Annotated in this window: 42 protein-coding genes, 2 pseudogenes and 1 riboswitch (1 of these 45 cut by a window edge); of the genes and pseudogenes, 34 read left to right on the top strand and 10 right to left on the bottom strand. The window is 29.9% G+C overall.

Annotation, left to right across the window (positions count from 1 at the left end; genetic code table 11):
• The 19 genes and pseudogenes from KGF36_RS15610 to KGF36_RS15525 form a co-directional block, all read left to right on the top strand.
• A partial coding sequence (locus KGF36_RS15610) for a Cys-Gln thioester bond-forming surface protein (RefSeq protein ID WP_227854841.1) occupies positions 1 to 1884 on the top strand: 1884 nt, incomplete at its 5' end.
• 359 nt (positions 1885 to 2243) lie between these two features.
• Positions 2244 to 4004, top strand: coding sequence for a sigma-54 dependent transcriptional regulator PrdR (gene prdR, locus KGF36_RS15605; RefSeq protein WP_227828321.1), 1761 nt, complete (start codon positions 2244 to 2246; stop codon positions 4002 to 4004).
• A 441-nt stretch (positions 4005 to 4445) separates the two neighbouring features.
• Positions 4446 to 4707, top strand: a pseudogene (locus KGF36_RS20525) (D-proline reductase (dithiol) proprotein PrdA); the annotation flags it as partial.
• A gap of 310 nt (positions 4708 to 5017) precedes the next feature.
• Positions 5018 to 6895 (top strand): D-proline reductase (dithiol) proprotein PrdA, encoded by a 1878-nt coding sequence (prdA, locus tag KGF36_RS15595; RefSeq protein WP_227828323.1) that lies wholly within the window; start codon positions 5018 to 5020, stop codon positions 6893 to 6895.
• 81 nt (positions 6896 to 6976) lie between these two features.
• Positions 6977 to 7270, top strand: a complete 294-nt coding sequence (locus KGF36_RS15590; RefSeq protein WP_227433709.1) for a CBO2463/CBO2479 domain-containing protein — start codon at positions 6977 to 6979, stop codon at positions 7268 to 7270.
• Positions 7271 to 7307: 37 nt separating this feature from the next.
• Entirely contained in the window at positions 7308 to 8033 is a 726-nt protein-coding gene (gene prdB / locus KGF36_RS15585) for a D-proline reductase (dithiol) protein PrdB (protein WP_079739805.1), read from the top strand.
• A gap of 79 nt (positions 8034 to 8112) precedes the next feature.
• Positions 8113 to 8871, top strand: a complete 759-nt coding sequence (prdD, locus tag KGF36_RS20265) for a proline reductase cluster protein PrdD (RefSeq protein ID WP_255287823.1) — start codon at positions 8113 to 8115, stop codon at positions 8869 to 8871.
• A 14-nt stretch (positions 8872 to 8885) separates the two neighbouring features.
• Complete coding sequence (locus tag KGF36_RS20260; RefSeq protein ID WP_054271688.1) at positions 8886 to 9353, top strand: glycine/sarcosine/betaine reductase component B subunit; 468 nt, start codon at positions 8886 to 8888, stop codon at positions 9351 to 9353.
• Positions 9354 to 9379: 26 nt separating this feature from the next.
• Complete coding sequence (locus KGF36_RS15575) at positions 9380 to 9853, top strand: glycine/sarcosine/betaine reductase component B subunit (RefSeq protein WP_413840878.1); 474 nt, start codon at positions 9380 to 9382, stop codon at positions 9851 to 9853.
• Between the two features lie 19 nt (positions 9854 to 9872).
• Positions 9873 to 10880 carry a proline racemase gene (locus KGF36_RS15570; RefSeq protein ID WP_227828325.1) on the top strand — a complete coding sequence of 336 codons (1008 nt, stop codon included), beginning with the start codon at positions 9873 to 9875 and terminating at the stop codon, positions 10878 to 10880.
• Positions 10881 to 10998: 118 nt separating this feature from the next.
• Positions 10999 to 11880 (top strand): TSUP family transporter, encoded by an 882-nt coding sequence (locus KGF36_RS15565; protein WP_227828326.1) that lies wholly within the window; start codon positions 10999 to 11001, stop codon positions 11878 to 11880.
• Positions 11881 to 12515: 635 nt separating this feature from the next.
• Positions 12516 to 13151, top strand: a complete 636-nt coding sequence (locus KGF36_RS15560) for a single-stranded DNA-binding protein (RefSeq protein ID WP_227433712.1) — start codon at positions 12516 to 12518, stop codon at positions 13149 to 13151.
• Positions 13152 to 13334: 183 nt separating this feature from the next.
• Positions 13335 to 13904, top strand: coding sequence for a class I SAM-dependent methyltransferase (locus tag KGF36_RS15555; RefSeq protein ID WP_227828327.1), 570 nt, complete (start codon positions 13335 to 13337; stop codon positions 13902 to 13904).
• Between the two features lie 211 nt (positions 13905 to 14115).
• Entirely contained in the window at positions 14116 to 15891 is a 1776-nt protein-coding gene (locus tag KGF36_RS15550; RefSeq protein WP_227828328.1) for a sigma 54-interacting transcriptional regulator, read from the top strand.
• Positions 15892 to 16305: 414 nt separating this feature from the next.
• Positions 16306 to 17613 carry a serine dehydratase subunit alpha family protein gene (locus KGF36_RS15545; protein WP_227828329.1) on the top strand — a complete coding sequence of 436 codons (1308 nt, stop codon included), beginning with the start codon at positions 16306 to 16308 and terminating at the stop codon, positions 17611 to 17613.
• A gap of 315 nt (positions 17614 to 17928) precedes the next feature.
• Positions 17929 to 18468 carry a hypoxanthine phosphoribosyltransferase gene (gene hpt, locus KGF36_RS15540; RefSeq protein WP_227850512.1) on the top strand — a complete coding sequence of 180 codons (540 nt, stop codon included), beginning with the start codon at positions 17929 to 17931 and terminating at the stop codon, positions 18466 to 18468.
• A gap of 259 nt (positions 18469 to 18727) precedes the next feature.
• The gene (locus KGF36_RS15535) at positions 18728 to 19261 is read left to right on the top strand and encodes a sigma-70 family RNA polymerase sigma factor (protein WP_227850511.1); all 534 of its coding nucleotides are present in this window, start codon (positions 18728 to 18730) and stop codon (positions 19259 to 19261) included.
• 63 nt (positions 19262 to 19324) lie between these two features.
• Entirely contained in the window at positions 19325 to 20542 is a 1218-nt protein-coding gene (locus KGF36_RS15530) for a DUF4179 domain-containing protein (RefSeq protein ID WP_227854840.1), read from the top strand.
• Positions 20543 to 20645: 103 nt separating this feature from the next.
• Positions 20646 to 22313, top strand: a complete 1668-nt coding sequence (locus tag KGF36_RS15525) for an exosporium protein (protein WP_227828333.1) — start codon at positions 20646 to 20648, stop codon at positions 22311 to 22313.
• A gap of 107 nt (positions 22314 to 22420) precedes the next feature.
• Here the strand turns inward: KGF36_RS15525 and dapB (KGF36_RS15520) are convergent, their stop codons facing one another.
• Positions 22421 to 23176 (bottom strand): 4-hydroxy-tetrahydrodipicolinate reductase, encoded by a 756-nt coding sequence (gene dapB / locus KGF36_RS15520; RefSeq protein ID WP_227828334.1) that lies wholly within the window; start codon positions 23174 to 23176, stop codon positions 22421 to 22423.
• A 337-nt stretch (positions 23177 to 23513) separates the two neighbouring features.
• On the opposite strand from dapB (KGF36_RS15520), the gene KGF36_RS15515 reads away from it, so the two are divergent.
• Positions 23514 to 24503, top strand: coding sequence for an SPFH domain-containing protein (locus tag KGF36_RS15515; RefSeq protein ID WP_227824473.1), 990 nt, complete (start codon positions 23514 to 23516; stop codon positions 24501 to 24503).
• A 352-nt stretch (positions 24504 to 24855) separates the two neighbouring features.
• Here KGF36_RS15515 and dapD read toward each other — a convergent pair whose 3' ends face one another.
• From dapD to dapA (KGF36_RS15490), 5 genes are all read right to left on the bottom strand, one after another.
• A complete protein-coding gene (gene dapD / locus KGF36_RS15510) occupies positions 24856 to 25572 on the bottom strand; it encodes a 2,3,4,5-tetrahydropyridine-2,6-dicarboxylate N-acetyltransferase (protein ID WP_227828335.1) in 717 nt (238 codons plus the stop codon).
• A gap of 196 nt (positions 25573 to 25768) precedes the next feature.
• Complete coding sequence (dapB, locus tag KGF36_RS15505; protein WP_227433723.1) at positions 25769 to 26518, bottom strand: 4-hydroxy-tetrahydrodipicolinate reductase; 750 nt, start codon at positions 26516 to 26518, stop codon at positions 25769 to 25771.
• 67 nt (positions 26519 to 26585) lie between these two features.
• Complete coding sequence (gene dapA / locus KGF36_RS15500; RefSeq protein WP_227828336.1) at positions 26586 to 27473, bottom strand: 4-hydroxy-tetrahydrodipicolinate synthase; 888 nt, start codon at positions 27471 to 27473, stop codon at positions 26586 to 26588.
• A 115-nt stretch (positions 27474 to 27588) separates the two neighbouring features.
• The gene (locus KGF36_RS15495; RefSeq protein ID WP_227433725.1) at positions 27589 to 28590 is read right to left on the bottom strand and encodes an aspartate-semialdehyde dehydrogenase; all 1002 of its coding nucleotides are present in this window, start codon (positions 28588 to 28590) and stop codon (positions 27589 to 27591) included.
• A gap of 173 nt (positions 28591 to 28763) precedes the next feature.
• A riboswitch (Lysine riboswitch) is annotated at positions 28764 to 28938 on the bottom strand.
• Between the two features lie 77 nt (positions 28939 to 29015).
• Positions 29016 to 29897, bottom strand: coding sequence for a 4-hydroxy-tetrahydrodipicolinate synthase (dapA, locus tag KGF36_RS15490; RefSeq protein WP_227828337.1), 882 nt, complete (start codon positions 29895 to 29897; stop codon positions 29016 to 29018).
• A 323-nt stretch (positions 29898 to 30220) separates the two neighbouring features.
• Between dapA (KGF36_RS15490) and KGF36_RS15485 the strand changes: the two genes are divergently transcribed.
• The 14 genes and pseudogenes from KGF36_RS15485 to KGF36_RS15420 all read left to right on the top strand — a co-directional run bounded on the left by KGF36_RS15485 (position 30221) and on the right by KGF36_RS15420 (position 46916).
• Positions 30221 to 31414, top strand: coding sequence for an L-serine ammonia-lyase (locus KGF36_RS15485; protein WP_227433727.1), 1194 nt, complete (start codon positions 30221 to 30223; stop codon positions 31412 to 31414).
• A gap of 206 nt (positions 31415 to 31620) precedes the next feature.
• A complete protein-coding gene (locus KGF36_RS15480) occupies positions 31621 to 32739 on the top strand; it encodes an N-acetyldiaminopimelate deacetylase (RefSeq protein ID WP_227828338.1) in 1119 nt (372 codons plus the stop codon).
• 281 nt (positions 32740 to 33020) lie between these two features.
• Complete coding sequence (locus KGF36_RS15475) at positions 33021 to 33254, top strand: small, acid-soluble spore protein, alpha/beta type (RefSeq protein ID WP_227433989.1); 234 nt, start codon at positions 33021 to 33023, stop codon at positions 33252 to 33254.
• Positions 33241 to 33987 (top strand): class I SAM-dependent methyltransferase, encoded by a 747-nt coding sequence (locus KGF36_RS15470; protein WP_227828339.1) that lies wholly within the window; start codon positions 33241 to 33243, stop codon positions 33985 to 33987. Before KGF36_RS15475 ends, KGF36_RS15470 begins: the two co-directional genes overlap by 14 nt.
• Positions 33988 to 34180: 193 nt before the next feature.
• Positions 34181 to 35056, top strand: a complete 876-nt coding sequence (hslO, locus tag KGF36_RS15465) for an Hsp33 family molecular chaperone HslO (RefSeq protein ID WP_227433730.1) — start codon at positions 34181 to 34183, stop codon at positions 35054 to 35056.
• A gap of 279 nt (positions 35057 to 35335) precedes the next feature.
• On the top strand, positions 35336 to 36136 hold the full coding sequence (locus tag KGF36_RS15460; RefSeq protein WP_227828340.1) for a PIG-L family deacetylase: 801 nt from the start codon (positions 35336 to 35338) through the stop codon (positions 36134 to 36136).
• 437 nt (positions 36137 to 36573) lie between these two features.
• Positions 36574 to 38243: pseudogene (locus KGF36_RS15455) on the top strand (ATP-binding cassette domain-containing protein).
• Between the two features lie 365 nt (positions 38244 to 38608).
• The gene (locus KGF36_RS15450) at positions 38609 to 40144 is read left to right on the top strand and encodes a glycine betaine ABC transporter substrate-binding protein (RefSeq protein ID WP_227828341.1); all 1536 of its coding nucleotides are present in this window, start codon (positions 38609 to 38611) and stop codon (positions 40142 to 40144) included.
• A gap of 14 nt (positions 40145 to 40158) precedes the next feature.
• A complete protein-coding gene (locus tag KGF36_RS15445; RefSeq protein ID WP_227828342.1) occupies positions 40159 to 40920 on the top strand; it encodes an ABC transporter ATP-binding protein in 762 nt (253 codons plus the stop codon).
• Between the two features lie 115 nt (positions 40921 to 41035).
• Positions 41036 to 41449 carry a cupin domain-containing protein gene (locus KGF36_RS15440; RefSeq protein WP_227828343.1) on the top strand — a complete coding sequence of 138 codons (414 nt, stop codon included), beginning with the start codon at positions 41036 to 41038 and terminating at the stop codon, positions 41447 to 41449.
• Between the two features lie 181 nt (positions 41450 to 41630).
• The gene (locus KGF36_RS15435; RefSeq protein ID WP_227854839.1) at positions 41631 to 42323 is read left to right on the top strand and encodes a response regulator transcription factor; all 693 of its coding nucleotides are present in this window, start codon (positions 41631 to 41633) and stop codon (positions 42321 to 42323) included.
• Positions 42313 to 43377, top strand: coding sequence for a sensor histidine kinase (locus KGF36_RS15430; protein ID WP_227854838.1), 1065 nt, complete (start codon positions 42313 to 42315; stop codon positions 43375 to 43377). The genes KGF36_RS15435 and KGF36_RS15430 overlap by 11 nt, the downstream gene beginning before the upstream one ends.
• Positions 43378 to 43675: 298 nt before the next feature.
• Positions 43676 to 44365: an ABC transporter ATP-binding protein gene (locus KGF36_RS15425; protein WP_227842404.1), complete on the top strand. Its 690-nt coding sequence runs from the start codon at positions 43676 to 43678 to the stop codon at positions 44363 to 44365.
• Positions 44352 to 46916: an ABC transporter permease gene (locus KGF36_RS15420; protein WP_227854837.1), complete on the top strand. Its 2565-nt coding sequence runs from the start codon at positions 44352 to 44354 to the stop codon at positions 46914 to 46916. Before KGF36_RS15425 ends, KGF36_RS15420 begins: the two co-directional genes overlap by 14 nt.
• A 72-nt stretch (positions 46917 to 46988) precedes the next feature.
• Here the strand turns inward: KGF36_RS15420 and KGF36_RS15415 are convergent, their stop codons facing one another.
• The 4 genes from KGF36_RS15415 to KGF36_RS15400 all read right to left on the bottom strand — a co-directional run.
• Entirely contained in the window at positions 46989 to 47639 is a 651-nt protein-coding gene (locus KGF36_RS15415) for a hypothetical protein (RefSeq protein ID WP_227828348.1), read from the bottom strand.
• Positions 47636 to 48139, bottom strand: coding sequence for a flavodoxin family protein (locus KGF36_RS15410; RefSeq protein ID WP_227828349.1), 504 nt, complete (start codon positions 48137 to 48139; stop codon positions 47636 to 47638). The genes KGF36_RS15415 and KGF36_RS15410 overlap by 4 nt, the downstream gene beginning before the upstream one ends.
• A 48-nt stretch (positions 48140 to 48187) precedes the next feature.
• Positions 48188 to 48703 (bottom strand): PadR family transcriptional regulator, encoded by a 516-nt coding sequence (locus KGF36_RS15405; protein WP_227828350.1) that lies wholly within the window; start codon positions 48701 to 48703, stop codon positions 48188 to 48190.
• 497 nt (positions 48704 to 49200) lie between these two features.
• Positions 49201 to 49671 carry the 3' portion of a DUF1697 domain-containing protein gene (locus tag KGF36_RS15400; protein WP_227854836.1) on the bottom strand. It continues 78 nt past the right edge of the window, so only the last 471 of its 549 coding nucleotides appear in the window; its start codon lies beyond the right edge, outside the window; the stop codon is at positions 49201 to 49203.

The raw sequence follows: 49671 nt of genomic DNA, 5'->3' as shown, positions 1-49671 counted from the left end.
GGACAAACTCCAGAGGGAGAACAACCATCAGACGGACAAACTCCAGAGGGAGAACAACCATCAGATGGACAAACTCCAGAGGGAGAACAACCATCAGACGGACAAACTCCAGAGGGAGAACAGCCATCAGAAGGACAAACTCCAGAAGGAGAACAACCATCAGAAGGTCAAACTCCAGAAGGAGAACAGCCTTTAGAAGAACAAATTCCAGAAGAAAAACTAGTAGTAGAAGAAATGAACTTAAAGCATAATATTGAGAAAATTCTTGATATGACTTTATCTCAGATAAATAAAATTGTATATAATTTCTGGGAAGATGAAGACTCTGTAAAAAAAGATGAACAATCAGAAATTAGACAAGTACTTACTTCAAAAGATCAAAATATACATCTATGGTATGATAAAAAAGCAAAAGTAAAAAATACATGCTTACTAAAAGAAGATGGTTCAGATAGACCTTATTATGATATAAGATTTGATAATGTTACAAAGACGCTAACTTTTGATTACATAGTAAAGGGTCTTATAGGTGCAAGTACTAAAGATAACAAATATATTATAGATGGAGAAGATGGCGAACAAACTGCTTTTTGTTATAATAATCATTTAAAATCTCCAACTAGTGATGGTAAGAGTCCATATTTACCAGCAGAAGATTTTAATGGTCAAGAAAATCAAAATGAAGATGCAGTTAAATCTATAATCTATGCAGGTTCTGAATTTGATGGATTTGGATATAAACAACAATTTAACTTGGGTGGAGAAGAGAATGACTATATAGTTCATTCAGCTACTCAAAGTGCAATATGGATTATACTTGGACAAGTGGATGAACAAGCCAAACTTAAACAATATCAAGGAAGTATAAACCTTTATGATACACTTATAGAAAGTGCAAAGACTGAAGAAGAAAAAGCTAAATATCAAAAAGGTAAAGAACAAGCAATAAATACAAAAGCTTATTTAGAAGCATTGTTAGAAGCAGGTCATAAACAACTAAAGCCAGATGATACAGGAAAACCTAGCCTAAGCAATGGTTCAACTGATATTGAATTTGATAAAAATGAGGATGGAACTTATGAAACAAAAGCTATAGCTTTAGTGGGTTATAGTGGTGTAGTTAAATTAAGATTACCAAATGGAGTAACTGCTTATGACGAAGATGGTAATATAATAGGTACAGGTGAAGTAGAAGTTTCAACACAACATAAATTTATACTTAAAAGTGTTGAAAAGCCAGATGTAAAGGCTAATATCTCTGCGGTATCTTATGATTATATTTTCCCTAAAGCTATTCAATATTATAAGTCAGTTTTTGATTTTGGAAAGAAAGACCATTCATCTTTATTACCAATGAGTAAACAAAATTTATTGAGCTATACAATAGAACAAAAGAATGGTGAAGAAGTTAACTTTAATATAGGTTTACCAACAGATGGAGGTTCAGATGTAAATCCACCAGTGCCACCAACAGATGATACTGTAAATCCACCAGTACCACCATCAGGAGGAGGAGACTCAAATGGACATAATCCATCACCACCGACAGATGACACAGTGATAAACCCACCAGTACCACCAACAGATGATACTGTAATAAATCCACCAGTGCCACCGACAGATGATACTGTGATAAATCCGCCAGTACCACCAACAGATGATACTGTGGTAAATCCACCAGTACCACCAACAGGTGATACTGTGGTAGATACATCAGTAAAACCAACAGATGATACTGTGATAAACCCACCAGTACCACCAACAGATGATACTGTGGTAAAATCGCCAAAAACAAGTGACGAAACTCAAATAATGTCATATGTATTTATTGGTATAATTGCAATTTGTGGATTAGGGTATCAATGTAAAAGAGCAAAAAATTAATCTAGATTATTATTTATTATTAAGTTTAAAAATACATTGTCTCAAATTGATTTAAAAATCGTTTTGAGACAATTTTTTTTGCGTAAGTATAACTTATTTTAAAGTATACACTGACTGTTTTATGAATAGAAAAATGGTTTGAAGGTGAAGATAGTATTGAAAAAGTAATGTACTAAGTATATAATTCATTTCATTTTATTTGTATGAATTAAATATCAATTTTAGGGATTATACAAATTTAGATATTAATCTCTTAAGAAATTTTAATATTAATTATTCAATAAATTATTATTATAATATGCTAGAATAAATATGTATAAATAAGTTTTGATGAGGTACTACTATAAAGGGGGGACTTTATGTTTTCGATACCAGAAGTAAAAAAAGTAGAAGAAGTAATGGATACAAAATTTACAACTATAGACGAAGACACAAAAATAGAAAGTGCAATAAAAGAAATGATAAGAAGCAATACAAAAACTCTAATGGTAATAGATTCATCTAGTGAATTAAAAGGCATTATATCTATGACTGATATACACAATCTTTATGAGATGCATAAGAAATATGAAGGCCAACCAGTAAAACTTATAATGAAAAAAGATGTTATATATGTCAGTGAAGGCTTAACCTTAGATGAGTGTAGAGATATAATGATATTAAAAAATATAGGGATTCTTCCTGTGCTTAGAGATAATAAAATTATTGGTGTCTTGAAACAAGAGCATATTAGAGATTATTTATACATGCACTTAGAAGATTATGGATTGACTTTAAAATACATTATAGGTCAGATTAAAGAAGGAATTTGTGCTATAAATAATGAAGGTGTTGTAATTTTATGGAATAATTTTATGGAAGAAAGGTATGATATAAAGTCTGAAGACATAGTGGGTCGACCGATGAACGAGTTTTTGGAAAATACTATTTCAGAAAAAGTATTGAATAGTAAAGTCGGTATGAGTGATTTATATTTTACTGACAAAAAAGAAAACATGTATGCATTAGTTCATGCAAATCCTATATTTTATAAAGAAGAATTTATTGGTGTTGTATGTACTGAAGTAGATGTTACAGAAGCTAAAATATTAGCTCTTGAACTTGAGAAAGTAAATGATACATTAAAATATTTAAAAGATGAAGTAAAAAATTTATCTAAAGGTAGCTTTGACAAGATTTTAGGTAAAAGTTATAAATTGGAAAAATCGAAAGCGATTGCAAAGCAAGTAGCTAGAACCAACAGTAGTATATTCATTTGGGGCGAAAGTGGTACAGGTAAAGAAGTATTTGCTAGAGCTATTCATGATTATAGTGAGAGAAAAGGTCAATTTATACCTGTTAACTGTAGTGCTATACCAAATGAATTATTTGAAAGCGAATTTTTTGGTTATGAATCGGGTGCATTCACTGGAGCAAGTAAAAAAGGTAGAATAGGTATATTTGAACTTGCGAAGGATGGGACAGTATTTTTAGATGAAATCGCAGATTTACCTCTTAGTATGCAAGCTAAATTGCTTAGAGTATTGCAAGAAAAAGAAATAAGACGAGTTGGTGGAGATACCACAATAAAAATAAATCCTAGAATAATATCAGCTACTAATAAAGATTTAGAAAAAATGGTAAAAGCAGAAAAATTTAGAGAAGATTTATATTATAGATTAAATGTTGTGGAAATAAAAATACCACCCCTTAGAGAGAGAAAAGAAGATGTAGGATTATTAGTGCATAGTTTCTTGGAAGAAATATGCAAACAAAATAATAAGCCTGTTCTTACAATAAGTAAAGATGTAATTGATATATTTCAAAATTATAGATGGAAAGGGAATATAAGGGAATTGAAAAACACAATTGAAAATATTGTTGTCTTATCCCAAAATCCTAGAATAGAAGTAGATGATGTACCAAGCTATATGATGGATTCTAGAAATAACAATACGGAGGAAGAAGAATATCCTCTAGATTTGACGAAAGCTACTCAAAAGATTGAAGTAAAAAATATAACAAAGGCACTTAAAATGTCTAATGGAAATAAAGCTAAGGCTGCTAAAATATTAAACATACCAAGAACAACGTTATATTATAAGATAGATCAGTATAAAATAGATGTGTCTAAAATATGACACGTGACTAAATTTTGACAAAATAATAATCTTTAATTTCAAACCAAGCAAAATCAATGCTTGGAGTAGTGTGATATATGTGGCTGTGTTAAAAAAAATAAAAAAGTGTTGATTAATTGACACTTTTTTTGTTTTGAGAAAATGTTTCCAAACATAAAAAACAGGGTATTGTAAATAAATATTTATATAATATTTGGCTAAAAATAGCGATAAAGGAAGGTTGTATTATAGAAAATATCTTTTTGTTAATAAGTTGGCATAGGAATTGCTTATATATAAAGTGACTTCAAATGAGAAAAAAATAGTATTAATTATGATGATTTATGTAGGTTAAAAGGTCTTGACACTTTGGGCTGTTAGTAGGGAACAGTAAATATGTTAATTATTGAGAGTGTTGAGGCATCAATATAAATTAAAATCAAATGAAGGAGGCATTTTATTATGTCAATAACTTTAGAAACAGCTCAAGCCCATGCAAATGACCCAGCAGTATGCTGCTGTAGATTTGAAGAAGGAACAATAATAGCACCAGAAAATTTAGAAGACCCAGCAATATTTGGAGATTTAGAAGATTCAGGATTATTAGTTATTCCAGAAAATCATTTAACAGTTGGTCAAGTATTAGGAGCTAAATTAACAAAAACTTTAGATGCATTATCTCCAATGACTACAGATAATGTAGAAGGATATAAAGTAGCAGAAACAGATACTGAAGAATCTGCTAAAGAAGTAGAAGCTCCAGTAGCTCAAGTAACACCAACTCAAGGTGCGACAGTTCAAGCTACAACAGGTCAAGTAATAAAAATACACATAAAAGAAGGTAAAGATATAAACTTAGAAATACCTTTGACAATAGCTGCTCAAATGGGAGTAGTATCACAAAAATAATAGTCAAAATATAACTATTAAAGCCGGTTTTAATTTACTTGATTCCTCAGTTAAGGGGTTACCTGTTGAGGAATCAAGATTTAAAATAATAAATAAGAAAATAATGTAAGGAGGTATTTTATACTATGTCAATAACTTTAGAAACAGCTCAAGCCCATGCAAATGACCCAGCAGTATGTTGTTGTAGATTTGAAGCGGGAACAATAATAGCACCAGAAAACTTAGAAGATCCAGCAATATTTGCAGACTTAGAGGATTCTGGATTATTAACAATACCAGAAAATGGATTAACTATAGGTCAAGTACTAGGAGCTAAGTTAAAAGAAACTTTAGATGCTCTATCTCCAATGACTACAGAAAATGTAGAAGGATACAAAGCAGGAGAAGCTAAAGAAGTAGTAGAAGAAGCAGTAGTAGAAGAAGCTCCAGCAACTTTAGAAGCAGTAGTGCCAGTAAGCACAGGAGTTTTAGGTGAAACAGTTAAAATACACATAGGTGAAGGTAAAGATATAAGCTTAGAAATACCTTTATCAGTAGCTGGTCAAGCAGGAGTTGTTGCTCCAGTAGCAAACGTTGCTGCTCCAGTAGCAGGTGCAGTAGCAGAAGTAGCTCCAAAAGCTGAAGAAAAGAAATTATTAAGAAGCTTAACTAAAAAACACTTTAAAATAGACAAAGTTGAATTTGCTGATGAAACTAAAATAGAAGGAACTACTTTATACATCAGAAATGCAGCAGAAATATGTAAAGAAGCTAATGACACTCAAGAATTAGTTGTTGATGTTAAATTAGAAATAATAACTCCTGATAAGTATGAAACTTACAGTGAGGCTGTATTAGATATACAACCAATCGCTACTAAAGAAGAAGGCGAATTAGGTTCAGGTATAACAAGAGTTATAGATGGAGCTATAATGGTATTAACTGGTACAGATGAAGATGGAGTTCAAATAGGTGAATTCGGTTCTTCAGAAGGTGAATTAAACACTACTATAATGTGGGGTAGACCAGGTGCTGCTGACAAAGGTGAAATATTCATCAAAGGTCAAGTAACAATAAAAGCTGGAACTAACATGGAAAGACCAGGACCTTTAGCTGCTCACCGTGCTTTTGATTATATAACTCAAGAGATAAGAGAAGCTTTAAAGAAAGTTGACAACTCTTTAGTAGTAGACGAAGAAGTAATCGAGCAATACAGAAGAGAAGGTAAAAAGAAAGTTGTTGTTATAAAAGAAATAATGGGACAAGGTGCAATGCATGATAACTTAATATTACCAGTTGAACCAGTTGGTACATTAGGAGCTCAACCAAACGTTGACTTAGGAAACATGCCAGTTGTATTATCTCCACTTGAAGTATTAGATGGTGGTATCCATGCATTAACTTGTATAGGACCTGCATCAAAAGAAATGTCAAGACATTACTGGAGAGAGCCATTAGTAATAAGAGCTATGCAAGATGAAGAAATAGATTTAGTAGGTGTTGTATTTGTTGGTTCTCCACAAGTAAATGCTGAGAAATTCTATGTATCTAAGAGATTAGGTATGTTAGTTGAAGCTATGGAAGTTGATGGAGCTGTAGTAACTACTGAAGGTTTCGGAAACAACCATATAGATTTCGCATCTCACATAGAGCAAATAGGTATGAGAGGTATACCAGTAGTTGGTGTAACTTATTCAGCAGTTCAAGGTGCTCTAGTTGTTGGTAATAAATACATGACTCACATGGTAGACAATAACAAGTCTAAGCAAGGTATAGAAAATGAAATATTATCAAACAATACATTAGCTCCAGAAGAAGCTGTAAGAATCATGGCTATGCTTAAAAATGCTATTGCAGGTGTAGAAGTTAAAGCTCCTGAAAGAAAATGGAATCCAAATGTTAAGTTAAATAACATAGAGGCTATAGAAAAAGCTACAGGAGAAAAAATAGTATTAGAAGATAATGAGCAATCTTTACCAATGAGTAAGAAGAGAAGAGAAATATACGAAAAAGACGAAAACTAAAATTTAGATAATAACTAAGATTTAGATAACAATATAAATTTAGATCCAAGTTTAAAATAAGTATAGAGAGGTAAAATTATAATGGATAGATTAAAATATATCTCATCAGAGACTTTTTATGAGGGTGTTATAGTCGAAATCATGGGTGGTGGAGTAACTATAGACCTAAAAGGTAGACTTGGACAATTTAAAATACCTAATAGAATGCTTATAACTGACTACGAACTTAAGATAGGTCAAGAGGTTGGATTCATGCTAAGCTATCCTGAGGTATTAAGTCCAGAACCTAATCATGAGTATGTAGAAAATATTAGGAGAGAAAAAGAAAAGCAAGCAGAAATGCAAGCTAAAAAGAAGCAAGAAGAAGAAAAATAATAATTAATCGTTTGAAAATAGAAGGGAGAGGAAATATATGAGCCTTACAACAGTACAAGGACTTCAATCTGAAATATTTGTTCCAATAACACCTCCTCCAGTTTGGACTCCTGTAACTAAAGAATTAAAAGATATGACTATAGCTTTAGCTACAGCAGCTGGTGTTCACTTAAAATCTGACAAGAGATTTAATCTAGCAGGAGATACTACTTTTAGAGCTGTACCTAACACAGCTACAGTTGATGAAATGATGGTATCACATGGTGGATACGATAATGGAGATGTAAATAAAGATATAAACTGTATGTTCCCTATAGATAGATTACATGAATTAGCTGCAGAAGGATTTATAAAAGCAGTAGCTCCTATGCACTATGCATTCATGGGTGGTGGAGGAAACCAACATGTCTTCACTGAAGAAACTGGTCCTGCTATCGCTGCTAAACTTAAAGAAGAGGGAGTAGACGGTGTAGTCATGACAGCTGGCTGAGGTACTTGCCATAGAACTGCCGTGATCGTGCAGAGAGCAATAGAGGAAGCTGGAATACCTACAATAATAATCGCAGCTCTTCCTCCAGTAGTTAGACAAAACGGAACTCCTAGAGCAGTTGCTCCATTAGTTCCAATGGGTGCTAATGCTGGTGAACCACATAACATAGAAATGCAAACACATATATTAAGAGATACATTAGAGCAATTAGTTGCAATACCATCTGCTGGTAAGATAGTTCCATTACCATACGAATATAAAGCTCACGTTTAAAATGTAATTTATATTTGAAAATATAGAACCCTTCTCCTACATAATTAGGAGAGGGGTTTTAAGAACAAAGGTGGATATTATGGAAGAAAAAATAATGAGAAGACTTGTTATAAAACCGTTTCATATGAATGAAGTTAATTTCGGTTCAAAAACTTCTATAAAGAAAGATGTACTTACAATTGATTTATCAAGTATAGATGAAATAAAAGCAAGAGAAGATTTAATAACAGATATAAAAGTAGATATTATAAAACCTGGAGATTATGATAGGGAAATTAATACTATTATGGACATTATACCAATATCAACCAAAGTTTTAGGCAGATTGGGAGAGGGAATTACACATACTTTAACTGGTGTATACGTAATGCTAACTGGTGCAGACGAAGATGGAAATCAAATGCATGAATTTGGTTCTTCAGAAGGAATTTTGAGTGAACAAATGGTGTTTGGTAGATATGGGACTCCATCAGTTGAAGATTATATAATCCATGTGGATGTAACTCTTAAGGGAGGTTTACCTTTTGAAAGAACACTTCCACTTGCGGCATTTAAAGCATGTGATGATTTTATACAAGAAATAAGAACGTCTTTGAAAATGGAAGACGGAAGAAATGCTACTCAAGTTCGTGAATATTTTGACAAAATTCGACCAAATGCAAAAAAGGTTGTCATAGTAAAACAAATAGCAGGTCAAGGGGCTATGTATGACAATCAGTTATTCTCAAAGGAACCTAGTGGTTTTGAAGGAGGAACATCAATTATAGATATGGGAAATGTACCTATGATTATATCTCCTAATGAATATAGAGATGGTGCCCTTAGAGCTATGACTTAAGAGAGGTGGATATTATGGGAATAGGACCTTCAACAAAAGAAACATCTCTTCATCACTTTAGAGACCCACTTTTGGATATAGTTGAAAGTGATAAGGATGTAGATTTACTTGGAGTAATAGTAGTAGGAACTCCAGATGGAAATGAAAACAAAACTTTTGTAGGACAGAGAACAGCCGCTTGGCTGGAGGCTATGAGAGTAGATGGAGCTATAGTATCTTCAGATGGTTGGGGAAACTCACATGTTGACTATGCTAATACATTTGAAGAAATAGGAAAAAGAGATATACCTGTAGTTGGAGTGACATTTAATGGTACTCAAGCTAAATTTGTTGTAAGTAATCAATATATGAATACCATAGTTGATATGAACAAATCAAAAGAAGGTATTGAGACAGAAGTTGTTGGAGAAAACAACACAAATGAGATTGATGCTAAAAAAGCTTTAGCGTTTTTAAAATTAAAAATGAGAAAACATGGATAAAAAATTTAAGTAAGGGGATGAGTTTTGTGGGAATTTCTACATCAATGAAAAACACATCACTTCAGATTTTTAGAGACCCATTACTTGATTTAATAGACAATGATCCTGACGTAGATTTGCTAGGAGTAGTTGTAGTTGGTACATCAGAGCACAATGAATGGAAATCATTTTTATCAGCCAGGCTTGGAAGATGGATTGAAGCATTGAGACCTGATGGAGTGATTATAACCTTAGACATGGCAGGAAACCAGCATATTGATTTTACAAATGCTATATCAGAGTTTGTAAAATTAGACATACCTACAGTAGGTCTTACTATTATGGGAGCAGATGGTTTAGTAGTTACTAATCAGTATTTAGATAAAGCTACCATAATTGATTATAAAAAGACAACAGGCTACATAGAAACAGAAGTAGTTGGAGACAATCACATGGATGAAGTTGATGTAAAAAAAGCATTAGCTTTTCTAAAACTAAAAATGCGTAAAAACGCAAAATAAACCTAAGGGGGAATTTGATATGAAATTTAGCAGAAGTATACAAGCTATAGACTCTCATACAGCAGGAGAAGCAACTAGAATAGTTGTGGGTGGAATACCTAACATAAAAGGAAATTCTATGCCTGAGAAAAAAGAATATTTAGAAAAAAATCTAGATTATTTAAGAACTGCTATAATGTTAGAGCCAAGAGGACATAATGATATGTTTGGTTCTGTAATGACTCAACCTTGTTGTCCAGATGCTGACTTTGGAATAATCTTCATGGACGGTGGCGGATACCTTAATATGTGTGGCCATGGTACAATAGGAGCTATGACAGCAGCTATAGAAACAGGTGTAGTTCCAGCAGTAGAGCCTGTAACTCATGTAGTTATGGAAGCTCCAGCAGGAATAATAAGAGGAGATGTTACAGTTGTAGATGGAAAAGCTAAAGAAGTATCATTCTTAAACGTACCAGCTTTCTTATATAAAGAAGGTGTTGAAGTTGACTTACCAGGTGTTGGAACAGTTAAATTTGATATATCATTTGGTGGAAGCTTCTTTGCTATAATACATGCAAGTCAATTAGGTTTAAAAATAGAACCTCAAAATGCTGGTAAATTAACTGAACTAGCTATGAAACTTAGAGATATAATAAATGAAAAAATAGAAATACAACATCCAACTTTAGCTCATATAAAAACTGTAGATTTAGTTGAAATATATGATGAGCCAACTCATCCAGAAGCTACTTACAAAAACGTAGTTATATTTGGTCAAGGTCAAGTTGACAGATCTCCATGTGGAACTGGAACAAGTGCTAAATTAGCTACTTTACATGCTAAAGGTGAATTAAAAGTAGGAGAAAAATTCGTATATGAAAGTATATTAGGAACTTTATTCAAAGGTGAAATAGTTGAAGAAACTAAAGTTGCAGATTTCAATGCTGTAGTACCTAAGATAAGTGGTTCTGCTTATATAACTGGATTTAATCATTTTGTAATAGATGAAGAAGATCCACTTAAACATGGATTTATTCTTAAATAGAAACAAATAAATTGGGAAATTAAAATAGAATAGTAACCTCTTGTTGGTTACTATTCTATAGATTTTAGGCTATAAGATTCAGAATATATAAAAAAATAAAAAAATAGGAGGATGGATTATGGTAGCAATCTTAAAGGCATTATACGTAGTATTCGCAGCAATCTTTGCAGTTGTATTTGGTAAAGACGTAGCTAAAGCAAACAAAGAGGGGAAACTAGAAGAACAAAGTACTCCAAAAGTTGCTGTAACAGGATTTATAACAGATTTCTTTGATACATTAGGAATAGGCTCATTTGCTCCAACAATAGCAATGTCAAAAGCTTTAAAATTAAACATACCAGATAAGAAAATGCCTGGTACGTTAAACGTAGCACATACTATCCCAGTTGTTACTGAAGCATTTATATTCACATCAATCATACCAGTTGATGGTGTAACTCTAGTATCTATGGTTGTAGCAGCAGCAGTTGGTTCATACATAGGTGCAGGAATAATAGCTAAAATGGACGAAAGAAAGATACAAATGGTTATGGGTGTGACTCTAGCATTAACAGCAATATTAATGTTATTAGGTCATCCTTGGGTTAATGTATTACCAGGTGGAGGAAATGAATTAGGTCTTACTGGTGTTAAATTAGTAATAGGTGTATTAGGTAACTTTATATTAGGTGCTTTAATGACAGCTGGTATAGGTCTATATGCTCCAGGTATGGCAATGGTTTACTTCTTAGGAATGTCTGCAAAAGTTGCGTTCCCAATAGTTATGGGTTCTTGTGCATTATTAATGCCAGTTGCAAGTATGAAGTTCATAAAAGAAGATGCATATACTAAAAAAGCATCAGTTATAATAGCTATCTGTGGTTTAATAGGAGTTTTCGTAGCGGCATATATAGTAAAAACTTTACCAATGGATATATTAAAAGCATTAGTAATAATAGTTATAGCTTACACTTCTGCTACAATGATAATGGCTGCAAATAAAAATAAAAAGACTGCTTAGTATTTATTAAATATTACAGCTAACAATAAAAATTATAAACTGCTTTGGAACGTTAATATTAATGTTCTAAGGCAGTTTTTTATTTATTAGATATAATTATATAAAGCAACTAGTGTGCCAATTATGCAATATATATATAAATTTAGTATAAATGTAGCTATATTTTCTAAAGTTAGGCTGTAAACTGAAATTAAATATTTAAATTTAATGCTAGATGAAATAAAAAAGTTAATATATTGATGTATATTAGCAAAAATATTAGTATAATAAGTCGAATATAACTTATAACTGAAGAAAATTGAGTTTATAATGACTTGATAATTATCTGAATCGTTTGAATTAATTTAAAATATTGATATTGCTTATGTGTATAAATTAGTGTTGAGTTATATATGACTTAAAAAGTGGATAAGAAGCAATTTAATAATCAATTTTGGTTAAAACAAATAATATATTATATAAATAATAGGACAATTTTATAGGCTTAAATCAAAAGATTAAATGAAATTTATAAATAAATAAAAAGTTTTAAACAGCAATCAAAGATTTGTAATAAAATACATCACTCACAAATATATTTATTATATAAGCTGATACCAGAAATATAAGAATTAACAATTGTGGAGGGATAAAATATGATAGCTGTTAAAGATGAGAATAACGTAGTAAACTTAAGAGGGGAGTTAGACAATAAGCTAGAATTTAGCCATGAGATATTTGGAGAGAAATTTTATAACGTGAAAATAAAGATAAACAGATTAAGTGATTCCTTTGATACACTTCCTATGACTGTGTCAGAAAGACTTCTTCAAGATATTGATATCAATAAACAAAATTTAGTCAATGTTGTAGGTCAATTGAGATCATATAATAAAACTTTAAATAATAAAAATAGATTAGTGCTTACAGTATTTGTTAGAGAAATAAAGGCTATAGAGGAGGAAAATAAGGACCCAAACAGCATATTTCTAGATGGGTATGTATGTAAAGAACCTGTGTATAGGAAAACTCCTTTAGGAAGGGAAATAACTGATTTATTAGTGGCTATAAACAGACCTTATAATAAATCTGATTATATACCATCAATAGTTTGGGGAAGAAATGCAAAGTTTGCAAAAAACTTAAAAGTTGGTGATAGAATACAGCTTTGGGGTAGAGTTCAAAGTAGAGAGTATGAGAAAAAAATAGATGAGGATAACGTAGTGAAAAAAATGGCATATGAAGTATCTATATCAAAAATAAAAAAATTAGATGAAAATAATAATGACTAAATATTAAAAATATATTGTTTTTTCATCAAAAAAACTAATAAATTTGCTATAATAATACATTAAAAATAAATAAAGATTGTTTAAAAAAATACTAATGAAATATCTCTTGAATAGTTGCTCGCCATTTATTATAATGTAATCTGTACATAATTTATAATTGAGAAAATGAAGAGGTGAAGCATTGTGAAAAGCATATTATATCAGATAAATAAACAGCCAGTTAAAGCTAAATATACATCTGATGAATTAGAATGTTTTTTAGATACAATTGAGTATAATGTAGGGGATAAAATATTGCTTGTTGGTCATATAGGAAACCTAGGCAAGAGACTGAGAGGTCTTGGTACTTCTGTAACGATATTAGAGAATAGTAACTATGAAGATGTATGTTATTCTTTAGTATATAATGAAAATTGCAATGTAGTTAAAGGTAAGTTAGAGTTTTTGCCATTTGATGATAATCAGTTCAACAAGATAATAATAGTAGACCAATTTAATGTTATTACAGATTGTGAAAAAGCTTCATCTGAAATACAAAGAGTTTTAAAAGGTAATGGAGAGGTTATATTAGAAGATTTAAACTTAAAAAATTTAAAAGTTAAACTAAACTATCTTAAGCATAAATTTTGTGGTTCTGTAGCAAAGATTCACTATCCACATGAAGTATTTAATATATTTTCAAGATTAAATTTTGATGGTATGATTAAAGAGTCAAATAAATTAAAATATATTTATGTGGGAAAAAGAAGATAAATGAGTTAAAATATAAATATGGATATAATATAAAAGACTAGGTTAAGCCTAGTCTTTTGTTATAAGGAGATGTAGATATGGAAATAAATTATGAGTTAATAATAATTGTTATGCTCTTTGTAATCCTAATGTCAATTCAATTTACTTTAAATAAGATATATTTAATCCTTAAGGAAATAAGACAAATACTCATGTTAAGAAAAAATAAGGAATGATAACTATGATAGATTTAGAATATATAAAATCTGATATTCAGAACATAGCTGAAGCTATAGTTTCAGTGCTCAATATAGATGTAACTATAGTAAATAGAAACTTATTTAGGATTGCAGGGACAGGTATATATGTAGACAAAATAGGTGAAAAAGTAGATAAATATACAGCTTTTAAAAAGTCACTTACAGAACAAATTACAATACTAATTGATGACCCAAAGAGCAGTGATATATGTAGAGAATGTTATAAAAATAATGTCTGTGTGGAGTTTGCAGAAGTATGTTGCCCAATTATATGTGATGGAGAGTCTTATGGTGTTATAGGTCTTATAGCCTTTACAAAAGAACAAGCACAGATTATAGAAAATAACAAAAGTGGACTTATAAACTTTTTATGTAAGATGGCAGACTTGATATCCAATAAACTAAAAGCTCAAATTAAAACGTACGAGTTAGAGTTAGAAAAGAAAAAATTAGAGACTTTATTAAACAATATGGATAAAGCTGTTGTGTCCATTGATGTAGATGGTAAGATTGATAAATATAATTCAAAGTTTAAAGAGCTTTTTAATCTAAAGGACAATATAACTGGGAAAGATATATTCACTGAGCTAGATTTTATAAAGAAACCTTCTATAAATAACTTTAAGAAGGACAAATCATGTAGCTTTTTTTATAGAAGATACGGATATGATTCAAAGGGGATATATAACATAAATAAAATAGTATTAAAAAATGAACTAAAAGGATATGTTATTGACTTTATAGATAAAAGAGATGCTATAAAAAACTACAATAAGATGAACAAAGATTATAAGATAAAACTGGAAAATATAATTGGAGAGAGTATAGCTATAAGAAATTCAAAAAAAGAAGCCCTAATGGCTTCTAAATCCACTTCAACAGTACTTATTACTGGTGAAAGTGGAACAGGTAAAGAACTATTTGCAAGAGCTATACACAACCATAGTAATAGGGTAGATAATCCTTTTATAGCTGTAAACTGTGCAGCAATACCGGATAATTTATTAGAGAGTGAATTATTTGGATATGAAGAAGGTGCTTTTACAGGGGCTAAAAAAGGTGGAAAACTTGGTATGTTTGAAATAGCCCATAAAGGAAGCATATTTTTGGATGAAATAGGAGATATGAGCTTACATTTACAGTCAAAGTTGTTGAGGGTATTACAAGAAAAAGAGCTCAATAAGATTGGAAGTAAATCAAATGTTCTGATAGATGTAAGAATTATTGCTGCGACAAATAAAGATTTAGAAAAAATGGTTCAAAATGAAACTTTTAGAGAAGATTTATATTATAGATTAAATGTTATACCAATAAAGCTCCCAAGTTTAAGAGAAAGAAAAGATGATATACCACTTATAATAAAGCATATGATTAAGGAATACTCAAAAAAACTAGATAAAAATGTTATTGATATAGACACTAGGGTTGTTGATGCTATGATTGAATATAAGTGGCCAGGCAATATAAGAGAATTGCAGAATATTATTGAATACAGTGTAAATATGTCTTCATCTCCAATAATTACAATGAATGTAATTCCTCAAAAGATTAAAAATACATCTATAGAAGAATTAGAAGTTAGAAGTGATAAGATAATTCCACTAGATGAACTTGAGAAAATTGAGATAATAAAAGCTTTAAATAAATACAAAGATTATAAAAGAGATAAAGAATTAACAGCTAAGGCACTTGGAATATCAAGAGCTACATTATATAGAAAAATTGAAAAATACAATATAATTTCTTAGTGATATAAAGTGATATAAGAATATAATAAAAAGTGATATAAAATTTAAATATAAACAAAAAGTAGTAGTATATAAAAGGTAGTAGTATATAAAAAGTAGTGGTTGTTTAAGCCTTCAGAATCTAAAAAATAGTAATTATTAAAATAGTAATCGTCTCAAAATGATATAGAATCTCATTTTGAGATTTTTTTTTGTCTTTTTGCGAAATTGTCATCCATTTACCAAGTGAAAAAAATATAAAACCTTCATATAAATAAAAAAAATATATAATTAAAGCTAGTTATTTCAATGTATACACAATATTGAAATGAAAAAATGGACTAAAATAAAAAATATGGCATGTATTTTGCTATAAATATAGATAAGAAATTATTTAAGTACTAAAATTAAACTTAATTGGGAGGTTTATATATAATGAGAGATATAAGAAAAGAATTAGTGGAAATGTTAAAAGCAGAGGTTAAACCAGCAGTAGGATGTACTGAACCAGTAGCTTTAGCTCTAGCATGTGCAAAGGCAAAAGAATTACTAGGAGAAGAAATAGTAGAAAATCATATGTTAGTTAGCCCTAGTATCTATAAAAATGGTATGTGTGTAGGTATACCAGGAACTGAAAGATTAGGATTAAAAATAGCAGCAGCTCTAGGGATAATAGGAGGACATTCTGAAAACGGATTAAGTGTATTAGAAACTTTAACAAAGGAAGAAGTTAAAATAGCAGAAGATTATATGGATAATACTCCTTTATCAATAACACCTGCTGATACGAAAGAGAAAGTTTTTATAGAAGTTGCATTAAAAGGAGCAAATCATAATGCTAAAGTTAGAATAAGAACTAAACATGATAACTTTACATTCTTAGAAAAAGATGGAGAAGTATTATTGGATAATGAACCAAAAGTATCAGTTTCAAATGCTTCAGCAGAAAAAGTTGAGAGCTTGATGGATACTGTAACTATACAAGAATTAATAAAGAATGTAGAAGGTATTGATTTTAAAGATATAGAGTTTTTACTAGATGGAGTAAAAATGAATGAAGAAATGGCTGAATATGGATTGAAACAAAAGACTGGAATTGGTGTTGGATACGGAATTAAAAAGTCTATGGAAGAAGGTCTTTTAGGTAATGATGTTATAAACTATGCAATGATGTTAACTGCTGGAGCTTCAGATGCAAGAATGGCAGGAGTAAAAATGCCTGTTATGAGTTCAAATGGTAGTGGAAATCATGGATTAACAGCAATTCTTCCAATAGTTGCTTACAATAAAAAATTCCCACAATCTGATGAAAGACTAGCAAAAGCTTTGGCTATATCTCATTTAGTAACTGGTTATATTAAGAATTATACAGGTAGATTATCTGCTGTATGTGGATGTGGAGTTGCAGCATCTACTGGAGCAACTGCTGGTATATCTTGGCTTATGGATGGAAGCGAAAAACAAATAGAAGGTGCAATAGAAAATATGATAGCTGACTTAAGTGGAATGATATGTGATGGAGCAAAAGCTGGCTGTGCATTAAAATTATCATCTGCTGCATCTGCTGCAATACAAAGTGCTATAATAGCTAAGCAAGACTGTTTTGTACCACCATTAAATGGTATAGTTGGTTCAAGTGTTGAGCAAAGTATACAAAACTTAGGAAGAGTAAGTGATAAAGGGATGTCTATAACAGATGAGATAATATTAAATGTAATGAATGATATGAATAAAGTTGATTAATATATTACAATATTTCTTATATTGCAATATATAGTGAAGGTGATATAAATAAATTTAATTAGTACCCTCTAATAAATTATGATTATATATAAATGGGAAAAACTTGCTAGTGCAAGTTTTTTCTTTTTTGTCTAAAATATATAGTATATGATTTAGTAGGGATATATGATTTACTTAAAATAGATAATATCTTGTTAATAATTGTTGAATATGCTTAAAAACTCAATAATATTGGCTAATATTGAATAAGAGTATTGAAAAAGTGAGCAATCTCTTATAAAATTAAGAAGGATTATTACAATTGGAGGTCTTTTTATGGATATAGAAACAAAAAAATGGGAAGTATTGTATTCAGAAGAAAAAATTAATGATAAATTAAAAGAATTAGGAGCGATTATAGAGAAGGACTACAAAGATAAAAATCTTATGATTGTGTCTCTATTAAAAGGAAGTTTTATATTCTGTGCAGATTTAGTTAGAAATATAAATTTACCTCTTAGAGTTAACTTTATGACTACTTCTAGTTATGGAAACAGTGAAGAGAGTACTGGAACGGTTAAAGTTGTTTCAGATGTAAGTACTGATATAAAAGGATATGATGTATTGGTTGTAGATGATATTACTGACTCTGCATTGACTATGGATTTTGTTTTAAAGCATCTAAAAGCTAAGAATCCTGCTAGTTTAAAATGTTGTGTACTTTTAGACAAGCCAAGCAGAAGAAAGGTTGATTTAGTACCAGATTATTGTGGGTTTGAGATAGAAGACAAATTCGTAGTAGGATATGGATTTGACTTTGAAGATTACTATAGAAATGTTCCTTATATATTTAATGTAACTGATGAAGATAGATAAGCAATTTTTTAATTTTATAGATACCTCAATATAATTTTGATAAATTATATTGAGGTATCTTTTTATTTTGGGGTTTGATTTGGAGTTATCTTGTATTCGTATCAAGCTATAAGTTCAACATAGTAAAATTGTTTTGATAGTTTTATCCAAGCTTTGATTCTGTGTTTAGAAATATAAAAAAAATTTTAAAAATTTGATAGGAAATACGATTTTTAATTGTATTAGTAGTTGTAGAAGCTTTTACAAAGGAGGAATTAACTTGGAGGATAAATTGATAATTAAAAACATAATAAAGAAAAAAGAAAAGGGTGTGGAAATGCTTATAGATGAGTATGGGAATTTTATAGCATCTATAGTTAGAAGGACTCTTATGGATGCTAGAATTTATGAGGAAGAATGTGTTGATGATGTGCTTTTGTCAATCTGGAATAACATAGAAAAATTTGATAATGAAAAAAACTCTTTTAAAAACTGGATAGGTTCTATTTCTAAATACAGAGCAATTAATTATAGGAAAAAGTATATAAATAGTAATACTTATTTAAATATAGAACATGAAGAAATACCATATATAGATAAAGAGTTGGATATGAGAGAAATTGAAGAGGAAATAAATGACCTTATAAGCACATTAAATGATAAAGATGCAGAAATTTTTAGAAGGTATTATTTAGAAGATATATCACTAAAGGATATAGCTATACAAAATGAAACCACTGTTGAAAACTTACATAATAGATTATCAAGAGGAAGAAAGAAGTTGAGACTGCATTTAAATAAAAAGAAAGCTTAGAGATAATAGATAAGATAATTAAGGATTTAAATATAGAAAATATAGAATAAAAGGAGAGTTTTTATGAAAGATAAATTTGATTTATTTAATGAAACAAATATAGATATAGAAAAATACGATGATATTGTATTAAGTAATGAAGAAAAGGATGAAATGAAGAAGAGAATGAAATCTAAGATTCAATATAGTAAAAAGAATAATTTTAAGAGATATGCTTTAGTAGGAGGATTATCAGTAGTTATTTTAGGTTCAACTGCATTTACTAATGAAACTACCTTGGCATATATGCAACATCTTGGAAAGCAGATAGAATATTTCTTTAATAAGGATACTGAAGAACTTAAACCTTATAAAAATATTGTAGATGATGTTGCTACAGATAAAGGAATAGATATAAAGTTAAATGAGATTATGCTTGGTGATGGAGAATTATTTTTAAATATAAGTGTTGATGATAGCAAACTTGATAAAGATGCTTTGGGATTAAAGAAACAAGGAGGATTCTTAGGAATTGATGATATCAAAATAAAGGTTGGAGATATGAGCTTTGTTTCAATAACAGGGCCTTCTACATCAGAAAAAAATAAAGATGGTACTACTAATATGGTTATGACTTGTAAGCTTGATAATCTAGATAAAGATGGAGATGGAAAAGGGGATGTCGAAAATTTTGATTTACTAAAAAATGTGGATTTAAATAAAGACTATGATATAAATATAAGTATAAATAAAGTTGAATATGAGTTAAATAAGGATATAAAAACATCAAAAGAGATAGAGGTAGGAAATATGGGAGGAGTAGAGGGTGAACACCTAAATGGATATCTTAGTGGACAATGGGAATTTAATACAAGTATAAATGGTTCAAATATAGTTAAAGATACAAAAATTTATAATGTAGATAAAAATGTAAAATTAAAAAATAAAAATATTGATGTTGATTTAGTATTAAAAGAAGTAAGGGTTTCTCCTACCAAAATCAGAGTGATTTACGGATTTAAAACTAACAAATATAATTTCAATAAAGGTGATGATACACCAAAGATACTTGAGTTTGCACTTAAAGATGGAAGAGGAAAAGATTTAGAATTACTTAGTGGTGCAGGAGGTTATGACTTAAGTTACTCTAAAGGTAATTATATTGAATCTTCTTTAGAATATGAAATTAAGAAAGATGTTAAAAAACTAAAAATAACTCCAATAATAGAAGATTGGAGTAAAGAAATTAATAATATAACAGAATTTAAAAAACAAGGTATAGATGTTGATATAAGTAAATAGATGTATTATCACATAATAAATTGTCTATTCATATAATTATATAGAGCAATATTAGATACTTGTCTAATATTGCTCTAATTTTAAAATAGGGAGAATTTATTATATGGATGATTACAAAGATAATTCAGGTCCAAGTTTATATCAAGATGTAGGACCAACGGGACCAATAGGTCCGACAGGTCCTAAAGGAGCAACAGGGGCAACAGGAGCCAATGGAATAACAGGTCCAACAGGAAACACAGGAGCAACAGGAGCAAACGGAATAACAGGTCCAACAGGAAACACAGGAGCAACAGGAGCAAATGGAGCAACTGGAGAAACAGGGCCTAGAGGGGCAACAGGGGCAACAGGAGCCAATGGAATAACAGGTCCAACAGGAAATACAGGAGCAACAGGAGCCAATGGAATAACAGGTCCAACAGGGAACAAAGGAGCAACAGGAGCAAATGGAGTAACAGGAGCAACTGGTCCAGCAGGAGCAACCGGAGCGACAGGGACAACAGGAATAACAGGAGCAACAGGAGCAACAGGGGCAAATGGAATAACGGGTCCAACAGGGGTAACAGGAGCAACAGGAGCAATAGGGGCAAATGGAATAACAGGCCCAACAGGAAACACAGGAGCAACAGGAGCAAATGGAGTAACAGGAGCAACAGGAGCAGATGGAGCAACAGGAGTAACAGGCCCAACAGGAAATACAGGAGCAACAGGAGCAGATGGAGTAACAGGAGCAACAGGGGCAATAGGGGCAACAGGTCCAACAGGAGCAGATGGAGCAGTAGGTCCAACAGGAGCAGTAGGAGCAACAGGTCCAGATGGAGAGGTAGGTCCAACAGGAGCAGATGGAGTAACAGGCCCAACAGGAGCAGATGGAGCAGTAGGTCCAACAGGAGCAACAGGGGCAACAGGAGCAGATGGAGCAGTAGGTCCAACAGGAAATACAGGAGCAACAGGAGCAGATGGAGCAGTAGGTCCAACAGGAGCAGTAGGAGCAACAGGTCCAACAGGAGCAGATGGAGAGGTAGGTCCAACAGGAAATACAGGAGCAACAGGAGCAGATGGAGCAGTAGGCCCAACAGGAGCGACAGGAGCGACAGGACAGACAGGAGCAACAGGAGCAGTGGGAGCAACAGGCCCAACCGGAGCAGATGGAGTAGCTGGAGCAACAGGGGCAACAGGGGCAACTGGAGTAGGTGGAGCAGTAGGTCCAACAGGGGCAGTAGGAGCTACAGGTCCAACAGGAGCAGTAGGTTCAATAGGTCCAACAGGAGCAACTGGAGCCAATGGAGCAACAGGTCCAACAGGGAATACAGGAGCAACTGGAGCCAATGGAGCAACAGGTCCAACAGGAAATACAGGAGCAACTGGAGTATTGGCATCGAACAATGCACAATTTATAGTTTCATCTCCAAGTTTAACAAATAACTCACTAGTGACGTTTAACTCATCATTTATAAATGGAACAAATATAACTTTACCAACAAGTAACACTATAAACCTTGCAGTTGGAGGTATATATAATGTATCCTTTGGTATACGTGCTACACTTTCACTTGCAGGATTTATGGCAATTACTACTAATTTTAATGGCGCAGCTCAAAATAATTTTATTGCAAAAGCAGTAAATACTCTTACTTCATCAGATGTAAGTGTAGGATTGGATTTTTTAGTTGATGCTAGAGCAGCAGCTGTTACTTTAAGTTTTACATTTAATTCAGGCACAACAGGAACTTCACCATTTGGATTTGTTTCAGTCTATAGAATACAATAATTAGTTTTATAGGTGAAGAAAAAAGATAAATAAAATCTCAATCTATTAGATATTCAAATTGATAAATCTGAATATCTAAGTAGATTGAGATTCATTATGTATAAAAACTATCCTAATATATCTGACATTTTATAAAGCCCAGACTTTCTACCAACTAAAAATTTAGCTGCAACAATAGAACCATCTGCAAAGACTTCATCAGATTGAGAATGGTGACTTAATGTAAGAACTTCATTATCTCCTGCAAATATAACATCATGGTCACTGATTATATTTCCACCTCTTATAGAATGGATTCCAATTTCATTTGCTTTTCTTTTGCAATCTCTACCATATCTTCCATATTTATTTTCACTTTCAGGTAAGACCTCTTTAATTGCATTGGCTATCATAGTAGCAGTACCACTAGGAGCATCTTCTTTTCTATTATGATGCTTTTCTATGATTTCTATATCAAAACCTTCTAACATTTTTGATGCATCTTTAACTAATTTTATTAAAATATTTACACCTAGAGATGTATTTGAGGATAATAATATAGGAATATTTTTTGATGCTTTTTCTATTTTATTTAATTCATCCTCATCATATCCAGTAGTAGCTAATACTATAGGTGTATTGTTTTTTAGTGCATATGACAAGATTGGGTCTAAAGTTTCATGATGTGAGAAATCTATTATAACATCAGCTTTTTCAGTTACATCAGTCATTGTTTTATAAAGCTTCGTATCTCCATGATAAGCATTTTCATCAGCAGACCTAGCTACACCACAAACTAACTCTAATTCACTATCTTTTTTTACACATTCTGCTAACACTCTTCCCATTGTTCCATTATAACCACTAATTATAACTTTTAACATAAAATCCTCCTATGAAATTAATAAAAATTTGTTATATTTCTATAGGTTTATTTTATCACTAATATAATTTATATAAAATAATATTAGTGATAATAAACTTATAATTTACTGGATATTAAAAAAATTGTATTTAGATTTAATATGTATTAAATATAAGTTCATATATCATAAAATTTACTTAAAAATCAATACTAATATATTAAAATTACTAAAGATGTGTCTTTAAAAATATATAAATCTAGAGTATTAATTTTAAACTCAACAATTTGAGCATTAAAAGTGATATTATTAAATTAGAAGTATCTTAACTTAATATAATAAGATGGGAGAGATGGCTATGTTAAAGGAAGAAAAAACTTATCAAGAAAAGGATGCTAAAGCATTTAATGGAGTAGTAGCTTTGATAATGATTATCTTATTTTTAGTAGTTTCAATAGGTGTTATGGTTTTTGGAATAATAAAACTTGACAATGGATTCACTGGAATAGGTTCATTTATGTTAGTTTTAAGTATTTTATTTATTGTGATAGATTTTATACTGTGTTTTGGACTAAAAATGATTAATCCAAAAGAGGCTATTGTTCTAGTTTTATTTGGGAACTACTATGGAACTATAAAAAAAGAAGGATACTATTGGGTAAATCCATTTTGTTCAGCAGTAAATCCAACATCATCAGGAATTAATGTATCAAAATCTTCATCTACTGAAAAAGTAGATATATCCTCTAATCCAAGAGGAAAGAAAGTATCTTTAAAAACAATGACTCTTAATAATGAAAAACAAAAAGTTAATGATTTATTAGGAAATCCTATTATAATAGGTGTTGTTGTAATTTGGAAAGTTATAGATGCAACTAAAGCTGTATTTAATGTTGATAATTATAATACTTTTTTATCAATTCAATGTGATTCAACTATTCGTAATGTTTCAAGACTTTACCCATATGATGTGTCTGAAGATGGTGATGAAAAATCTCTTCGTGGTAGTAGTCAAGAAATAGCAGATAAATTACAAAAAGAGTTACAATCTAGAGTAGATATTGCAGGAATTGAAGTATGTGAAGTAAGAATTACTCACCTTTCTTATGCACCAGAGATTGCAGCAGCTATGTTACAACGTCAACAAGCAGAAGCTATAATAGCAGCACGTAAAAAGATTGTTGAAGGGGCTGTAAGTATGGTAGAGATGGCATTAACTAATTTAAGTGAGAATAATGTTGTGACTTTAGATGAGGAACATAAAGCTGCTATGGTAAGCAATTTATTGGTTGTTCTTTGTGGTAATAAAGATGCACAACCAGTAGTAAACAGTGGTTCAATTTATTAGTATAGAAGTAAATACCAATTAAGAGCATTTAACTATTGTGTAAGTAAATCAAGAGTGTTTAACTTGTATATATGTAAATCAGTAAATTAAGGATATTATAATTAGTTTGTAAGGAAACCAATAAATTAAGGATATTTAAATTGCATGCAAGTAAACTAGTAAATTAAGGGTATTTAACAAAGATAAATTAAAAGGCTATAAAAAGAGGAGGGTGTCTCAAAATGAACTTTTTAGTTCATGAGGCACTCTTTTTTGTATGAAATCAAATATATTTTCATCATTTCAACAATGAAAAAGAGGCTTATCTCTCTATTTTGAGACAGCCCCTTTTAATTAATAATGTTATTTCTAATTAGTCTAAATTTCTAAGGTCTTCCATAAGTTTAGTCTTGTCAGCCGTTTTTTCGTCTTTCATTTTTATAACTTTAGCAGGAGAACCAGCAACAACAGCACCAGCTTCTACGTCAGTAGTTACAACAGCACCAGCTGCAACAACAGCACCTTTACCGATTCTAACACCTTCAAGAACAACTGCATTAGCTCCTATTAAAACATCATCTTCAACTATAACAGGAGTAGCAGAAGGTGGCTCTAAAACACCAGCAACAACAGCACCAGCACCTAAATGAACATTTTTACCAAGAGTACCTCTAGCACCAATAACAGCATTCATATCTACCATAGAACCTTCACCAACAACAGCTCCTATATTTATAACAGCTCCCATCATTACAACAGCATTTTTTTCTATAGTAACCATGTCTCTTATTATTGCACCTGGTTCGATTCTTGCATGTTCACTTAAAGTATTTTTTAGAGGGATAGCAGAATTTCTTCTATCATATTCTACATGAGTATCTATTATATCATTACCATGTTTATCTAATACTTCCATTATATCTTCATAGTCACCTACAAATACATAAGAACCATTGTTTCCAAATACTTTAAATTTATCAGTTGATTGGAAATGTAAAGAGTTAGTATTTACATATACTTTAACAGGTGTTTTCTTTTTAACTTCTTTTATATATCTTGCTATTTCATAAGCATCGTTTAAATTTACCATTTGTTAATTCTCCTTGTATCTCATTATATTTCTTTTATTATATACTCATATATACTAATTTATCAACTTTAGTATATACTTACTATTATTTATTTTTTAATAGCATTATTATTTTAGCATAATATTGAGTAAATTTATTTATTATATCATATATCTTTTACTTGTGTATATTTTTTATTTGTGATATAGATTTTTACTATCCTAACATACTATCCATGTTATAAAATCCTGGTTTTTGTTTAACTAAGTATTTAGCAGCAGCTATAGAACCACTTGCAAAAATACCACGAGATTGAGCTTGATGACTTATTGTAAGGACTTCGTTATCTCCAGCAAATAGAGCATCATGTTCACCAACAATATTTCCACCTCTTATAGCATGGATACCAACCTCATTTGGTTGTCTTTTTGCACTACGCCCATATCTACCATAATTATTTTCAACGTTTGGTAAAACCTCTTTTATAGCGTTAGCAATCATAACAGCTGTGCCACTTGGGGCATCTACTTTTCTGTTGTGATGTTTTTCTATTATTTCTATATCGAATCCTTCTAATAATTTAGCTGCATCTTTAACCAATTTCACTAATACATTTACACCAAGAGACATATTATATGATTGGAATACAGGAATAACTTTAGCCGCTTCATGTATTCTATTAATTTCTTCATCATTATATCCAGTAGTAGCAATTACTAAAGGAGTTTTAGTTTTTAAAACATAAGATAAAATATTATCTAGATTAGAGTGATGAGAAAAATCTATAACTACATCAGCTTCTTCAACTATAGTATTCATATCTTCATAAATTTTAAGATTGCCTTCACAGCTATCCATACCTCTAGCTGCAACACAAACTAATTCTAGTTCACTATCATCTCTTATAGTATCGGCTAAAATCTTGCCCATTTTTCCATCATAACCAGTTGCTATAACTTTTAACATAATTTCCTCCTATGATTAAGGGCTAACTTTTGACCAAACTTAGTTTTTTATCATGCATTAATTTGTACTATGCATTAACTTTTAGTCCAAAGTTAACTAATTCTTTCTTTAATACCTCTAAGTTTACTGGGTCCATTTCTGCTAGAGGAAGTCTTAAATCTCCAACATTGAATCCTAATAAATTCATTGCAGTCTTAACTGGTATAGGATTTACCTCTATAAATAAAGCTGCGATTAGAGCATCCATACCAAGTTGTAATTTTCTAGAACCTTCTATATCGCCTTCAAAGAATTTAGCCACTAAATCGTGTGTTTCTTGAGGGCAAACATTAGCAAGTACTGATATAACTCCTTGACCTCCTAAAGACAATAAAGGAAGTATAGTATCATCATTACCAGAGTAGATAGCAAAGTCATCTGGAACTAAGCTAGCTATCTCTGCAACTTGTCCTAAGTCCCCACTAGCTTCTTTCACAGCAACTATATTATCTATCTTAGCAAGTTCAACTATAAGACTAGGGCTTATATTAACACAAGTTCTTCCAGGTACATTGTAAAGTATAATTGGAAGTTTAACACTATTAGCGATTGTTTCAAAATGACGTTTAAGTCCAGCTTTATTGGCTTTATTGTAATAAGGAGTTATTATTAATAGAGCATCTACTCCTAGTTTTTCAGCTTCTTGACTTAAATTAACTGAGTGCATAGTATCATTAGAACCACTTCCTGCTATAACAGGAACTCTTTTATTAACTTTTTCAACAACATACTTAATAGTAGCAAGTTGTTCTTCATCAGTCATAGTATTAGCTTCACCAGTAGTACCACAAGCCACTATAGCATCAGTACCGTTAGCGATTTGGTACTCAACTAATTCACCTAATTTGTCGAAATCAACTTTGCTATCCTTTGTAAATGGAGTAACTAGAGCAACAGCAGAACCTTTAAATATCATAAAAAATCAATCCCCTCTTTTTTAGTTTTGTGTTTTATATTACAGTTACTTCTAATGCTTATTTTTACTTATTATTAATATTTTACAAAATCATATATTTATACAAATTTGTATACTATACTAAATCATATGATATAGCCATTTCAGCTATTTGGATTGCATTAGTTGCAGCACCTTTTCTTATATTGTCAGCAACAACCCAAAGGTTTACACCATTATCAACACTAAAGTCTCTTCTAATTCTTCCAACAAACACTTCATCTCTATCATCAAATTCTACAGCAGTTGGATATTCATTTTTAGCAGGATTATCAACTACTACAACTCCTGGAGCTTCTTCAAGTGTTTTTACTAAATCTTCTAATTCAAATGGATTATTAAACTCAATGTTTATAGATTCGCTATGACCATTTTTTACTGGAACTCTTACAGTAGTTGCAGTTATTTTTAAGTCGTAGTTATCAAGTATTTTCATAGTTTCGTTTACCATTTTCATTTCTTCCTTAGTATATCCATTTTCAGTAAATGAATCTATATGAGGAAGACAGTTATAAGAAATTTGATGTGGATAGAATCCAGTAGGATTACCAGTCATTCCTTTTTCTAAATCTTCAACCCCTTTAACACCAGAACCAGATACAGCTTGGTAAGTAGAGTAAACAACTCTCTTAATTTTGTATTTGTCATCTAGAGGTTTAAGAGGAACCATAGCTTGTATAGTAGAGCAGTTTGGATTAGCTATTATACCTTTATGTTTTTTTATAGCTTCTGGATTTACCTCAGGAACAACCAAAGGAACATCTGGATTCATTCTCCATTGACTAGAGTTATCTACTACTAAGATTCCATTTGATGCAGCTATTGGAGCATATTTTTCACTAATGCTTCCTCCAGCAGAGAATAATGCTATTTGTATCCCTCTATCAGTAAATGAAGTTTCTTTTAACTCTTCTACTATATATTCTTTACCACAAAACATTACTTTAGAACCAGCAGATTTAGAAGAAGAGAATAAAAATAGATTTTCTATTGGAAAATTTCTTTCTTCTAATACTTTTAAAAATGTTCTACCTACCATTCCAGTAGCACCAACTATTGCCACATTTACTTTTTTCATATTAAATTCACCCCAATTTTTAATTATTAAAACATTATTTGATTTTAGTTATACAAGTAAGATATGTTAATATTTTTATATATCTAAATACTTTAATATTATATTAACAACTTTAATTATATACAAAAAACGTACAAAGGTATACTTTGTACGTCTAGTTTATCACTCAAAGTAAACCTTGTAGCTCACCACCTACACAAATAAGTGACAGTATTACACATCTTATGTGTAATCCCAGAAAATATTATTGCGAGAAATATTTTCTTCGGCTATAAATCCTTTTTCCAATCATTAACGCTTGCCAGCTCCTATTGGATACTCTTATTTACAGCTACCTCTACCCTAGGTTAATAGGATATTAAAATTTGATTATTCTAATAATAATACATATTTTAGAAAAAATCAACTTATTTATAGAAATATTGCTAAAATTTAAATCCAAAATTTGTCAATTCTTGTTTTAAGATATTAAGATTAGCTTCTTCCATTTCAGCTAAAGGAAGTCTTAAATCTCCAACATTAAAACCTAAAATATTCATAGCAGTTTTAACTGGAACTGGATTTACTTCTATAAATAAGGCAGCAATTAAAGCATCCATATCAAGTTGTAATTTTTTAGAGCCTTCAATGTCACCTTCAAAGAATTTAGTTACTAAATCATGAGTTTCTTTAGGACAGATGTTAGCAAGTACAGAGATAACACCACTTCCACCTAATGATAATAGAGGTAATATAGTATCATCATTACCGGAGTATATAGCGAAGTCTTTAGGCACTAATTTAGCTATTTCTGCAACTTGAGCTAAATCTCCACTAGCTTCTTTCACAGCAACTATATTATCTATTTTAGCAAGCTCAGCTACAACAGATGGCTTTATATTTACCTTAGTTCTTCCTGGTACATTATATAAAATAATTGGTAATTTAACGCTTTTTGCTATTGTTTCAAAGTGAAGTTTAAGACCTTTTTCATTAGTCTTATTATAGTAAGGAGTTATGATTAAAAGACCATCCACTCCCAATTTTTCAGCTTCTTGGCTCATATGAACAGACAACATAGTATTGTTTGAACCAGTACCTGCTATAACTGGTATTCTCTTATTGACTTTTTCAACTGTATATTTTATTACAGCAAAAATCTCAGATTCACTCATAGTAGTAGCTTCACCTGTTGTTCCACAAACAACTAATGCATCTGTGTCATTTTCAATATGGTATTCGATTAATTCACCTAACTTTTCAAAGTTGACATTGTTATCCTCCGTAAATGGAGTAACTAAAGCAACAGCAGAACCTTTAAATAACATATAATCAAATCTCCTTTTTTATTTAAATTTAATTTTTTAAGTACAATAATAATTATAGTACAAATTAATTAATTTTAATAGGCATAGTTAATATCTTAACTGTATAAAGTAAGATATTTATATTATATTAATATTAAAAAAATTTTAAATAAATGTTTTATTCTCAAAATATGCATATTAATTTAATAAAATATACCAAAATGGAAATAAAAAATAAATTTTATGCGAATTTAATAACTAATAATTAATATATTTAGGTTATAATAAATATGTGCGTAAAAATAAATAATAAGCATTAACATAGAAAATTTAGGAGGAATAATATGGATACTTTAAAGGAACTTTTTAAAATAGGAAGTGGACCTTCAAGTTCTCATACTATGGGGCCGCAAAGAGCAGCGGAAAGATTTAAAAATGAAAATCCAGATGCAGAAAGTTTTAGAGCAATATTATATGGTAGTTTAGCTGCTACAGGAAAAGGTCACTTAACAGATTATATAATTGAAAAAACTATAGCACCAAAGAAAGTTGAAATCGTTTGGGAAGAAGACATAATAAAAGATTTTCATCCAAATGGAATGAAGTTTGAAGCTTTAGATAAAGATGGAAATGTGACAGCTGAATGGACTGTATATTCTGTTGGTGGAGGAACTATAGCAGAAGAAGGTCAAAGAAACAGTAAAAGCAATAGTATATATCATCTAGACACTATGGATGAAATAGTGAAGTGGTGTAAGGAAAATAATAAAACTTTAGTTGATTTTGTATTAGAATGTGAACCATCTGATATAAAAGACTATATAAAAACTATAAAAGATGCTATGAGAAAATCTATTGATGATGGACTAAGCACAGATGAAGTAATACCAGGTAAATTATTATTAAAAAGAAGAGCAAATAATTTTTATAAAGCGTATCAAGAAGATAAAAGTTTTTCAACACTTGTATATGCATATGCACTGGCAGCTTCAGAGCAAAATGCTTCTGGTAATATAATAGTTACAGCACCAACTTGTGGTTCTGCTGGAGTAATACCAGGAATATTCTTTGCAATGCAAGATTTCTATAAATACGATGATGAAAAAATAATTGAAGCATTACTTGTGGCTGGAATAATCGGAAATATAATAAAAACTAATGCATCAATATCTGGTGCGGAAGTAGGATGTCAAGGTGAGGTTGGAGCAGCTTGTTCGATGGCAGCAGCGGCAGTAGCGTATTTAAAGGGTGGTACTATAGACCATATTGAATATGCAGCAGAAATAGCGCTTGAACATCATCTAGGGATGACTTGTGACCCTGTATATGGATATGTTCAAATTCCATGTATAGAAAGAAATGCAATGGCAGCTCAAAGAGCTTATGATGCAGCTAAGTATGCATTATTAACTGATGGCTCACATTCTGTCTCCTTGGACCAAGTCGTTGAAACAATGAAAGAAACGGGTATTGATATGATGGATAAATACAAAGAAACTGCAAAAGGTGGACTTGCTAAACACTTCTTCTCTTGCTAAAATTAAAAATTTTTTAATAATAATTCCCCTGTTTTGATTTATGAAACAGGGGAATTATTATTAATGGTGAATTATTTAATAATGCAAAATATTTTTATATTCAATTTAGCTTTTTATTTTTAAATATGAAAGTATGTTATATAATATTTTAATTATAAGAGATATAGAAATATTTTTATAATAAATTATAATTTGGAGGAGATTACATGAGAGAGGCATCGTATTTACAAGAACAACTTTATAAGCATAGGAATGCATTAAATCCTATTGCAGAAATTGGAAGAAAAGAGTATAAGACTTCAAAATATATAAGGGATTATCTTGATAAAATAGGAGTTGAATATGAAGTTTACTTAGAAACAGGAATAGTAGGTGTGATAGAAGGTAAAAGACCAAGAAAAGATATAGCTTTCAGAGCTGATATAGACGGTCTTCGTAGTGAAGAAGGTGTAAAACACTTATGTGGTCATGATGGACATGCTACTATATTGCTTGGATTAATTGAGTATTTAAATGATAATAAAGAAGATTTAAATGATAATGTTGTATTTATATTCCAACCAGCAGAAGAAGGGCCAGGTGGAGCAAAAGCATTGATAGATGCAGGTGTGCTTAGAAAATACAATGTTGATGAGATATATGGGCTTCATATATACCCAGAATTACCAGAAGGTTATGTAGGTACAAGAGAAGGATACTTCATGGCTCAAATAGGAGATATTGATATAGAAATAGTGTCTAAAAGTGGACATGGAGCTATGCCACAAAATGGAATTGATGGTATAGTCATAGCTTCAAACTTTATAAGTTCACTTCAAACTATAGTATCAAGAAATATAAGCCCAATAGACAATGCAGTGTTGACTATAGGTAGAATTGAAGGAGGGGCTAGAAGAAATATAATAGCTGAAAATATAAAGATGGAAGGGACTATTAGATGCTTTAGTCCAGAAGTGTATGAGAGAATGAAACTTAGAGTTAAAGAACTTGCTAGAGGCTTTGAATTGTCTTATAACTGTAAGGTAAATATAAATATTATGGATGATTATATAGCTGTTAAAAACGATAAAGACTTGTATAAAGAGTTTGTAGAAGCTGTTGGAAAGGATACGGCTATAGAATTAGACCCACTTATGATATCAGAAGATTTTTCTTACTATCAAAAAGAAGTTCCAGGGCTGTTCTTTATGTTGGGCTCAAGAAATGAGAAAAAAGGATTTGTAAATGGACTTCATAATATAAACTTCAACTTTGATGAAAAGATATGTGTGGATGCACTAAATGTCTATGCAAAATTATTAAAATATAAAAAAGCAATAGATTAAAATATATTAAGCTTTGTAATGAATAAGTTGTAGATAGCTTGAATAAAAAGGCCAATTTTTTTGATAAGATTGTAAATAACATATTATGATAAGGCTATAAATAACATATATTAAAATTATAAATAACACATACTTAGAAAGAATAATTTTAAAAAGTCATAAATTTAAAATACTTAAATTTGAAAACATATGAATTGATAAATACCCCTTACTTATTTGTATAAATTTCTTTTAATTGACAAAAATACAAATAAGAAGGGGTGATTTTTTTGAAAGAAAATATGAAAAGAGAAAAGAAGATAACTAATGGCAAGAATACTAAAATATTGACAAATGATGATATAATGAAATATGAGATAGCCTCAGAACTAGGTCTTATGGACAAAGTTGGAGAACGTGGATGGGCAGGGCTTACAGCTAAAGAAGCTGGAAGAATCGGAGGCATGCTTACATCACGTAAAAAGAGGCTAAGAAAGATTGTGGAGGGGCAGAATAAAAAGGATGAGTCAATATAGTGATTTTGCGTTTGTATATGATGAACTTATGAATGAAGTTGATTATGATGGATGGGTTAAATATATAGAAGATATAATAGATAATGAAGGTGTAAAAGTAAAAAATATATTGGAATTAGCATGTGGTACAGGTAATCTCACAATTCCATTAACTAAAAAGAGCTATGATATAGCTGGGATTGATATATCTGATGAAATGCTTAGTGTAGCAAGAGAAAAGGCAGAAAAAGAAGGCGTAGAGTTAGTTTTACTTCAACAAGATATATCAGAGCTTGACTTTGATATATCCGATTTGGATTGTGTGCTTTGTGCCTGTGATGGATTTAATTATATAACTTATGATGATGATTTAGAAAATGTATTTTCAAAAACGTATGAATTATTAAAGAAAGATGGAATCTTTATATTTGATATAAGTTCATTTTATAAATTAGCCAATATATTAGGAAATAATATGTATGGAGAAAATAGAGAAGATATAGCTTATATGTGGCAAAATTACTTTGATGATGAAGAAAATTTGATTGAAATGGAACTGACATTTTTTATTAAAGATGAAGATGGAAAGTTTGAAAGATTTGAAGAAGTACATCAACAAAGGGCATATACTGAGGATGAAATAGTTGATATGCTTAAAGAATCTGGATTTAGTGATATAAAATCTTATGGAGATTTTACATTTGAAAAACCTAATGAAGAAAGTCAAAGGATATTCTTTGTATGTAAAAAATAAAGATTTTCTTGTTATGTACAAAAAGAAGTGCTATTAATATAAAATATTATTGATAGAGATATAAAATATTATTGGTAAAAATAAAAGAGGCAAAGTTTTCTGTATTAAAAATTAAAGTAATTTAAAGTAGTAATATAGAAAAAAGTAATAATATAGAAAAATAGTATGATTAACAAAGTGTGGAGGAATACAAATGAAAGATTATGTACTAAGAGCGACATCAGGAAATGGTCAAGTTAGAGCATTTGTTGCAACTACTAGAAATACAGTAGAAGAAGCTAGAAGATTACATGAAACTACAAAAGTAGCAACAGCAGCACTTGGCAGGACATTAACAGCAACATCTATAATGGGATTGATGATGAAAAATGACAGTGATAAATTGACTGTAATAATAAAAGGTGGTGGACCAATTGGAACTATCATCGCAACAGCAAATTCTAAGGGAATAGTAAAAGGCTATGTAGGAAATCCTCATGTAGAAGTTGAAGATTATCCAAATGGAAAGTTGAATGTTGCAGCAGCTGTGGGGACAGAAGGTGTTGTAAAAGTTATTAAAGACTTAGGTCTTAGAGAGCCATACAATGGAACTTATCCATTAGTAAGTGGAGAAATTGCAGAAGACTTTACTTACTACTTTGCAGTGTCAGAACAAACTCCATCAGTGGTAGCTTTAGGTGTTCTTACAAAAGAGGATGAAGTTGAGTTTGCTGGAGGATTTATAGTTCAATTAATGCCAGATGCAGAAGAAGAAACTATCGCAAAATTAGAAGAAAATGTAGCTAAATTACCTTCAATAACTAATATGTTAAAGGAAGGAAACTTACCAGAAGATATATTAAATAGAGTTTTAGATGGTTTGGAGCCTAAAGTACTTGATACTTGTGAAGTTGGATTTGAGTGTGAATGTTCAAAGGAAAGAGTAAAAACTGCGTTAGTGGCAATAGGGAAAAAATCTTTGGCTCAAATAATAGAAGAAGATAAACAGGCAGAAGTTGGATGTCAGTTCTGTAATGAGAAATATATGTATAGTGAAGAAGAATTGATTGAAATTTTAAAGGAAATGTAGACTATGAAAATAGTCGTATTTATATAGCAATTAAAGTATAATTTATCAAAAATAGATATATTTATATTAAAAATAAGCTTAATAAATTTTAAGAATTAAGAAGCTTTCTGGCTGTAATGTTTGCAACATTGCAGTTAGAAAGCTTTTTTATTTTATTATAGTTCGTATCAAAGATTGTATGAAACAATAAAATATTGTAAAATAATTTGTATATTTCAACCTATTTGCCACAAAGGTTTATAAGATATTTGAATTGATAAGAAGGAGAAAATTTTAAATATGGAAAATAAAACGAAGCACATAGGAATAAGTATATTAATATTATTAATGATATTTTTAATTGCAAAGAATTTTAATGGAAAACTTGAAATGCCTATTCCTGAAAGTAATAGTAGAAAATTTAAATCGGCAGCAGTATTTTATCCTCAACACCAAGATGATGAGGTCCTATGGGGAGGAAGTGCCATTATTGATGCTATAAAACAGTGTGGCGTTGATAATGTATATGTGGTACTAGTATCAGATGGTTCTGGGGTTAACGTTTTTAGGGCTAATACAAAGTTTAGAAATCTGACCAGAAAGCAAAAAGAAGAGCTTAGGAACAATGAATTTAAGTCAGCATTAAAAGAGCTTGGAGTAAAACCACAAAATATAATTATACTTGCTGATATAGACAAAAAAGAGGGGACACATTATAAGTTAATGGAAAAGACAATATTAGATTTTGAAAATAAATTTAAGGGTGATGTAACTCATATAGCTCATCATTATAAGTACGATGACCATATAATGCATAGAAAAAATGGGGAAGTTTTAAAGAAGCTTAAACGTGAACGTAAGATAAAAGATGACTTGTATTTTATAAAACCAAAATATGTAAAGTACATACCAAGAAATGAAAGAGCCATCTATAAAGCAACTAATTTTAATGACTATAGTAAGGTCAAAAGTGCGTGTTATGAATATAAGGTTGTAAATTCAAAACGAAAAATGTATGGTATAGGGTATATCTCAGCACATAGCTATTTTGAACATCTTTTGGATGACCCTGAACTTACATCTGTGTTAAGTGAAGATTAATTTTTAGTGATTATGAACTTTGTTTAGTTTTTTGTATTAATTCATATTAAATATAAGAATTGCTTGTAAAATAATTAAATATTAGAGTAATTAAATATTAAAACAATTAAACATAAAGTAATCAAACATAAAATAACTAAACATTAAAGCAATTTAATATTAAAGTAATTTAATATTAAATTAATTGAACATAAAGCTATCTTAAAAATATTATTTACTAATGATAAAAAAGTATTTGAGAATAATAAAAATATATTATTATTAAACAAGGTTTAGTATCTCAGTTGTGATTTTAAAAATCATTTTGAGGTACTTTTTTTATCCTCTTAATAAATTTATATGGACTTTTTATATGAAATTTTAAACCCTACAGTATACAAACATGGGATAAGTTACGTGCTATAATTTGCTATAAAAACAATTTAGGAGGATACAGTATGAGTAATGAATTTATAGTTTTAAAAGGATGTAAGGAAAATAATCTAGATAATATTTCATTAAAAATACCAAAAAGAAAAATAACCATATTCACAGGTGTATCTGGTTCTGGAAAATCATCTATTGTTTTTGAAACAATTGCAAAAGAATCACAACGTCAATTAAACGAGAGATTTAGTACTTTTGTAAGAAGTTTTTTACCTAAATATGGAGAAGTTAAAGCTGATTGTATAGAAAATTTATCAACACCAATTATTATAGACCAAAGTAGACTTGGAGGTAATTCAAGGTCAACTTTAGGTACTATCAGGTTATTAAAGATATAAATGAGCCAGAAGCACAACCTCTAATTAAAGGGATACTAGAAAAACTAAATAACATCATAGATATAGGTCTAGGGTATTTAACTTTAGATAGGGAGACATCATCACTATCAGGTGGAGAATCTCAGCGTATAAAGATGGTAAAATATTTAAATAGTAACCTTGTAGATTTGATGTATATTTTTGATGAACCAAGTATAGGTCTTCATCCAAGAGATGTTTATAAATTAAATAATCTTCTAAGAAAATTACGTGATAAAGGAAATACAATTATAGTTGTTGAGCATGACCCAGACGTGATTAAAATTGCAGACCACATTGTAGATGTAGGTCCAAAAGCTGGGAGGTATGGTGGTAAAGTTGTATATGAAGGAAGTTATGAAAAGTTGCTTTCAAGTGGGACATTAACAGGAAATGCCTTAAATAAAGCTCTTTCTATTAAGGAAAATGTAAGAGAACATAGAGGATATTTAGAGGTTAAAAATTGTAATCAAAACAATTTAAAAAATATATCTATAAAGATACCTAAAGGTGTATTAACTTTAGTGACAGGAGTAGCAGGAGCTGGTAAGAGTACATTAATTAAACATGAATTTTTAAAGCAAAATACAAATGCTGTATTAATAGACCAAAGCTCTGTATCAGCTAATTCTAGGTCAAGCTTAGCAACATATAGTGGAATTATGAACGATATAAGAAACATTTTTGCAAAAGCAAATGGTGTTAAAGCGTCTTTGTTTAGTTCAAACTCAGAAGGAGCTTGTGATAATTGTAAAGGGTCTGGAATAGTACAAACAAATCTTGCATTTATGGAAAGTATAAAAAGTACTTGCAATATTTGTGAAGGGAAAAAATTTAAAAAAGAAGTTTTAGAATATAGATTTCAAGGGCAAAATATAATAGAACTTCTTGAAATGTCGGTTTCAGATGCGATTGAATTTTTTAGTTTAAAACAGATTAAAAAGAAATTACAGTGCATTGAAAAAATGGGAATCGGATACCTTACTTTAGGGCAAACTCTAGATACATTATCTGGAGGAGAGTGTCAAAGATTAAAACTTGCTAATGAATTAAATAAGGAAAGTTCAGTGTATATATTAGATGAGCCGACAACTGGGCTTCATATGGCTGACATTGAAAATTTTATAAATATAATTGAAGAGATTGTAGATAATGGAAATACAGTTATCATAATTGAACATAATATAGATGTAATTAAAAGAGCGGATTGGATTATCGATATGGGTCTTGAAGGAGGGACAAAAGGTGGCAAAGTAATCTTTGAAGGAACCCCAAAAGAATTGTCTAACGATAAAATATCACTAACAGCAAAATATATAGTATAATAAATAAAATACAATAAATATAGATGATATATGAGTAAATATAATGGGTATATAATATGATAGTTAAGTTTAACAATAATAAATAATATGATAAATATTCAAATTTAATTAAATATAGTGTCAGAAATCCGTTTAAATAGTAAGTTTTTAACGGTTCTGACATTTTTTATTATTTTTATGAAGATTGACAAAGTAGGATTTTCTATTAGTTACTTTTTAGTGCCTACTTGAAAGTTTGATATTATGACCTTAATATGTAATTTATGGAATAATTTATTTAGTGTGGTACGATGAGAGCTATCACTAAACTATAATTTTATAATTTGAATCTTATTAAGTAAAACTCATAAAAAGGAGTGGAAGTAATGCTAAACGATATGCTAACACTATTATCTGAAAGAAGTGATTTTTTTATAAAACTATCCATCGAACATTTGACAATTTCTATTATTTCTATAGTAATTGCAATTGTTTTAGGTGGTATAATTGGTATCGTTGTAAGTGAATTTCATAAGTCTTCTAAGCCAATATTGGGGACTATTAATTTTCTATACACCATACCATCTATTTCTATGTTGGGTTTTTTGATACCATTCTCTGGAATTGGAAATACTACAGCTGTTATTGCTCTTACTATATATGCATTATTACCTATGGTTAGAAATACATATACTGGAATTACTAATGTAGATAAAAATATTCTTGAAGCAGCGAAAGGTATGGGAAGTACAGACTTTCAGATACTATATAAAATAAAACTTCCGCTAGCCTTACCTGTTATTATGTCTGGTATTAGAAATATGGTTATTATGACAATTGCATTGACTGGTATTGCTTCATTTATAGGTGCTGGTGGTCTGGGTGTAGCTATATATAGAGGAATCACAACAAACAACACAGTAATGACAGTCACTGGAAGTATTCTTATTGCTCTATTGGCTTTGTTATTTGATTTCATTCTAGGATTAGTAGAAAGATTTTTACAAAGAAAAAGAAAAAAGAAAAATAGGAAAAAAGTATTTGCCATTCTAGGAAGTCTTATCCTTATAATAACTATCTTTACATCTTACTTCTTTAATTCTGCAAAGGCTCAAACTATTCATATCGCTACAAAACCAATGACTGAACAATATATTCTTGGTGAAATATTGGATATTTTAATTGAAAAAAATACAGATTTGAAAGTAGAAATTACACAAGGTGTAGGCGGAGGAACATCCAATATTCAGCCAGCTATGGGCAATGGAGAATTTGATATTTATCCAGAGTATACAGGTACAGGCTGGAATATGGTACTGAAGAAAAATGAACTATATACTGAAAATATGTTTGAGAAGTTACAATCTGAATATAAAACTAAACTTAAAATGCAGTGGACTGGTATGTATGGTTTTTCTAATAGTTATGCGTTGGCAGTTAGAAAAGAAATTGCAGATAAATATAAACTAAAGAATATTTCAGATTTAAGAGATATATCTTCTAAATTGACATTTGGTGCAGAGTATGATTTTTATGAAAGAGAAGATGGCTATACTCCACTATGTAATACCTATGACTTACACTTTAAAAACACAGTTGATTTAGATATTGGACTTAAATATCAGGCAATCAATGAGGGGAAAATTGATGTAATGCCTATATTTACAACTGATGGACAGTATAGTGTTTCAGATGTTGTAGTCTTAAATGATGATAAAAGCTTTTATCCATCTTATCAATGTGGAAATGTTATTCGTTCAGAGGTGTTAGAGGAACATCCAGAACTTTCAGCAGTATTCCAGATGGTTAAAAATATTTTAACTGATAAAGAAATGGCTAAATTGAATTATGATGTAGAAAATAATAATTTAGAGCCTAGAGAAGTTGCACGCGAGTTTTTGAATAAAAAGGGACTTTTATAATTGGAGGAAATATAATGACACCTATTATACAATTTAAAAATATTGAAAAACGATATAATGATAAAACAATCATAAATAATCTCAATTTAGATATAGAAAAAGGAGAATTTTTAACTGTTATTGGGTCATCTGGAAGTGGAAAAACAACACTTCTAAAAATGATTAATGGTCTGATTTTGCCAGATGGAGGAGATATTTTAATTAACAAAACAGACATTAAAAATGAGGACTTAATTAAATTAAGAAGAAAAATAGGCTATTGTGTTCAGGGAAGTGTTCTTTTTCCTCATATGACTGTTGAAGAAAACATTTCATATGTGCCAAATCTCCTTAATCGAAAAAATAAGTCAGAAATAAAAAATGCTGTAGATAAATGGATGCAAATCGTGGGATTAGCAAATGATATGAAAACAAGATACCCATCTGAATTATCAGGTGGTCAGCAACAGCGTGTAGGGATTGCACGTGCTTTAGCCTCTTCACCAGAAATCTTATTGATGGATGAACCTTTTGGTGCTGTTGATGAAATTACACGAAAACAGCTACAAAAAGAGATAAAAGAAATTCATAAAAAAACAGGAATTACAATTATCTTTATTACACATGATATTTATGAAGCCTTGATTTTAGGTACAAAAACTTTGGTATTGAATCATGGAGTCATTCAACAATATGATACTCCTGAAAATATCTCAAATGCCCCTGCTAATCAATTTGTAGACCAATTACTGAATGTAAAAAAATCTATAACAAGTTATGATGATTTAAAAGAATAAAGTTAATCTAAAAATTAAATTATGATAATACTAAAAAGCTATTGACCTTGAGTTAACTTTAAGTCGTATACTAAAAATGTAAGAATAGTTAAGCAAGGCATAGGAGGTATTAAATATGGATAGAGAAAAAGATTTAGGTACAGGAGCAGTTTTCCCTATTGGGGAAGAAAACAAAGCATTTGCACAGTATTTTACAGGAGAATGTTATTTAAATATGCTTACTACTACTGGTGTGGGAATCGGGAACGTGACTTTTGCTCCTTCTACAATTAATTCATGGCACATACATCATAAGGGTGGACAGATTTTACTTGTAACTGGAGGTAGAGGATATTATCAAGAGTTTGGCAAACCAGCACAGGAATTGCATGCAGGTGATGTAGTTAATATACCACCAGATGTAAAGCACTGGCATGGAGCTGCACCAGATAGTTGGTTTCAGCATCTAGCTGTAGAAGTCCCAGCAGAGGGAGCTTTTAATGAATGGTTGGAGCCTGTATCTGATGAAGACTATGGCAAACTAAAATAAAACATTTATAAACTTATAAACAATAATGAGTGTATATTAGTTAAAATTACTAAATATACACTTTTTTTATTTTGAATTAATAAAAACTTAAGATAATAATAGTTTTTTAGAAAATAAAATTAGTATAATAAAATGGGGAACCCAATGATTTAATGTGTATAAAAAATATGGAGGAAATAAAATGGAAACTATAATGGTTGTAGAAGATGATATTATGCTTAATAATGGTATATGTTTTAACTTACAAAGTGATGGATTTCGAGTTGTACCAGCATATAGTCTAAAAGAAGCTAAAGAAAAATTTGAGAAAGAAAAAATAGATTTAATGATATTAGATGTAAATCTTCCTGATGGAAATGGATTTGACCTGTGCAAAGAAATAAGAACTAGTTCAAAAGTAGGTATTCTATTTTTGACAGCCTGTGATATGGAATCTGATATTGTAAATGGATTTAAGATAGGAGCAGATGATTACATAACAAAGCCATTTAGTATAAATATATTACTACAAAGAATAAAAGCATTGCTTAGAAGATGTAATATTGAAATGCAAGAAGAGGTCTTATTTGAGGGAGAATTTGAATTTAATTTTGCTAATATGACTGTAAGTAGGAATGGCGAAAATATAATTCTTTCACCCATAGAATATAGAATCGTAAAGAAATTGGTACAACATAAAAATGAAATAGTCACAAGACAAGCATTAATAGATGCCATATGGGACAATGATAGTGAATATATGGAAGAACATGCATTGACTGTAAATATAAATAGATTGAGAAAGAGAATAGACCAGAAGACATCTAAACATAAGTACATAAGAACTATTTATGGAATCGGGTATATGTGGGTTGGTGAACAAGATGGAAAATAATAAAAATTTAAGTAAGAACTATTACAAAAACATTTCTATTATATATTTCATAGTATCATGCCTATCCTTAATAATAATAAGAATGCAAACTAACAAAATTTTATATATGCATCCTGATTTAGCTGAATTTATTGTAAATATTAATTGTATAATTTTAATTTTTATATTTACTATGTTTTTCTTATCACTATTTTTTGTATATAAAATAAGAAAAGACATAGTTGAATTTAGTAGCAATATTATATATAACATAGATGAATTTATATTGGGTAATAAAAATATGCTCTTTGATTTAAATAAAGATACTTTAACTGCCAAAGTTCAAAATAAAATTAAATATATGATAGAGGTTATGGAAGTTAAAAATAGTAAGTATTCAGCGGAAAAAGAAAATATAAAAACTTTGATATCAGATATATCGCATCAAATAAAAATACCAATAGCTAATATATCTATGTATAATGAAACTCTAATGCATAAAGAATTAGATAGAAAGAATCAAGTATTGTTTTTAGAAAACATGCAAAGTCAGGTAAATAAATTGGACTGGTTAGGAAAAGCCCTTATAAAAATTTCTAGATTAGAAACTGGTATTATATCTTTGAATACGACTAAAAGTAGAATAAGTGATACTATTGCAAGCGCATTAAGTGGAGTGTTTTTAAAATTAGAAGAAAAAAATATAGTACTAGAAATTGATTTAGATGATAAAATTGAAGTTTGCCATGATAAAAAATGGACTAGTGAAGCTTTATTTAATATTATAGAAAATGCAGTAAAATATACCCATGAGGGAGGAAAAATAAGTATAAAGGTTGATAAAATGGATATATTCACTAAAATTATCATAAGTGATAATGGAATGGGTGTAGATGAAAGTGAAATAAACAATATATTTAAAAGGTTCTATAGGAGTATAGAAGTTGGAAATATAGAAGGTATTGGAGTGGGATTGTACTTAGCAAGAGAAATTATAAATAAACAGAATGGATATATAAAAGTAGATTCTCAAAAGAATATTGGAACTACGTTTAATGTTTATATGAAAAATTAGACTCAGCATTTATTTAAAATTGAGGATTATAATATATAACTTGAAAATAAAATCAAAAATTCTTAGAAGTAGTGTATATAGTGTTTGTTAGATAACATCATATGCACTATTTTTAGTTTCACTTCAATAAATATCACAAAATATCTCAAAATTGTTATAATTCATATCTAAAATATAACAGTACTGTGAGGATTAGAGAGGTACTTACATGATAATATCTAAGTAAGGAATCAATAAGCATGAAATTTTAATATACAATTAGAAAATATATAAAATAAAGTAAGAGGGAGATATGATTATGAAAATACTGGAGACTAATAATTTAAAAAAATATTATGGTAAGGGTGAAAATATAGTAAAAGCTTTAGATGGAATAAATATAAGTATAAATAGAGGAGAGTTTATAGCTATAGTAGGGACATCAGGAAGTGGAAAGAGTACCTTGTTACATATGATAGGGGGACTTGATAGAGCAAGTGATGGAAAAGTAATTGTTGATAATAATGATATATTTGTTATGGATGATGAAGAACTTACAATATTTAGAAGACGTAATGTAGGATTTATATTTCAAAATTATAACTTAGTTCCAATACTAAATGTTTATGAAAATATAGTATTACCTATAGAACTTGATGGGTGCAAAATAGACACTAAATATATAGATGAAATAATAGACGTTTTAGGACTAAGTCAAAAAGTGGATGACCTTCCAAACAATCTATCAGGAGGACAGCAACAGAGAGTAGCTATTGCAAGAGCTTTAGCAACAAAACCATCAATAATACTAGCTGATGAACCAACAGGGAACCTAGATAGCAAAACAGAACAAGATGTGTTAGGGCTTCTAAAAGTTACTAGTAGTAAATTTAGCCAAACTATAATTATGATAACTCATAATGAACAAATTGCTCAAATGGCTGACAGAATTATAAGGATTGAGGATGGAAAAGTTGTAAATAGAGGTGAGAACAATGTTACAAAATAACAATAAGGAAATTATAAAAAAATTAAGTGATAGAAGTTTTAAAACGAATAAAATGAGAAATATAATTTCAGTGCTTGCAATAGTATTAACTACAGTTTTGTTTACCTCATTGTTTACAGTAGGATATAGTATGTTGGAAGCTTTTAATAATTATCAAGCTATGGAATATGGGACAAAGAGCCATGTTCAATTTCAAGATTTAAGTAATAGACAGATTGACATTATAAGAAAAGATAGTTCAGTAGATAAAAACAGTATTGGAATAGTAAAAAACATAGCAAGTTTAAAAAATCCAGAGTTTTCAACGCAGGCAGTGAATTTAACTGTTTATGATAAAAAAAGCCTTGAAAGTGCTGTAAATGTAGAGATGATTGAAGGGAGTTTACCAAAAAATAATGATGAAATAGTCATGCCTACAAAGATATTAGATATGATAGATGTACCTCATAGAATAGGTGCTGAAGTAAAATTAATAATTCCAAAAACTGAAGATGGAGTACTAACTAATGAAAAAGAAACATTCAAATTTAAACTAGTTGGATATTTTGAATACAAAACAGCTATAGCAATACCTCTTCATGATGTATTCACAAGTGAAGCCTTCTATGATAATTACAAGAAAACACATGAGGTAGCTCCTACAAGTGTATCCTTCAATTTTTTTAATGATAAAGATTTGCAGTCTAAATTTGATAAATTAATTGAGAAAATCCAACCTTATTCAGGAAAAGCAACTATAAATCCCATATACTTAAGTAAACAAGCAACTACTTTCAAAGAAGTTGTTAAAAATGTATTGCCAATAATCTTAATTGTAATACTTATACTTTTAAGTGGATATTTATTAATATATAATATTTTTTATATTTCAGTTGTTAAAGATATAAAATATTATGGCTTATTAAAAACAATAGGGACATCACCGTATCAATTAAAAAAATTGATTATTAAACAAGCTAATAGATTATGTATAGTAGCTATACCAATAGGTTTAGTATTGGGATTTTTACTAGGGATGGTATTTGTTCCTCTGGTTGGTAAGTTTATGGAGGGATTAAATAAAACTGCATTTGAATATTTCAATCCGTTAATATTTGTATTTGCTGTTATATTTTCATATGTAACTGTTAGATTGTCATGCAGAAAACCTGCTAAGATTGTAAGTTCTGTATCTCCTATAGACGCTGTAAGATATAGTGATAAAAGTAATAGGATTAAACGTAAGTCTAAAAGTGGGAAACATGGTTCTAAAATTCATAAGATGGCATTTTCAAATATATTTAGAAATAGACGCAAAGCTATTCTAGTTTTAGTTTCTATGTCACTAAGTTGTATAATATTTTTGACTGTATCTGCAATTATAAGTAGTTCTAACCCAGAAAGAGCAGCTGAAGGTATGATGTTAGGGGATATAGAAATACGTCATGGGCTTGCAGATACTGCGAAATTTGAAGATAACGAAGTTGCTCCAATTGATGAAAATCTTATAAAATATATTAAGAATCTTGATGGAGTGAGTAATGTAAGTAAGGTGTACAAGGATTTAAGTTATATAGTTTATGAAGGGGATTTAAAAGATGAAGTATTGACTCAAAAAGTAGATGAAGAATATAAAAAGCAATTTCTTCAAGGCAGAGACCCAGAAGAAATTGCAGAAAATAATGGTTTTTTAGCTTCAGATACAGTTGGATTATCTTCAGGTAGATTATTAAGTAAACTATCAAAAAACAATAATATATATTCTCAAAAGAATTCTAAAATACTGTCAGGTTCTATAGATGAGAAAAAATTTGATGAAGGCGGATATGTAGTAATTAATGGACATGAAGGAAGTAAAATAAAAGCAGGAGATAAAATTAAGTTTAGATATTTAAAAGGAGATACTATAGGGGAAGGATATATAGATAAAGAGTTTAAAGTCATGGCAGTTTTTGATGGTGCACAAAATTTTAATATGGGAATGTACATTAATGAAAATGACTTTAAAAATATGGTTATAAAGCCATATGTAGAAAGTCTGGTAATTGATACAAATGGTGATGTGAAGTCTGTTGAAAATAAAATAAATAATTTGAATAAGAAATACAATAATCCATATACAAAAGTTTATTCAAAAAATATCTATATAGAAGAGGCAAGAGAGAGTCAAAAGGTTATAAAGATTGTAGGTATGAGTGCAGTCTTTATAATAGGATTGATTGGAGTACTAAACTTTATAAATACTATGATAACAAATATAATGTCTCGTAAACAAGAGTTTGCAATGATTGAGGCAGTAGGAATGACAAGAAAACAGCTTCAAAAAATGATAATGCTTGAAGGTTTTTATTATGGGGTGATAATAACTATTGTAAATCTTACTTTTGGAAGTATGGCAACATTTTTAGGATTTAATATTATGAAATTAAGATATTCTGTGTATGCTTATCCAGTAGGAGCACTTATAATAAGTATATTAATAGTATTTTTGATAACATCTATAGTACCTTTAATAGTTTATCATAATGTTTCTAAGGATAGTATTGTTGAAAGAATTAGAGAAGCTGAATAAAGTTTATATGTATAGAAAAAAGGGTTCTTATAGGTAAGAGCCTTTTTTAAATGTCAGTTTTGTTATAATGTTTTATTTTTTTAGTATATCACTTTTGCTTAATCCATTTGATTTACCTAGAGGAGTCCATTGGTGGTTAGCCATAAATTTATATGCAAATCTAGGAAAGTTAGGTGAGATAAAAATAGTATCTTTACTAGAAGTGTTACTATCTATGTTGTTACTAAGTATATTCTTTGATAGTTCTCCTAATAAAGTTTCTAAGCTTTTTTTTGGACCTTTACCTAAAGGAACAGATTTTAATGAACCTATCATTTCTCCAGCACCAATTCCGATTCCTTGAACCCATGTAAAGTTAGCCTTTTTACACCAATTTTCTATCATTTGAATTGCTAAGTGAGTTTGTTGTCCCTCATAGAATCCACAGTTAACTATTGCATATACTGGAATAGATTTTTTATTTTGTTTCTTTGCAAGTTCTTCACATTCCTCTAAAAAACTAATTAAATGAGAAGGAATACCATCTACATAAAGAGGAAATGCAATTATTAACCTATCACAATTAAGTATGGAATCAATAGCTTTAGGATACTTAGATACATTGTCTATTTTAAATGTGAAAATCTCATTATCTTTTTGTATAAGTTTTTCTACCTCAGATAAAAAGTATTGTGAATTATTTTCTTTTACTTTTGGGCTTCCATTTATCATTACTATATTCATAAAGATTCACCTCTTACATCTTGTGGATTTTTAAAAAATGAAACAGAATGTTCCTTCATATTAAGATTTACAGCATTTGCACGTATTAGATTAGTAGCAGTATCTTTTTCAGCATCTGTAATATAATCTCCATAGAATAGAACCTTTAAATTTATCTGTTTTTCATATCTATTCTTATGATGCATTTCATTATTCTTCATTACAAAGTATGGAAGTACATAGCTTATACTTCTATCAAGTATATTTTTAATAAATGGGCTAAAGCCACCATAACAACATCTACTTAGTATAATAAGTTCATCAGAATCAGCTATCAATTTACTCATGTTCCTGTAATAGTCTTTTATGACGCATGTAGTAGGTGTTTTAATCCAACAACCAAAGCAACCAATACACTTATGGATTTCTTCATTGTTTGAAAGTATTTTTATATTGTTATCAAGTTTAGGTAATAAATTATCTAAATCTTTTTCAGTTAAATCATGTATTAAAAGTCTCATAAGTTTTACCCCCTTTATATTATGTAGGTTGACTTTTGTAATTCTATCCTACAATTTTTTTAATAAATCATTACACCAATTAATTACAAAACTATAATAGTCAACTCCATAAATCATTGTGAAATACATATATGTATATTGGTCAATACAACAATTTTGTTCCACCTCAGTTTTCTGTGTATCTAATTTATTTAAAAGTAATTCAACTTCAGCTATTAACATTTTTAAGTTTGTTTCAATTATTTCTTTAGGTAAGTACTCATAAAAAAATATGTTAACAAGGTGGTCATGCTTTGTCTTAGAAAATTTAATTGGTTTTTCTAACCATTCGAGAAAGTATGATTTTCCTATATTAGTTATAGAGTATAGTTTTTTTAATTTACCACCATCTATAACTTCACGATAGTAGATATAACCTTTTTCCTCTAATCTTTTAAGTGCAGGATAAATACTACCAAAACTAGCATCAAAAAAGTATGAAGTACTCGTTGACATTCTTTGTTTTAAATCGTATCCACTTAATTCTTTTTCCATCAGGAATCCTAAAATAATGTATTCTAACATAGTGCCTCCTAGTATCGTTTGTGTATATATTGTTTAGTTATATATCGGATTGATATATTAATTATTACAAATAATAGGTAGACTGTCAATATGTTTTTAAATTAAATTTTAAACAGAAATACAGATTATCTCTTAAACACTAGGTTTATTATCAATATCTTAAGTTTTAAGAGTTGAATTTACTATTAATCTACAGCTTACGTAAGAGCTTTGATATGACAATATGATTAAAAGCATATAAATTATTTGAGTAATGCACAAAACCGCAGATTATATATAATTCACTAATTAGTGATATATAACCTGCGGTTTTTCTTCGTTGAATTTATAGCTAACACCCCAGACAGTCAATATATATTGCGAATTATCTGGGTCCAGCTCTATTTTTTTCTTAGATTCGTACGAATGACGATGTTAGATTGCTTTCAAATTTTCTAGTCAGTTAATCATAAAGATAAACTGAAATTTGTGAACTCCATGTTATGCCAATAATAAATTTACTCATTTGATAGCAAAAATAATTTTTTTGTAGTGCTGGCATTTCTAATTGTTACTTTGTTATTAACTGAAGAACTTGCAATTTTATACCACCTTGTTTTTGATAATGTAGCTCTTGGTGCAGACCAAAAAATCACATTCTTATAATAATCAACCTGTTCATATTCTGGTTTGGCTTCTCCAACAGCCTTATATACTTCTTCAATAGTGATAGGTGGAATAGGGAAGATAGCTTGATGTATCACTTCTTCATCAGAATTTATATCCCACCATTTGGGAGTGTTATCCAAAGCTTCCGATAATTCTTTTAGTGAAATGATTACTATAGGGACATCTAACATAAATCTTTCTTCTATCATGGCTTTACATTGGCTACTTATTTCACTTTTATCGTTGTTTTCACTGGAAAAAAGAACATTTCCACTATTGATATAGGTGCTAACATTCAAAAATCCCATATCTTCAAATGC

This window comes from Clostridioides sp. ZZV14-6009, assembly GCF_020658095.1.
Classification (GTDB): Bacteria; Bacillota; Clostridia; order Peptostreptococcales; family Peptostreptococcaceae; genus Clostridioides.
The sequence above is the reverse complement of the archived record's forward strand: the minus strand, read 5'-3'. Positions and strand labels throughout refer to the sequence as shown.

Coding starts and splice junctions, on each gene's coding strand:
- dapA (WP_227828337.1), bottom strand. CDS start 29,897: ATGTTATTTAAAGGTTCTGCTGTTGCTTTAGTTACTCCATTTACGGAG.
- KGF36_RS15430 (WP_227854838.1), top strand. CDS start 42,313: ATGGAAAATAATAAAAATTTAAGTAAGAACTATTACAAAAACATTTCT.
- KGF36_RS15470 (WP_227828339.1), top strand. CDS start 33,241: ATGAGTCAATATAGTGATTTTGCGTTTGTATATGATGAACTTATGAAT.
- KGF36_RS15525 (WP_227828333.1), top strand. CDS start 20,646: ATGGATGATTACAAAGATAATTCAGGTCCAAGTTTATATCAAGATGTA.
- prdA (WP_227828323.1), top strand. CDS start 5,018: ATGTCAATAACTTTAGAAACAGCTCAAGCCCATGCAAATGACCCAGCA.
- KGF36_RS15460 (WP_227828340.1), top strand. CDS start 35,336: ATGGAAAATAAAACGAAGCACATAGGAATAAGTATATTAATATTATTA.
- dapB (WP_227828334.1), bottom strand. CDS start 23,176: ATGTTAAAAGTTATAATTAGTGGTTATAATGGAACAATGGGAAGAGTG.
- hpt (WP_227850512.1), top strand. CDS start 17,929: ATGGATATAGAAACAAAAAAATGGGAAGTATTGTATTCAGAAGAAAAA.
- KGF36_RS15435 (WP_227854839.1), top strand. CDS start 41,631: ATGGAAACTATAATGGTTGTAGAAGATGATATTATGCTTAATAATGGT.
- KGF36_RS15560 (WP_227433712.1), top strand. CDS start 12,516: ATGATAGCTGTTAAAGATGAGAATAACGTAGTAAACTTAAGAGGGGAG.
- prdD (WP_255287823.1), top strand. CDS start 8,113: ATGGAAGAAAAAATAATGAGAAGACTTGTTATAAAACCGTTTCATATG.
- dapD (WP_227828335.1), bottom strand. CDS start 25,572: ATGGTAAATTTAAACGATGCTTATGAAATAGCAAGATATATAAAAGAA.
- KGF36_RS15445 (WP_227828342.1), top strand. CDS start 40,159: ATGACACCTATTATACAATTTAAAAATATTGAAAAACGATATAATGAT.
- KGF36_RS15440 (WP_227828343.1), top strand. CDS start 41,036: ATGGATAGAGAAAAAGATTTAGGTACAGGAGCAGTTTTCCCTATTGGG.
- KGF36_RS15485 (WP_227433727.1), top strand. CDS start 30,221: ATGGATACTTTAAAGGAACTTTTTAAAATAGGAAGTGGACCTTCAAGT.
- KGF36_RS15405 (WP_227828350.1), bottom strand. CDS start 48,703: ATGTTAGAATACATTATTTTAGGATTCCTGATGGAAAAAGAATTAAGT.
- hslO (WP_227433730.1), top strand. CDS start 34,181: ATGAAAGATTATGTACTAAGAGCGACATCAGGAAATGGTCAAGTTAGA.
- KGF36_RS15450 (WP_227828341.1), top strand. CDS start 38,609: ATGCTAAACGATATGCTAACACTATTATCTGAAAGAAGTGATTTTTTT.
- KGF36_RS15590 (WP_227433709.1), top strand. CDS start 6,977: ATGGATAGATTAAAATATATCTCATCAGAGACTTTTTATGAGGGTGTT.
- KGF36_RS15480 (WP_227828338.1), top strand. CDS start 31,621: ATGAGAGAGGCATCGTATTTACAAGAACAACTTTATAAGCATAGGAAT.
- KGF36_RS15495 (WP_227433725.1), bottom strand. CDS start 28,590: ATGAAAAAAGTAAATGTGGCAATAGTTGGTGCTACTGGAATGGTAGGT.
- KGF36_RS20260 (WP_054271688.1), top strand. CDS start 8,886: ATGGGAATAGGACCTTCAACAAAAGAAACATCTCTTCATCACTTTAGA.
- prdR (WP_227828321.1), top strand. CDS start 2,244: ATGTTTTCGATACCAGAAGTAAAAAAAGTAGAAGAAGTAATGGATACA.
- KGF36_RS15410 (WP_227828349.1), bottom strand. CDS start 48,139: ATGAGACTTTTAATACATGATTTAACTGAAAAAGATTTAGATAATTTA.
- KGF36_RS15475 (WP_227433989.1), top strand. CDS start 33,021: ATGAAAAGAGAAAAGAAGATAACTAATGGCAAGAATACTAAAATATTG.
- KGF36_RS15530 (WP_227854840.1), top strand. CDS start 19,325: ATGAAAGATAAATTTGATTTATTTAATGAAACAAATATAGATATAGAA.
- KGF36_RS15515 (WP_227824473.1), top strand. CDS start 23,514: ATGTTAAAGGAAGAAAAAACTTATCAAGAAAAGGATGCTAAAGCATTT.
- KGF36_RS15565 (WP_227828326.1), top strand. CDS start 10,999: ATGGTAGCAATCTTAAAGGCATTATACGTAGTATTCGCAGCAATCTTT.
- KGF36_RS15550 (WP_227828328.1), top strand. CDS start 14,116: ATGATAACTATGATAGATTTAGAATATATAAAATCTGATATTCAGAAC.
- dapA (WP_227828336.1), bottom strand. CDS start 27,473: ATGATATTTAAAGGTTCTGCTGTTGCTCTAGTTACTCCATTTACAAAG.
- KGF36_RS15420 (WP_227854837.1), top strand. CDS start 44,352: ATGTTACAAAATAACAATAAGGAAATTATAAAAAAATTAAGTGATAGA.
- KGF36_RS15570 (WP_227828325.1), top strand. CDS start 9,873: ATGAAATTTAGCAGAAGTATACAAGCTATAGACTCTCATACAGCAGGA.
- KGF36_RS15545 (WP_227828329.1), top strand. CDS start 16,306: ATGAGAGATATAAGAAAAGAATTAGTGGAAATGTTAAAAGCAGAGGTT.
- KGF36_RS15415 (WP_227828348.1), bottom strand. CDS start 47,639: ATGAATATAGTAATGATAAATGGAAGCCCAAAAGTAAAAGAAAATAAT.
- dapB (WP_227433723.1), bottom strand. CDS start 26,518: ATGTTAAAAGTTATAGCAACTGGTTATGATGGAAAAATGGGCAAGATT.
- KGF36_RS15425 (WP_227842404.1), top strand. CDS start 43,676: ATGAAAATACTGGAGACTAATAATTTAAAAAAATATTATGGTAAGGGT.